At 40.6% G+C, this 40,871-nt stretch carries 28 protein-coding genes, 1 tRNA gene and 1 CRISPR repeat array; of the genes, 15 read left to right on the top strand and 14 right to left on the bottom strand.

Translation table 11 applies throughout. The features are described 5' to 3' along the window. Positions 1-216: 216 nt before the first annotated feature. From RM368_RS30260 to RM368_RS30235, 6 genes are all read right to left on the bottom strand, one after another. Positions 217-1,473 carry a hypothetical protein gene (locus tag RM368_RS30260; RefSeq protein ID WP_416212266.1) on the bottom strand — a complete coding sequence of 419 codons (1,257 nt, stop codon included), beginning with the start codon at positions 1,471-1,473 and terminating at the stop codon, positions 217-219. Between the two features lie 63 nt (positions 1,474-1,536). Beyond that, the gene (locus tag RM368_RS30255) at positions 1,537-2,820 is read right to left on the bottom strand and encodes a decarboxylase (protein WP_322697476.1); all 1,284 of its coding nucleotides are present in this window, start codon (positions 2,818-2,820) and stop codon (positions 1,537-1,539) included. Positions 2,821-2,905: 85 nt separating this feature from the next. Next, complete coding sequence (locus tag RM368_RS30250) at positions 2,906-4,729, bottom strand: asparagine synthetase B family protein (RefSeq protein ID WP_322697475.1); 1,824 nt, start codon at positions 4,727-4,729, stop codon at positions 2,906-2,908. Between the two features lie 5 nt (positions 4,730-4,734). After that, positions 4,735-5,358: a DUF3859 domain-containing protein gene (locus RM368_RS30245; RefSeq protein WP_322697474.1), complete on the bottom strand. Its 624-nt coding sequence runs from the start codon at positions 5,356-5,358 to the stop codon at positions 4,735-4,737. Positions 5,359-5,647: 289 nt separating this feature from the next. Continuing rightward, a complete protein-coding gene (locus RM368_RS30240) occupies positions 5,648-5,902 on the bottom strand; it encodes a hypothetical protein (RefSeq protein WP_322697473.1) in 255 nt (84 codons plus the stop codon). A 301-nt stretch (positions 5,903-6,203) separates the two neighbouring features. Further along, entirely contained in the window at positions 6,204-8,018 is a 1,815-nt protein-coding gene (locus tag RM368_RS30235) for a ShlB/FhaC/HecB family hemolysin secretion/activation protein (protein ID WP_322697472.1), read from the bottom strand. A 207-nt stretch (positions 8,019-8,225) separates the two neighbouring features. Here RM368_RS30235 and RM368_RS30230 point away from each other — a divergent pair, with 207 nt between their 5' ends. The 4 genes from RM368_RS30230 (at position 8,226) to RM368_RS30215 (ending at position 16,009) form a co-directional block, all read left to right on the top strand. Then, positions 8,226-13,448, top strand: coding sequence for a CHAT domain-containing protein (locus RM368_RS30230; RefSeq protein ID WP_322697471.1), 5,223 nt, complete (start codon positions 8,226-8,228; stop codon positions 13,446-13,448). 415 nt (positions 13,449-13,863) lie between these two features. Then, positions 13,864-14,478: a hypothetical protein gene (locus tag RM368_RS30225; protein ID WP_322697470.1), complete on the top strand. Its 615-nt coding sequence runs from the start codon at positions 13,864-13,866 to the stop codon at positions 14,476-14,478. 230 nt (positions 14,479-14,708) lie between these two features. Then, a tRNA-Val gene (locus RM368_RS30220) sits at positions 14,709-14,782 on the top strand. Positions 14,783-15,179: 397 nt separating this feature from the next. After that, positions 15,180-15,589: a CRISPR direct-repeat array (repeat unit 38 nt; unit sequence TCTTTCAACCCGCCTCAAGCTGTGAGGGGTATTGAAAC). 138 nt (positions 15,590-15,727) lie between these two features. Continuing rightward, entirely contained in the window at positions 15,728-16,009 is a 282-nt protein-coding gene (locus tag RM368_RS30215; RefSeq protein ID WP_322697469.1) for a hypothetical protein, read from the top strand. A 39-nt stretch (positions 16,010-16,048) separates the two neighbouring features. Here the strand turns inward: RM368_RS30215 and cas12k are convergent, their stop codons facing one another. Then, positions 16,049-17,962 (bottom strand): type V CRISPR-associated protein Cas12k, encoded by a 1,914-nt coding sequence (cas12k, locus tag RM368_RS30210; RefSeq protein WP_322697468.1) that lies wholly within the window; start codon positions 17,960-17,962, stop codon positions 16,049-16,051. Between the two features lie 78 nt (positions 17,963-18,040). On the opposite strand from cas12k, the gene RM368_RS30205 reads away from it, so the two are divergent. From RM368_RS30205 to RM368_RS30190, 4 genes are all read left to right on the top strand, one after another. Next, a complete protein-coding gene (locus RM368_RS30205; RefSeq protein WP_322697467.1) occupies positions 18,041-18,469 on the top strand; it encodes a MerR family transcriptional regulator in 429 nt (142 codons plus the stop codon). Between the two features lie 99 nt (positions 18,470-18,568). Next, positions 18,569-21,313 carry a type I restriction-modification enzyme R subunit C-terminal domain-containing protein gene (locus tag RM368_RS30200; RefSeq protein ID WP_322697466.1) on the top strand — a complete coding sequence of 915 codons (2,745 nt, stop codon included), beginning with the start codon at positions 18,569-18,571 and terminating at the stop codon, positions 21,311-21,313. Next, a complete protein-coding gene (locus RM368_RS30195) occupies positions 21,313-22,872 on the top strand; it encodes a restriction endonuclease subunit S (RefSeq protein ID WP_322697465.1) in 1,560 nt (519 codons plus the stop codon). Before RM368_RS30200 ends, RM368_RS30195 begins: the two co-directional genes overlap by 1 nt. Continuing rightward, positions 22,865-24,136: an IS1096 element passenger TnpR family protein gene (locus RM368_RS30190; protein ID WP_322697464.1), complete on the top strand. Its 1,272-nt coding sequence runs from the start codon at positions 22,865-22,867 to the stop codon at positions 24,134-24,136. Before RM368_RS30195 ends, RM368_RS30190 begins: the two co-directional genes overlap by 8 nt. Before the next feature lie 114 nt (positions 24,137-24,250). On the opposite strand, the gene RM368_RS30185 is transcribed toward RM368_RS30190, so the two are convergent. After that, positions 24,251-28,702: an NACHT domain-containing protein gene (locus RM368_RS30185; protein WP_322697463.1), complete on the bottom strand. Its 4,452-nt coding sequence runs from the start codon at positions 28,700-28,702 to the stop codon at positions 24,251-24,253. Between the two features lie 134 nt (positions 28,703-28,836). Between RM368_RS30185 and RM368_RS30180 the strand changes: the two genes are divergently transcribed. The 4 genes from RM368_RS30180 to RM368_RS30165 all read left to right on the top strand — a co-directional run bounded on the left by RM368_RS30180 (position 28,837) and on the right by RM368_RS30165 (position 33,767). Continuing rightward, the gene (locus RM368_RS30180; RefSeq protein ID WP_322697462.1) at positions 28,837-28,992 is read left to right on the top strand and encodes a hypothetical protein; all 156 of its coding nucleotides are present in this window, start codon (positions 28,837-28,839) and stop codon (positions 28,990-28,992) included. A gap of 24 nt (positions 28,993-29,016) precedes the next feature. After that, positions 29,017-30,495, top strand: a complete 1,479-nt coding sequence (locus RM368_RS30175) for a class I SAM-dependent DNA methyltransferase (RefSeq protein ID WP_322697461.1) — start codon at positions 29,017-29,019, stop codon at positions 30,493-30,495. A 204-nt stretch (positions 30,496-30,699) separates the two neighbouring features. Next, positions 30,700-33,489 carry a dynamin-like GTPase family protein gene (locus RM368_RS30170; RefSeq protein WP_322697460.1) on the top strand — a complete coding sequence of 930 codons (2,790 nt, stop codon included), beginning with the start codon at positions 30,700-30,702 and terminating at the stop codon, positions 33,487-33,489. 23 nt (positions 33,490-33,512) lie between these two features. Further along, a complete protein-coding gene (locus tag RM368_RS30165) occupies positions 33,513-33,767 on the top strand; it encodes an HNH endonuclease (RefSeq protein WP_322697478.1) in 255 nt (84 codons plus the stop codon). An 81-nt stretch (positions 33,768-33,848) separates the two neighbouring features. Here the strand turns inward: RM368_RS30165 and RM368_RS30160 are convergent, their stop codons facing one another. Then, positions 33,849-34,022 carry a ribbon-helix-helix domain-containing protein gene (locus RM368_RS30160; protein ID WP_071989489.1) on the bottom strand — a complete coding sequence of 58 codons (174 nt, stop codon included), beginning with the start codon at positions 34,020-34,022 and terminating at the stop codon, positions 33,849-33,851. A 173-nt stretch (positions 34,023-34,195) separates the two neighbouring features. Here RM368_RS30160 and RM368_RS30155 point away from each other — a divergent pair, with 173 nt between their 5' ends. The 3 genes from RM368_RS30155 (at position 34,196) to RM368_RS30145 (ending at position 35,363) form a co-directional block, all read left to right on the top strand. Continuing rightward, entirely contained in the window at positions 34,196-34,714 is a 519-nt protein-coding gene (locus RM368_RS30155; RefSeq protein WP_322697459.1) for a hypothetical protein, read from the top strand. Continuing rightward, positions 34,711-35,016: a helix-turn-helix domain-containing protein gene (locus RM368_RS30150; RefSeq protein ID WP_322697458.1), complete on the top strand. Its 306-nt coding sequence runs from the start codon at positions 34,711-34,713 to the stop codon at positions 35,014-35,016. Before RM368_RS30155 ends, RM368_RS30150 begins: the two co-directional genes overlap by 4 nt. 149 nt (positions 35,017-35,165) lie before the next feature. Then, complete coding sequence (locus tag RM368_RS30145; protein ID WP_322697457.1) at positions 35,166-35,363, top strand: hypothetical protein; 198 nt, start codon at positions 35,166-35,168, stop codon at positions 35,361-35,363. Positions 35,364-35,811: 448 nt separating this feature from the next. Here RM368_RS30145 and RM368_RS30140 read toward each other — a convergent pair whose 3' ends face one another. The 5 genes from RM368_RS30140 to RM368_RS30120 all read right to left on the bottom strand — a co-directional run bounded on the left by RM368_RS30140 (position 35,812) and on the right by RM368_RS30120 (position 40,724). Beyond that, a complete protein-coding gene (locus RM368_RS30140) occupies positions 35,812-36,513 on the bottom strand; it encodes a DDE-type integrase/transposase/recombinase (RefSeq protein ID WP_322697456.1) in 702 nt (233 codons plus the stop codon). A gap of 169 nt (positions 36,514-36,682) precedes the next feature. Then, positions 36,683-37,201 (bottom strand): TniQ family protein, encoded by a 519-nt coding sequence (locus RM368_RS30135; RefSeq protein WP_322697455.1) that lies wholly within the window; start codon positions 37,199-37,201, stop codon positions 36,683-36,685. Continuing rightward, positions 37,201-38,040, bottom strand: coding sequence for a TniB family NTP-binding protein (locus RM368_RS30130; protein WP_322697454.1), 840 nt, complete (start codon positions 38,038-38,040; stop codon positions 37,201-37,203). Before RM368_RS30130 ends, RM368_RS30135 begins: the two co-directional genes overlap by 1 nt. Positions 38,041-38,043: 3 nt before the next feature. Continuing rightward, positions 38,044-39,723 carry a Mu transposase C-terminal domain-containing protein gene (locus RM368_RS30125; protein WP_322697453.1) on the bottom strand — a complete coding sequence of 560 codons (1,680 nt, stop codon included), beginning with the start codon at positions 39,721-39,723 and terminating at the stop codon, positions 38,044-38,046. Positions 39,724-40,124: 401 nt separating this feature from the next. After that, entirely contained in the window at positions 40,125-40,724 is a 600-nt protein-coding gene (locus RM368_RS30120) for a helix-turn-helix transcriptional regulator (RefSeq protein ID WP_322697452.1), read from the bottom strand. Positions 40,725-40,871: the final 147 nt, after the last annotated feature.

Here is a 40,871-nt window from a genome sequence, read left to right as displayed (position 1 = left end):
CTTTCCTTCTACATTTTCTCAGAAATGGTAAATCTTCCAAAACTGGATGCTCCCAGCTTTGTTAGACTTCTTATATATTTCTGATTTAGAAGCTTGGTTAAATCAACAAATTCAATAAATCTAATCTGTAAATCAATCAAACAAATTTTATCTAAAACCGCGCTTTATTCATGTAGGGGCAAGTTATGAATTACCCCTACAACTGAAATGAGAATACTAACCAAAACTTTGAACAACGTACATATCATTGCCTGTATCGCCTACTAAAAGCAAGCTACTGTCATCACTTTCTAAATTTTGACTGCCAGCAATACCCTTTTGCAGAACTTTAATTATTCTTTGGGGAGTAAAAGATTCCAATTCCACAAATTTTCCCGATTCTAACCATGCTAATTCTTCAGTAGATAAACTTTGGCGAATTTCTTCAGGTAATTGTTTAGCTGCTTGCGCTGACTCTGGAGAGGTTTGAATGAACATTCCGCGCTTAGTAGCGATAATTTGACGTGGCGTTAGTCCAATATCAATAATCGCAATTTCGCTATTGAGAAACCAATTAGCATTGGTTCTTAAATTATGAACTAAACTAATTCCTTGGGGATTGCAATCATGTATTGCATAGACTTTCAAATCAGGATTGCGCCGCAGCATTTGCATTGTGGTGTCAAAAATGCTTTGGGGATATCCAGTAATGCTGAGAATTGCACAGTTATTTTCAAAATGAAAATTATTAGCAATTAATAGTTGAGCAATACTAGCAGTGTCACAAACGACTAATCTATCAAAACTGTAAGCTGTTACGTCAGGATTAACCGTGGCTGGTGTATTTTCCTGCTTTGGTGGAGGAAGAATTTTAACAATTGAACCATTGATTTGCTGCCAGCGATTTAGCCAATCATTAATCTGAGATTCAGAAATTAAAAAGTCTTGTGTTAATAATTTAATTCGCCCTAGTTGTCGAGTTCCTAAATATATAGATAGCATTCCCACAATAACAATAATGACAAAGAGGGTAAATGACTTTAAAGCAAGAATTCCTATGGAAAGGATAATTCCTCCTATAATTTGTAAATTCCTCGCATACTGTTTGCGACTTACAAGATTGAGTTTAGTTGATTTGCTACTTTCATGAAAGAAATTAATAAACGCAAGATTTACTATTAGCGGTATAACAATCGTTAGTGATGTAACAAAATTAATAAATAGAAAAGGAAGTAACCAGCCAAATCGTGAAATTGACTTTGAGCTTTTTTTTAAACGATTATCTAGAAAATAAAGCAGTTGCTTGGGGGTAAAAAATAAGGTGTTATTTGCAGAAATGTCAGCGATCGCCTTTGCAAAAAAAGGATCGGTAATCTGAACGTTACTCATACTAGTCGGTTCAAAGGCAAAGAGATGATTGCATTTTACACACCGACCTTGATTAGCTGTCCGGTCTTTTAGTCTATTGTCAGTTCCGCAGTTAATACACTTCATAATGATTGCTAAATGTTATTTATTAATTGTTAGTCGATACGGTTGAGTCGGGCTTGATCCCCCCTAACCCCCCTTTTTAAGGGGGGAACTATCAAGAATCTGATTTATTAGCAAAACACTGTAGTCTTCTCGTTGACGAATCAGGCGGTGTGTACTATTTTCTAGCAAGACTTCCGCAGGTTTGGGGCGGTGTAAAAAGTGAGACGACATGGCATAACCATAAGCACCGACATCTAAAATGGCAACGAGATCGCCAATTTCTAGGGCTGGAAGTTGGCAATTTTTCCCCAGATAATCTCGTGAATATGTTGTATTACCACAAATATCAGTTGTGAATAGAGAGACGCGATTAATCGCGTCTGTACAAGAGTGGGGAATTGGGGATTTGTTTGCTTGTTTCCAAGTGATGATTTCTCGATAGCCGCCGTGTACTGAGGGTACTGAAAGATTAGCAACGGTGGTATCAACTCCAACAATCTGTTTTTCTCCTTGCCATTTTACAGAAACAACTTGAGCAAGCAAAGTTGCACATCCAGCGATCGCACTTCGTCCCGGTTCAATCACCAAATCAATTTTCCGCCCTAAACGAGTAATTCTCTCGGTTAACTCAGTTCCAAATATTTCCCAATCAAAGGCTGTTTTGCTGTGGTGATAAGGATAGCCAAAGCCACCACCAAAATCTAAATATTCCCAATCAGGTAACTTTTGTGCTGTAGCGATTACCGTATCAATTACTTGAGTAAAAGCGGCTGTGGCGTTAGTTCCCGTCCCTCGATAAAAGTGTAAACCACTCAGCTTTAATCCCACCTCAGCAGTTAAAGCGATCGCCTCACCAAATTCCTCTGGACGTACACCAATGCGGCTATCTCCGGTAATTTCTGGCAAATTGAGGCGTAAACCAAGGCGAATAGATTTCTCTCTGTGTTTGGGCAAAACTTTACAGCACAACTGCAACTGAGCGAGGCTATCGAAATTGAGAGTTGTAACTCCCCAATTCAGGACTTGTATCATCTCAGCCTGATTCAAATTACTGCCGCTATAAACTATTTCACTAGGATCGAAACCAGCTTGCAATCCCAGATAAATATCTCCTGGCGTATTGGCGTGAAGTCCCCATCCAAAGGAGCGAAAAATTTTTAACAGCGCAACGTTGCCATTGGTAACACTGGCAAACCGAAATTGCGTGCGCGGATAACTGACTGCTTTGCTAATCCGCTCAATAGTTTCGCGCAAGCGATCGCCATTATAAACATAAAGCGGAGAACCGTAGTTATTCAGTAACTCCTCGGCAAGTTCTTTAGAGAATGGAAGATTAAGACGATTTTGAGTTAAATTATTTGATACCATTTATCAAAAATACTGATACAGTAAACTACGAATTACGAACTTGTACTGAGTTTCGACTACGCTCAACTACCGCGTAGCCGAAGTATTACGAATTACGAATTATTTTGTAATTTTTCCATAGCCAACGATGTAACCAAAAAGGATGATCCCAAGATTGTTTACTTAGTTTTTCATTTAAAACGTGCGATCGCCAAAGTTGCCACATAATTAGTAACCAGAGTGTTTCACCAATTCGCCGCCCTTGAATAGCTGCTCCTAGTTTGCCTTCAACGATTTGTGCTGCAATGTGAGGATAAAAGTGATTGTTGGCGCGAAGTATTTCTGGATTGAGCCAAATGCCGAGTTGATGCCAAAAATCATTTAAACACCAAGAAGTTAAAGGAACCCCCATACCACGTTTTTGTCGCCAGACAATTTCGGGTGGAAGCCAATTTTCTACAGCCCGTTTGAGGATATATTTTTCACAAGCACCCTGCAAACAGAGTTCTCCTGAGAGGCGGAATGTCCATTCAGCTAGAGGTAAATCACAAAAAGGCGATCGCACCCACAACCCATGAGCAAACCCCAATGCAGTGGCACGGGGATGGATATTCTGCGCTCCTTTGAGCATCAAATTAGCACGGCGGAGGCGATGCAGCAAAGATGGACATTCATTGCGATCTAAAGCCGCCAATAGCCAATCTTCAAGATGCAAATTTTGGATCTGTGCATAAACCTCCGGCTGATAAACTTGAGATTCGTATCCTCCAAGACGGTGAAAGGTGCGGAGATATTGCTGAATAAAAGTTTCTTGTCCGGCGGGATTTTCTGCTTGATAAACACCTGCGGCAATTAAAGGTTTGTTCGTCCAACCAGCAAACAATTGATCTCCACCTTCACCGTTAAAAATTACCTGAGTTTCTTGACTTGCTCTCTCAGATAGAAGATACAACGGCACACACACCCCATCTCCAAAAGGCAAATCTAATGCTTGCACAGTCGGAATTAAAGCATTCTCAATCGAATTTGGGGTTACTGCAACTTTAACAAGCGGAATTTTGAGAAACTCGGCGACTTGTTCAGAATATGGATATTCTGGAATACCTGCGTTCCCAAAATCTAAAGTGTAGGCGCGGACTTTCACCCCTGCTTGTACCAGCAGCGCCGCCACCACTGAAGAATCGAGTCCGCCAGAGAGAAACACTCCGACAGGCTCATCCTTTAAATCTGCAATTTGTCGCTCAATGGAGTTTTTCAGGAGAGTTTGCAATTGGGTAATTGCTGTAGCTTCATCTGTTAACTGTTCTGGCGCTTCTCGCCATGAGTGGATTTTTTTAGATTCAGGTGTTTGCAGCTTACCTGATTGGCGATCGCTCTGCCAAACTAATTCAGTTCCCGCCGTCACTGCAAACACTTCTTTAATAGGAGTCAAGGGTGTGGGAACGTAAGAAAAACAGCTATAGCCATATAACCCAGGAATGCTAACTTCTGACTGTGGCAAAATCGGTAAAAGTAATTGCAGTTGGGATGCAAACCAGATTATTTGTCCTTGCACAGTCCAATACAAAGGAATTCTTCCGAAAGGTTCTCTTCCCAAAATTAGGCAGTTGTTTTCTTGGATTACCCAAGCATCGGGTGAATTAAATAATCCTGATGCAAAGATGGCAGCAATTTGATTTTGTTGCAGTGGGGGATTGCCATCGATTCCGATGTAAACAACATTCCAGATGGGAAGAGGATTATTTTCTTGTAGAGAGAAATAATTTTTCTGACCTAACCCCCTAACCCCCTTCCCTGCAAGGGAAGGGGGAAAGTTCAAAGCCTCTTTCTTTGTAGGGGAGAGGTTTTCCACCACACTAGTTAACAGCGCTTCCAACTTCTGTTGAGCGCCGTAACCCCAATAGCCAAGAAAGTGATGCGGGATAACCATCTGGACTATTTAACTTCAAAGGTTGCATCGCTAATCTGCCGACCTTCTAGGAACATCTGCACTTTCCAATTGCCAACAGTTGCAGCTGGGTTAATAGTGTAGCGACACTGGGTATCCCAGACAGACGTATTAATCTCGCGGGTTTGATAGTTGTTTTGCTTGACAATTTCACCGCTTGGGTCAATCCAATTACAAGAGAGAGCCAGCTTTTTACCCAAAGGTGCATCCTTTAGAGTGACACGATACAACACTTCTGGATTGGTTTGGCGAGAAATTGTCTTTAAGTCGCCGCCATTATCTTGTATCAAAGTGATCCGATCTTGTTGGGCAGAAACACGGAAAAGTGTAGAACTTTGCTGCTGCATGAAAAATATTGTAAATGCAATGACAATTATTACAATCGCCACCACTCCAGAGGTAATCCATCGATTCCGGCGTTGCTGTACTTCCAGTGCTTGGCGGCGATTTAACTGAATCAGCGCTTCATCTAGTAACTCTGGCGGTAAATTCAACTCCTGTAAAATTTCTCTAATCTGCTGTTGATCTAGTTCCGCTTCCCGACGCAATTGCAGACCTTCTACTTCTGTAACTATTTGTGATAATTGCTCTTGAGTCAGTCGCCGCGTCATAGCTTAACTCCTGTTGAAAAACTTTATGGCGATCGCTAAATCTCGCTTTTGTAGGTACATCATAAGCTACAAAATAAAGTTGTTGCTTTTCGGATTCTTTAAGAGATACTTTGTAACAACTAAAATTAATATGACATAACAAAACTGGTATTACTTGTAACAACTAGAATTAACATGACGAAAAAGATACTTCTTGCAAAAGCCAAAAAACCGCCCTAAAATCAATTTCTGGGCGGCTCAAATATTTTTGCACTAGATTTAAAAAAATTACCAATACCTCCTTCTTAGTTTAAATTTCTTGATTTCCGCCAACAGACAATTGTTTTTTGCTATGTTTCAACTCTTTCCAAAGTGACTTAATTTGCTGATAAGCCTCTTCCTGAGACAATTTCCCCCCTGTTTCTAGGCAAGTGATGTAACTAATTTTTTGAGAGAATTCTTGGAGGTTGGCATTAAACACCAAATTCTCTGGCTGAAATTTTCCATAATACCGGCTACGAGGGTAAAGAAAGCTGTTTTTGTCTTGCGAGTTAGATTGTGTCATAACTTTTCTTTTATAATTATTTCCTTCTTAAATTTATAAACTAAAACTTATCCCTTTGTGTATATACACAGGATAAAATTCAAATTCCTGAAGAAAGAAGTTAATTTTTTAGTTCAATATTAGGATAAAGCAGAAGAACAAGTAATTAACTGTGGAAAATACTGAAATCAGTACCTTCTCTACCAAAAGGAGTAAGTGAAATAGCATTTCATAGCATTTTGCTGATTAAACTCGACTTCCTCAAATACGGCTCAAATAATATCATGCCCGCATAATTAGTTATGATTACCATAGTCTTTATCTAGGGTTGATAGCGAAGGCTAAAGTAAAAGCCATCATCTTGAGCGTTATTACCACGATCGCTCAGATCGATAAATGGAAATCCATAATCGAGGCGCAAAAACAGATTATCAATTCCCATTGCCTGATTCCATATTAATCCTAAGCCTGCGCCCACTAAAAAAGTTTGATTGGGGAGCGGATTGGGGTTATCAGATTGATTCCAGACGGCTCCCATATCCACAAATGGCGCAAGTTGAATTGTCGATAATCCAGATTCATTACGCTGGACTGTAAACCGATCTTCGATCGCTACCCGAAATCCATTATCCCCAGAACGGATATTTTGGCGATATCCCCTTACAGATTGTCCGCCGCCAATCACAAATTGCTGGGAAGGTAAAAGGCTATCTGGTGTAAGCTGCAAGTCTGCTTGGATGAGCAATAAATGATCGTTACTGAGTTGCTGCACGCGCTGTATTTGACCCAACCAACTGAAAAAGCGACCATCGGGTATGGGGTCATTGTTGATAGTTGCGTTTAATATATCAACACCAAAATTAAATTGCGATCGCAAAAACCAAGCTCCTTTTGGTTCGCGCCTGATATAATCTTGAGCAAATTTAATTACACTGGTGCGGCTAACGCCATTGGCATCAGGCCCAATGCCAAAGGGGGTTGCGAGGTTATCAAACAGGAAGGTTTGACCATCTTGATAGGTAAATCCTAAAGATAAGGCAAATTCTTCTCTAGGCGATCGAATCAATGGTTGACGATAATTGATTTCATAAAGATCCTGGTTGGCGCGAATGTCAAAGGCATCAAAGGGTGGCTCAGTAATTTCGTTGCGATTAAATGCGGCTCGAATCTGCACTTTGCCATTCATGGCGTTGAGGGGAACCTGATAACTAAAATCAAACACATCGGAACCACCAGAGAGTGTATGGTAATATGAGCCAGCTAACTCATCTCCCATACCAGTTAAATTGCGCGATCGCAATTCAACACCCAATCTTTCCGCGCCAATACTGGGAGGCGAATAATTATCTACACCCAAACTACCAATTAAAGTTTTTGCCTCTTCAACTCTGACAACGAGAATACTTTGACCAACCTTACCCGTTGGACGCAAACTCGCTTCCACATTTTTGAACAGAGGATCTAGCCGCAGTAGCCTTAGTTGTTCTTCGAGCTTACCAGTATTCAGAGGAATACCCGCACCTAGTTGGATGCGACTACGAATATAAGATGGGTTTAATCGCCGCGTCCCTTGGATGTCAATCTCTGTCAAACGCCCTTCCAACACTTGAATTACCACAACACCATCTGCGGTACTTGATTGTTGAGTGTCTGGAATTGCTCTAGAATTTATATACCCTTTATTTAGGTAAAGCTGGGTAACGGCATCGGCGGCTTGTCTGATTTCTTCTAAAGTTAAGTCCCGTCCTTCAAACGGTTTCACTACTGGATTAAAATCATTTTCCTGAAAAACTGTGCTACCTACAACCTGAATTTTCCGAACCCGAATCCGTTGTGGTGTTTCTGATTGTGGGTTAGTTGCTGGAGTAGGTTCTGTTGACTGTACTATTTGTAACTCTGACTGACTGCTATTTTGAATCGAGTCCGATGTAAAAATATTAGCTCTAGCTCTCAGTCCATTTGCAGTTACAATCCAGACCGCAGGCAGAATTAGCAAGCCACACCGAAAGCTGAAACTGTGCTGACTGCATTTAGTAATTGCCAAACTCCGGCAATTGTCTAACTGATGAGATAAATAGACAATTTTTTGCTGAGTCGTTGCTCTAGGCTGAACACCAGTTTCTGTTTCTTTTCTCATTTCTCTTCAATGGAGTGCCTTATTTAACGACTGGGCTGATTTGGATTTTGGAGTGTGCTATGGCTGTATGAGTATTTCAATATCATATTTTTGATATTCAAATTTCAAAAGATTTGTAACTAAAACTATAATTAACAGCAATTTATTCTAAGTGATAGTCCTTAGCATTATATTGTGGTAACAGGTAGAAAACTTGGGAAAACTTCGATGTCACCACTGATTTCCATTGTCATCGTCAATTACAATCGGGAGTCTTACCTTCAAGAAGCGATCGCTAGCGTCTTAGCGCAGACATGGCAAAACTTTGAGCTACTAATTTGGGATAATGGCTCTACAGATGGATCGGTAGCGATCGCTCGCGCTTATGCTCAAAAAGATGGGCGAGTGCGGGTGGTGGAGGCAGACAATCAAGGAGTTGCTGCGGCTTGTAAGGCAGCGATCGCGCAAACTAGCGGCACTTACATCGGTATATTAGACAATGATGATATCCTTGCCCCCACAGCTCTTGCTCAAACCGCTACAGTCCTCAATAGCCATCCAGAAACGGGATTTGTTTACACTGACTACTTAAATATTGATCGAGACGGCAAAGTTATTGGTTATGGCGATCGCTGTAACATTCCTTACTCTCAATCAGGTCTGTTGGTAGATTTCATGACTTTCCACTTCCGCTTGATGCGGCGATCGGTTTATGACCGAGTGGGAGGTGTTAACGAATCGTTCTCTTGCTGTGCCTATGATTATGACTTATGTCTGCGACTTTCAGAAGTAGCCCAAGTGCGCCGAGTCAAAGAGCCACTTTATTTCTACCGAAATCATTCTCAAAACATTTCTGTTACTAGACAAAAAGAACAAATACTCTGGTCTAAACGAGCGATCGCTCAAGCACTTTGGCGGCGAGGATTAGCAGACAAGTTACAAATTGATGTAGAATTGCCCACAAGTCGCTTCATAGTACGCTGCAAAAAATCTTTATTAGACCTCTTGCATAAATCAAAAATAAGAAAGAACCCCACCCCGCCAAAGCTGCGCTTTGTCTCCCCTCCCGAAGAGCGGGGAGGGGTTGGGGGTGGGGTGTTAGGGACTTGTGCAAGAGGTCTATTGTCTAATATCGCCGCTTCAGGCTTAGTTATTGCCTCGCTGGTAAATCCCAAATTAGCCCAAGCACAACAAATAGTTCCTGCTGCCGATGGGACAAACACAATTGTAACTCCCAACGGCAATCGACTTGACATCACTGGCGGCACAACTTCAAGAGATGGTGCAAACCTCTTTCACAGCTTTCAACAGTTTGGAATTTCACCAGAACAAATTGCCAACTTTCAAGCTAGTCCGGCGCTGCAAAATATCCTTGGTCGAATTACAGGCGGGAATGCCTCGGTTATCAATGGTTTAATTCAGGTGACAGGTGGCAATGCTAACCTTTTCTTGATGAATCCAGCCGGGTTTATTTTTGGAGCAAACGCTAGTTTAAATGTACCTGGTGCTTTTACAGTGACAACAGCCAACGGCATCGGTTTTGGCAGTAGTTGGTTTAACGCTATCGGTGTTAATGACTACATAAATTTAGTGGGAAACCCCAATGGATTTGCCTTTAGTATGAACCAGCCAGGAGCGATCGCCAATGCTGGAAATTTGGCAGTAGGTGCTGGGCAAAATTTGAATTTATTCGGCGGTACTGTAGTCAACACCGGGCAACTTTCAGCACCCGGAGGGCAAATTAATGTTACATCAGTACCAGGACAAAATTGGGTGCGTCTCAGTCAGCCAGGAAATCTGCTGAGTCTAGAAATTCAGCCCCTCGCCTCTAGTCGCACTCAACCCAATAACTGGACAATTCCCATCGCCTCAATACCCGAATTGCTCACAGTTGGTAACACAGGGTTAACTGCCAATCCTGATGGAACTGTAAAATTAACAAACTCCAATGTCACAATTCCCATAACTCCAGGTACGACGATTGTTTCTGGGAAAGTGAATACATCAAGTCAAACAGGCGGTACTGTAACTGCTTTGGGTAAAAAAGTCGCAGTGATTGATGCCAATATTAACGCCTCTGGAAATAATGGCGGCGGTACTGTGCTAATTGGTGGCGATTATCAAGGTAGAGGGACTTTACCCAGCGCAGATCGGACTTATGTAGACTCAAAATCCGTCATTAATGCCGATAGTAATTTGAATGGAAATGGCGGACGGGTAATTGTTTGGGGTAACGACACAACCCAGTTTTTTGGAAAAATTTCGGCTCGTGGAGGAGCAAATTTTGGCAATGGTGGAAATGTCGAAGTATCAGGCAAAAATTTCTTGACCTTCAACGGTTTGGTAGATACTTCAGCCGTCAATGGCAACTTTGGCACTTTATTACTAGACCCCAGCACATTGACCATTATCGATGGTGCAGCAGGGACAGGTGATTTTGATGCTACAGCAGGCAACATTGCCTTTGGCGATGCAGATATTGGGGCTAACACTGTTTCTTGGGGTGCGATCGCAGCTTCAGGTGCAAATATCAACTTACAAGCTACAGGCAACATTACCATCGATGACATCACCGGAGCTACAGCTGGAGTAACGACTCCTGGTATCGCTACATTAAACTTGGATGCTGGAAGCTTTAACCTGTCCTCACAAACTGGTTCTGTAAACTTTGTCAATCCCACCAACACCATCCAGACAACTGGGGGAGCGATTAACATTTCTGGAGCTAGTTTATCACTGGGCAATCTCAATACAACTACTGATTTTTCTGGCAATAGTGGCAATGTCAACTTGTCTGCGACTGGCGACATCGTTGCGGGCAACATTATCGCCAGTGGCCAAGGCTACTTGGCAGGTAATATTACAGTCACAAGCAGCAATGGTGGGATTACTCTAAATAATCTCGATACCAGCAACACTGAAGGGTTTAATACTATTAATACTGCTGGAACAGTCAGTTTGAGTGCCGCAGGCAATATTCTCACAGGTAGGATTGATGCTTTTTCAAATGATGCTGATAGCTCAGGTCAGGCTGGTGATGTAGTCGCAACAACCACAGGCGGCAGTATTACCACAGAGGCAATTAACTCGTCTGTAGTTAAGGAAGGAGGTGGCGATTTTATCGGCACGGCTGGCGCGATTAGTTTAACTAGCAGAGATAATATCACTGTGAATGATGCCATTAACGCCTCAGCAAGTGCGATCGGAGTCGATGGAACTGGAAACCTGACATCTGGCAACGTTACCTTACAGACTACCAATACATCTGGTAGCAATATTCGTTTTACCAACATCAACACCCAGGCGATCGCAGACGACTTTGTTGATGGAAACACAGTTCAAGGTGGCAATGTGCAAGTGCTAACCAACGGACTGATTCAAGGAATTGGAACCGGTGAAGCGATCGCAACTGGTGGATTTTTTACTGGCGAAGGAGGTACTAACGTTCAACCTTTAACAGGAGGTACTGTTAACATTCGCCATGATGGTGGCCCAAACAATGTAGATTTTATTGTCGGTGATGCAAGTGTCAATGGTACAGCAGGGTCAATTAATACAGGTGACAATTCAATCATCGCTAATAGCTTTCCAGTCTTGCCAAATGGTGGAGATGCTAGCGGTACACCAACCCGCATCATCATTACATCTGTCAACACACCGCCGACATTAACGGCAAACTCATTGCTACCCGATACCCAAACTAATCAACCAGTTACCTTAACGTTCTCTAGTTTGGCTCCACTGGTCAGCGATACTAATAATGACATCACCTCCATCAAGATCGATGTCGTGAATACGGGAAATATCACTGTCAATGGCGTTCCCGTTATCCCTGGTGTTACAACCTTATCTAGCGGCGATACTTTAGTATACACACCTCCAGCAGATACAAATGGGTCACTAAATGCTTTTGTAATTAGTGCAAATGACGGCGTTTCCTCTTCTGCACCTGTACAGATAGGAATCAACGTCAGTCAAACTCCTACTCCCAATCCTGAACCTCCCAATCCTGAACCTCCCAATCCTGAACCTCCCAATCCTGAACCTCCCAATCCTGAACCTCCAAATCCTGAAACTCCAAATACTAACCCCTGCACATTCCAATGCAATCTACCAAGTAAACCGAATAACCCTGTCCTCAATAATCCTCAGATTGATAACCCCGTTCTTAATCCCAACCCCACTCCCGAAGACAATTTCACAGATGATTTTGCCGACCATTTAGGCATACCCAGCCCTAAAATCAAAACACTAGATGATGCCAAAGAAATTGCTCGTAAAATTGAAGAAGCCACTGGTATTAAACCTGCATTTATATATATCAGTTTTGTCCCTGTGGAAATTCAACCAGAGGTAAATTTAGGCAAAGCTCAAAAATTTACGAAACAGTTAAATACCGTAACAGAAAAAGATAGCGACCAACTAGAAGTTGTAGTAGTAACCGGAAAAGGCGATCCTATCCGCAAGCGCATCCCAGAAACAACTAAAGCCAAAGTTCTGCAAGTAGCTCAAGAATTTCGCGACCAAATCGTTAGTCCACAAAACCGTCGTCGCACCGGTTATTTGCGTTCATCTCAACAACTTTATCACTGGATTATTGCACCACTAGAGGCAGATTTACAAGCGAGAGAAATCAACAATCTGGTCTTTTTACCAGATATTGGGTTACGTTCAACTCCAATGGCAGCACTTCACGATGGTAAGGGATTTCTAGTAGAAAAATATAGTATCGGCTTAATGCCTAGTCTTAGTTTGACTAATACCCTCTATAAAGACATTAAAAAATCTCAAATTTTAGCGCTGGGGATTTCTCAAAGTACTCAGGGACAAGAGCCTTTACCAGCAGTCCCCCTTGAGTTATCAACACTAGTATCTAAACTTTGGCAAGGCAAATTATTGTTAGATAAGCAAGCCACCTTAGAAAATCTTAAAACTATCCGCCGCCAACAACCTTTTGGAATTATTCACATGGCAACTCATGCCGATTTTGCTAGGGGTGCTTTAAATAATTCTTATATTCAACTGTGGGAAGACAAGTTACGCTTGAATCAATTACGACAGTTGCGCTTGAATGAACCTGAAGTTGAAATGCTCGTGCTGAGTGCTTGTAGAACAGCTTTAGGAGATGAAGAATCCGAACTGGGATTTGCGGGTTTAGCAGTGCTGGCAGGTGTAAAAACTAGTGTTGCTAGTCTTTGGTCGGTTAATGATGCTGGCACAGCGGCGTTGATGACAAAATTTTATGAGAATTTAAAGACAACTCCAATCAAGGCAGAAGCTCTCAAACAGGCTCAGGTAGCTATGCTCAAAGGGCAAATTTATGTAAAGGATGGACAAGTGCAAGGTTTAGGAGGAGTTGAAAATTTGCCTTTACCTGCTGACAGTGCTGATGAATCACTTATACATCCTTATTATTGGGCTGGATTTACAATGGTTGGTAATCCTTGGTGAAGATAGAGAATATGGAGTCAACCCCTTTGGGGAATTCAAAATTCAAAACTTGTACTGAGCGCAGTCGAAGTATTCAAAATTCAAAATTAACGTGAGTTCGACGGCTCTAAAAACCCCACTTCCATTCCTCTCCCCCACAGGGAGAGAGGCTTTGAAACCCTAATTTTTTCGTTGTCAACTAAAAATATTTCTGCCCCTCTCCGCCTCGGAGAGGGGTCGGGGAGAGGTTCATCGAACTTACGTTCAAAATTACAATCCCCATAAATGAATTTAGGAGCTTGTATCCTTTTTGTCTTTGGTCATAAATCGAGCGACGTACTTCTAGTAGATACTACGGTTGAAAGATATGTCTTCTTGCGGATGAACGCTACAATTTATCAGAAAATCAAGAAGTAGTTAAATCCAGAGTGGCTTCATGACGGCTAATTTAACACCTAAAGCGACATTTGACTTTATTAACGTGCTATCCCAAGCTGCGGTTAAGTATAGAGAACCAAAAAGTATACGCCCTAGTGCTGAAATATTAGTAAAGGCGTTGCTACAAGCAGAAAAAACTGCCAAGCAACAAAAGTTGACTTATCCTTTTGAGTTTCTGCTCGGTAAATGGGAACTTTGCTTTGTCACTGGCACTAAAAAAAACAGAGGTAGCGGGGGAATTGTATTAGGTAACGGTTTCTATGTACCCAAGTTCATGGCAATTCATGTTTCCTTTGATGCCACTTTGGAACAAAATTCAGACAGAGGCGAAATTACTAATCAGGTTGAGCTTAACCCAGTTTCACTGAAACTCACGGGGCCAGTGCAATATTTCGGGAAGAAAAATTTATTGGCTTTTGATTTTAACCAGATGATTATCAGTTTGTTCGATCGTGTTATTTACGATAGAGCAAACCGTGGTAGTAAAGTTCAAACAGAAGATTTCTACAACCAACCGATAGCTAAACTACCGTTCTTTGGCTTCTTTTTAGTCACAGAAGATTTCATTGCAGCTCGCGGTCGTGGGGGAGGATTGGCATTTTGGATTCGATAAACTTAAAGACGCTTGCAGAAAATCAGGCAGTCTTGTTCGAGGCAAAAGGAAAGAGAATTTGACTTATTTGTTTGATTAGTAGCAAGTGGTGCAACCATTTTTACAAATCAAATAAGTACTTCACATCATCTGCACTTGATTACTTAGGGAGTGATAGAGTTCGCCTGATTTGGTCTTTTATCTTGCATTATCAAAAAAGTATATGCTACTATTGATAATTGTGTGGTTAAGGACGTATAGCTCAGTTGGTTAGAGCGCTACGTTGACATCGTAGAGGTCACTGGTTCGAATCCAGTTACGTCCATTATTGTACAGTGACTAATTATTTGTCATTGTGTGACTTTTGTCGATTGCCAATTTGTTTGTCCGCGTTGACAAATTAATGTCCATATTGACAGATAAATGTCCGCGTTGACAAATTAGTGTCCATTAGGCAGTCTGGATAAGGTATATCAAAAATGAGCTGCTATGGTCACAATACCAGTTTAACAAGGACGTAACTGGATTCGCTTTCAACCCACCTTTTATAAAAAACCTTGATTAGGCCTGATGTGAATTAGAAATGTCTCTGTCCTATAAGGGTTTCTATATCTAGATTCGCCCAAAACCATTATTTTGGTTACTATCTACGAAATTACAAGCCTTTCAAGACTTAATTCACATTAAAGGTTTGATTATGAATTCGTAAACTTATATCAAAAACTTTCAACCCGCCTCAAGCTGTGAGGGGTATTGAAACCTAAAGCAATAGTTTGCAAAAAATGTTGATGCCATCTTTCAACCCGCCTCAAGCTGTGAGGGGTATTGAAACCTCGCTCTGTTCAGGACTCTCGCATAACCAACTTTAGTGCTCTTTCAACCCGCCTCAAGCTGTGAGGGGTATTGAAACTTTAGTTAATGTCATAGTAAAGCACCTAGTTCATTCTTTCAACCCGCCTCAAGCTGTGAGGGGTATTGAAACCCCATCTGGATGAGTGATTGAGTGTCTTTCCTCCTTATGCTTTCAACCCGCCTCAAGCTGTGAGGGGTATTGAAACCCCAGCAGATGCTAAAGCAGAATCAGCAATAATCAAGCTTTCAACCCGCCTCAAGCTGTGAGGGGTATTGAAACCCAGCGCCTCAAACCCTTCACGAATAAAGACTTCTAGAAGCATTTTTGTCAGGTCTGCCAAAATCGCCTGTCAGTTAACAGTTAAAAAAGTAAATTAACTGACATCATAAAAGCTACAAGCCTTAATCGATAAGCGATTTGAAGTTTTGGCAGATCCCCAGGGAAATTGACCCCGCTTCGATTCGCCAAAAAATAATTAAGGTGGGTTCCTCCTTGGTCGGAGGTGATTCGGTAGCCACCACTGCGGTAAACCCGCACCTCTATTACTGGGGGCGCACCTTATTCCTGTCCGCAAGGGACAGCAGCATCAAGGTGGGCAGCTACCAGGGTCAGAAAGCAAGACTATTTGACAACAGTCAAACTAACCCAAATTTACACAGCACAGAGGCTTATAACAAGCATGAACTGCGGCGCTGTTAAATTTTCTTATTCTATTATCAAGGTTCGGTGTTTTGTCAATCAGTTTATTTTGCGGGAATAGTAAGCTGCGATCGCTAATTCTTTCGCTTTCTCCTGCGAGCTTCCTCTAACTGACTGTTTTGCTTCCTCTACAACAATTCCAGCTTTTTTTGCTTGATTTTGAATGCTTGTAATCAATCTGCCATAACTCCACTGATGAACACTAACTCGATACTGTTTGGCATACTTTTTTTGAACTTCTATTAAGTCTGATTTTTGTTCAGCTTTGGCTTGAACCTCACTTTGAACTTGTTCTCGCATATCACCCAACTTAGGAAGGACAATACTACCAGCTTTATATGTTTGTGCGATCGCTAGAATTTCTTTAGCTATCAATCTGTCTACATACTGCCCTAACTCTGATTCTCCCAATTGATTTGGTGCAGCAAGTGTTTGAGCTATTTGGCGTTGATGAGATAAGTAATGCTTTTGTTGTCGCTGTCTATTAAGCAGTCTGTAATTATCACCAAGTATTTGTTTAATACTCCGGTGGATAAGCGCTTTACCTGTGGAGCCATCAACGACTGCTACTGTTGTAGGCTTTTCTAGACCAAAGCTAACACCAACAAGAATATGAGATCGGCCTTTATATAAGGGCTTGCTGGGGCGGGGAAAGGGGTTATTAATTCTGGCTAATGTGGAGTTTTTCCTTTTTATATAAGCTAGCTGTTTTTCATTGAGGTCATCCTTAGCTTCAGTTTTGGTGATAGTCTTAGCAATTTCTTCTGCTTTTTCTTCTCTAACTAGATTTGTTCCTTCATCTGTCCACAGGCGAGTATCTACAGAACAATAGAGAATTAAATGGTTAACATCCCAAGGTTCGCCTTTGCCTTCCTCTTCCTGCCAAGCAATAAGTCCACTTCGGAGAGTGAAGAGGCTACTAGAGTGCTGTTGTTTACCGATTCGTTTTATTTGCTGGTCTTCATAGAAACGTTGAAACCAATGGAGTTGACGAGAATCACAATATACTTGAAAAGTATGTTCACTAAGACCATTGAATTTCACGCAGATGCGCCCATATTTGTTTTTAAACCAAGTCATATCTTCATTGGTCTCAAAAGCAACTGGAAAAGGCACTCTACCAAATTTTTTTAATAAATTGTCTTGCCATGATTTCGCCTCAGTTTCATTGCTAGGAACTTTTTGAGTGGCAATAATGAGAGTTTCTAGCCATTTCGTATCGGTTAAATCTCTTCCTTTAGGAATTCGAGCAGCTAGCTGTTCCGTGAGACGTTCAATTTGAATTTCTACTTTGCGCCGACGCTGGGCAAACTTTTTTAGGTCTTCTTCTTTCTCAGTCACTTTGCATCTATTTTTAAGCAAATAGCTGATAGCGCAACGAGTTAGGTTATCTTCTGTGTTGCTGTAAGCCTCAAATAGGCTCTTGGAGACAGTGCGATTGCTATCCGAATCTTTTGATTTTTTAGTTTTTTGCCGTTTCTTTCCTTTGGCTGGTTGTGGTTCAATCGTATCTGGCTGGGGTGTAACTTGAGCCAGAATTTCAGTAGCTTTGATACGAAGGCTTTCTAAGTTAACACCACTGGCTTCTACTAATTCAGTATCACTTTTGAGCATTTCCAACCAGCGATTTTTACCGTCTAGTTGGTACTGCAACCTTTTCATCAGTGCTAACCAAGATTTGTAGATGTAATTAACTCTATTGATCGCACTCGTGTAAAACCGTCCTGGTTGACCAATAAAGCGAGAGTCGGTTTTGAGTACTGCACACAGTTGCTTGACTATCCCAGTAGGTATTTTTCCCTTTTGTCGCCAGGTTTCAAAGTCAGGATCTTGAGCTACTTGAAACAGTAATTCATTAATCAGTGGAGTGTTTTTATCTGCCATGAGCTTCCATAGCTGTTGGCGAGTTACAACACTAGCGACAAGACGACACTGAATCGTGTTTTGACTCATCGATTTTAAATTTAAAAAACATATTATGTTCAATAATACCATATATGTTTAGTAAAATGCTGTGCATAAAATGATTTCATGCAGGAAACTTTTTTTACGAGTAAACAAGCTGCTGAAATCACAGGCTGCACTCTGCGCCAGCTCCAATACTGGCGAGAAAAGGGTGTAGTTATGCCTGTTATCGGTGAAACTGGAATAGGGCGTAGTATTTATTACTCAAAGCCGAATTTGATGGAACTGGCAGCAATGTTATATTTTCTGTCGATGGGATTGAGTTTTGATATTGCCAGTACTACGCTGAGAACCCTCAAAGACAAGGAACCGGAGTTATTTGAATCTGGTAAAGGTAGTCGGTGGATGCTACTTTGGCAGGGACATAAGCGATCGCTAAATCTTGTAGTGTATGACCGAGAACAAGCGATCGCATCTTTAGATGAGGGTAAACCTGTAATTCCTGTGTGGCTGGATGTGATTTATCAGCAGTTGATGAATAAATTGGTGCGATAGAAGAAAACTGCTATTCGTATACTCTAGATAAATAGTAGTAATTTTACTGATACTAATGTTACTTGCGCTTCTCATAAAAAGGCATGAGAATTTGTGTAAGTGCATAGTAACCCAGTGATGAAACCGGAAGAACAGGCAAGGCAAAAGATAGATCAATTACTCACCGCCGCAGGATGGGTTATCCAAGACTATGAGCAAGTTAACTTGGGTGCAGGGTTGGGAATTGCGGTACGGGAATATCCCTTGAAATCTGGTTATGCTGATTACTTGCTATTCATCAATCGCAAAGCTGTTGGAGTTCTTGAAGCGAAACCTGCTGGATTTGCTTTAAGCGGTGTTGAAATACAATCTGACAAATATTCCTTTAACTTGCCTAAAACTCTCCCTTGTCACCAAAAGCCTTTACCTTTCATCTACGAAAGCACTGGTACAGAAACATTTTTTCGAGACTCCCGTGACCCTGATTATCGCTCTAGGCGGGTGTTTACTTTCCATAAACCGGAAACGCTACAGGAATGGCTAGGCAAGCCTGACACCCTTAGAGGGCTTTTGCAACTATTACCCACGATTGAAACTGAAGATTTACGAGATTGTCAGAAAGAAGCGATCGCAGGTTTATTTAATTCTCTCAAAGAAAATCGCCCTAGAGCTTTGATTCAGATGGCGACGGGTGTAGGTAAAACCTATACTGCTGTGAGTTTTATCTACTGGCTGATTAAGTTAGCAGGGGCAAAACGGGTTTTGTTTTTGGTGGATCGGAAGAATTTGGGAGAGCAAACCCAGAAGGAGTTTCAGCAGTATGTCACCCCTGATGATGGGCGCAAGTTTACTGAACTCTATAATGTGCAGTTGTTGACTTCCAATACCATCGATCCGGTGAATAAGGTGTGTGTCACTACGATTCAGCGTCTTTATTCGATGTTGCGGGGAGAAGCTGAATTTGAGGCAGAAAATGAGGAAGCATCACAGTTCGATCGGGAAGAGGAAAACCAGCAACCCAAGGATGTGGTTTATAACCCGAAAATTCCCATTGAAACCTTTGATTTCATAATCACCGATGAATGTCACCGCTCGATTTACAACGTGTGGCGGCAAGGTTTGGAATATTTTGATGCTTTCATTATCGGACTAACGGCAACGCCATCTCTGCAAACTTTTGGCTTTTTCGATCAGAACTTGGTGATGGAGTATTCCCACGAACGGGCGGTAGCTGATGGGGTGAATGTAGGGTATGAAGTTTATCGCATTCGCACCCAAATTACAGAACAGGGTAGCAATATCCAAGCAGGATTTTACATTGATAGACGCGATCGCCAAACTCGTGCCATCCGTTGGCATCGGTTAGATGAAGATGTAAGCTATGCGGAGAGGGAGTTAGATCGTTCTGTTGTGGCGATGGATCAAATTCGCACGGTGATTCGCACTTTTAAACAGCGATTATTCACCGAGATATTCCCTGGTAGAACTGAAGTTCCCAAAACCCTGATTTTTGCCAAAGATGACTCCCACGCTGAAGATATTGTGCGAATTCTGCGCCAAGAATTTGGCAAGGGAAATGAGTTTTGTAAAAAGATTACCTATCGCACTACAGGGGAGAAAGCAGAAGATTTAATCGCCAGTTTCCGCAACTCCTATAATCCCCGCATTGCTGTCACCGTTGATATGATTTCCACCGGGACAGATATCAAACCTCTGGAATGCTTGCTATTTATGCGGGATGTGAAATCGCGGATTTATTTTGAGCAGATGAAAGGACGGGGAACCCGCACAATTAATCCCACAGATTTTCAGGGAGTGACACCGGATGCTCAAGTGAAGGAACAATTCGTAATTGTGGATGCGGTGGGGGTGTGCGAGTCGGATAAAACTGATTCTCGACCTTTGGAGCGCAAACGCAGTGTACCTTTTGATAAATTAGTGCAAGCAGTGGCATTGGATCAGCGAGATGAAGATACGCTAATGTCCTTGGCGGGACGCTTGGCAAGGTTAGAAAGGCAACTAAATCCTGATGAACGTACAGAATTAAAAACTGCTGCTGGGGGCAAGTCTATTCCACAGATTACCAGAGAGTTACTCGATGCCCTCGATCCAGATAAGCAAATTGAACAGGCGATCGCCCAGTTTCAAACCCCAACACCCACAGAAACACAACAGCAGCAAGCAGCAGAGGTATTAATCAACCTTGCTTGTCAACCTTTTGATAATCCCCAGTTTCGGAATTTGCTCAAAGATATTAAAAGTAATAATGAGCAGCTAATTGATACAGTTAGTCAGGATGTGGTGTTAGCGGCGGGATTTGATACCAGCGCCAGGGATAAGGCGATGGGCACAGTGGAGACTTTTCGCCAGTGTATTGAGGCGAATAAGGATAATATTACCGCGCTGCAAATTCTTTATAATCAGCCCTATGGACAGCGACAGTTAACCTACGAGCAGATTAAGCAGTTAGCGAATGCCCTAGAACGTCCACCCTGCAACCTGACAACAGAGAAGTTATGGCAAGCATACGCCCAGTTGCAAGCGGATAAAGTCAGGGGTGCTGGGGTGCAAAAGCTGTTGACAGATATCATTTCTCTGGTACGCTTTGCGATGGGGGAAACGGAGACGTTAGAACCCTATGCGGTGATAGTTGAGGAGAAGTTTCAGCAGTGGTTAGCAGGAAAAGCGTTTACCTCACAGCAGGTGGGATGGTTGGAAAAGATTAAGGAGCATATTGCCACCAGTGTGAGGATTGAGCCAGAGGATTTACAGGAAATGCCACAGGAGGCGTTTCAGGGTTATCAGTTGTTTGGAAATGATTTAATGGATATTCTGAATGAGTTAAATGAGGTGTTAGCTGCGTAATGGGTGAGGAGTTATATGAGTTACCAAAAGGCTGGGTTTGGGTAAAATTTGAGCAACTGGTTCAGGAATTTCAAAATGGGCTTTCAAAGCGTAAAGGATTACAAGGGAATCCAACACACGTACTCCGATTAGCGAATATAGTGAATGGCAAAATTACGCCCAATGAACCACGAGACATTTTACTAACAGATGAAGAACTTGAGAAATACTTACTCAAAGTAAATGAATTAATTTGTATCCGAGTAAATGGAAGTGACAACTTAGTTGGAAGAGTAGTAATTTTTAATGAAAAAGAACCTTGGGCTTTCTGTGACCATTTTATTAAAATTAGTTTGATTGCAGGGTTAGTATCTGTATCTTATATATCCTACTTATTTAATACGAAGATAATACGTAATTACATTAGTCTAAATAAAGTTTCTAGCGCAGGACAAAATACAGTTAGTCAAACAACTATATCCGCAGTACCTATACCACTTCCCCCACTCGCTGAACAACATCGTATAGTTACCAAAATTGAGGAACTATTCACCCAACTTGATGCAGGTGTAGAGTTACTCAAAAAAGTAAAAGCCAAATTAAAACGCTACCGTCAGGCGGTGCTAAAAGCCGCAGTCGAAGGAAACTTAACTAAAGAATGGCGGGAAGCCAATCAAGGAGAATTAGAACCCGCCTCAGTGTTACTTGAACGCATCTTCAAGCAGCGACGGGAGAAGTGGGAAGCCGAACAACTGGCGAAGATGAAAGCGCAGGGTAAAACTCCCAAAGATGACAGTTGGAAGCTGAAATATAAAGAACCAGTTGCACCAGATACGTCTGATTTATCTGAATTACCTGATGGCTGGATATGGGGAACAATAGCACAAGTAGCTGAATGTCTTGATTATATGCGTGAGCCAGTTAGTAAGGATGAACGTGCCAAACGTATTGGTAATGTTCCTTACTATGGTGCTAATGGATTAGTAGGATATATAGACGAATATATATTTGATGAACCGTTAGTTTTAGTTGTAGAAGATGAAACTTTTATAGGTCGTCAAATTCCATTCAGTTATAAAATTACTGGTAAATCATGGGTTAATAACCATGCTCACGTTTTACGCGCTACTCAAGCAGTAGATACAGATTTTTTAAACTATTCACTTGCTTATTATCCATTTACACCTCTAACTCAAGGGACAACAGGACGGCGTAAGCTTACACAAATTGCTTTGATCTCTGCTCCTTATAGACTACCCCCTTTAGAAGAACAAAAGTATATTGTTGAAGAAGTTGAAAGGCACTTATCTGTAATCGATAAACTTGAAAAAACCATAGACACTAATATCAAACGCGCTGAAAGACTCCGCCAAACCATTTTAAAACAAGCCTTTGAAGGCAAACTCGTACCCCAAGACCCTAACGACGAACCCGCCGAAAAACTGCTAGAACGCATCAAAGCTGAGAAAGCTAACCGCGAAGCTGACAAAAAACCAAAACGTCAATCTACAATTAAATCCAAGCAACCTCGTAAATCTAAAACTACAGCTACACAATTAGAGTTGAAATTAGATGATTAAACGACTATTCCCCGTCCCCAATCATCTCCGCGAACAACTCCCAACCCTCACGGAAGACAAAAAGCAACTTCTCCAACAGCAAACCATCACCCAAGATTCCCCAGGAACAATTCTGCGGGACTTTCAAACCATCCTAGAATTTCTCCAACCTGACGGCGTTGAAGTTAGCAGCACTTATCACCAATTCTCCCTCAAATACCTCCAGCAACTCAATTCTCGCTTGAGTTACCCCATTGAAACTAACCTCAAGCGTCCCCAACAAAAATCCTACCCCTACATTTACGGGTTATATTTCGTCCTTCGCACCTCTGGACTGTCTCAAGTTATCACTCAAGGCAAAAAAAGCAAATTAGTATTAGACGAACAACTCCTCAAAATTTGGCAAAGCTTCAACCCAACAGAACAATATTTCATACTTTTAGAATCCTGGTTAATTTGGGGAGAAAGCGAAGTCTTAGGCGAACCAAGAGACCCCTTTGGACTATTATTTCGCTGCTTGCAATTTTGGCGAGACATTCCAGATGAAGGCTTAACCTTTAACAGTTACTCAGAACAAGATAAATTAGCCTATTACCCAGGCTTGCACAGTCTTAGCCTGTTTCATTTATTTGGCTTCCTCGAACTCATCCCAGGAAAACCCGAACCTGCTAAAGGATGGCGGATCGCTGCTGTAAAACGCTGTCCTTGGGGAGATGCAATGATAGCTTTAATCTCCGAAATTTATGATGAAATTGAACCAGACAAAGAAGAGGAGGAAATTACCCTTAACTTCCGCATCGCCTTTGACAAATTAAAACCATCACTCCAAACCTACTTTCCTGAATGGGAACAAACCTTAGTCATTGCCAAAGGAGAGTTTACCGACGCAATTTATACTTTTAAAGTCACCCTGCTGGATGCTTGGCGACGCATAGCCATTCCTAGTAACTTCAATCTCGATCAAGTCGCCGCAGCATTTGTTCAAGCATTTGATTTTGACTTTGATCACCTCTACCGATTCATTTACAAAGACCATTTAGGACGTACTTTTGAATTTTCCCATCCCTTTGTTGATATTCCCCCAAACACCAGCGATTTTCGCTTGGGTGAATTACCACTAAAAATAGGAAATCATCTACAATTTATCTTTGATTTATTGGATGAGTGGGAGTTTGATTTGCAGCTAGAAAAAATTGAGCCTGCTAATGCCAAAATCAAAAAGCCCAAAATTCTTGAGTCTCATGGTGAAGCACCAGCACAGTATAGCGAAGAGGAAGAGCTTTAATTGCGATCGCACATTCACAACCTGTCAGAATTGGTAATGCGATCGCTCTTACTGTATGAGTGTAAAGGGATGGGGAGTGCGATCGCCTAAATATCGCTTGCATATCTCCCAGATTTATTCTCCATCTTCCACTGCACCTAATGCTTTAAGTGTGGCTTTTTCAGATTCGGTTAAGCCTTTAACGCCTGTGATGTTCATGCGTTCATAAGGGCGATCATTGATTATTGTTTTCAGACATTCACCTGTTTTGACATTCCACAACTTAATTGTGTCATCTTTACCTGTACTTGCAAGAGTTTGACCATCATAACTAAAAGCTATTGAAGAAACTTTACCAGTGTGCCCCTGTAATGTTTTTAGGCACTCTCCTGTTTTGATATCCCATATTTTTAGAGTTTTGTCATTACTAGCACTGGCTATAGTTTTAGCATCCGGACTAAAAGCAACTGAAGAAACTTTATCAATGTGTCCTTGTAAAGTTTTGACGCAATCTCCTGTGCTGATATCCCATATTTTCAAGGTATAGTCACTACTAGCACTGGCTATAGTTTTACCATCCGGACTAAAAGCAATTGAATTAACTATGCTAGTATGTCCTTTTAATGTATTAAGACATTCACCACTAAAAACATGCCAAAGTTTCACTGTTTGGTCAAGACTACTACTAGCAAGGATTGGATTTATTGGGCTAAAAACAACACAAGATATTGAATTAGTATGACCTTCTAGAGTTTTGAGACGTTCTCCGTTGCCAACATTCCAAAGTATGATTTTTTTGTCTGCACTACCACTTGCAAGGATTCCACCATTTGAATTAAAGCTAACTGACCAAACCCAATTAGAATGCCCATACAAAGTAGTGAGGCATTCTCCGCTGCTAACATCCCATATTTTAACAGTATCATTACTGCTACCACTGGCAAGTTTTTGACCATCTGAACTAAATACTGCTGAGGATGTTGAATTGCTACTTTTATGTAAAGTTTTTAGGCATTTGCCAGTGTTAACATCCCATAGCTTCAGACTTTGGTCAAAACTGCTACTTAAAATAAATTTACTATTTGGGCTAAAAGTAACTGAACATATCCAGTTACTATAACCCTGCAAAATTTTCAAACATTCACCATTTTGGATATCCCATAATCTTACTGTTTGGTCATGGCTTCCACTGGCAATTTGTTGATTATCTGCATTAAAAGATACTGAACGTACAACATCTGTATGCCCATAAAAAGTTTTTAAGCATCCACCACTACTTACTTTCCATAGCTTTATTGTTTGGTCAATACTACCACTGATAAGCATATCGCTATTAGGACTAAATGCAACTGAAAATACACCTTTACTATGACCCCAGCAAGTGTTTATACATTCACCAGTTTGAAGGCTCCATATTTTTACAGTTGTATCATCACAACTACTAGCTAAAGTCTGACCATCTGGGCTAAAAGTAAGGGAGTATATCTTCTTTTCATGTGCTTCTAAAACTTTAAAACATTTACCGCTCTGAATATTCCATAGTCTTATCGTTAGATCATCACCACCACTAGCAAGAACATTACCGTCTGGACTGAAAGCAACTGACCATATCCAACTCGTATGACCTTTTAGAGTTTTAACGCATTCACCAGTAATAACATCCCAGAGTTTTATTGTTTGATTAACACCACCAGTAGCAACGATTCTTCCATTTGGACTAAAAGCAACTGAATAATTAAAATCCTGAAAAATTTGCAGACATTCACCAGTGCTGACATTCCACAATCTAATGGTCATATCATCACTGCCACTAGCAAAGATTTTACCCTCTGGACTGAATGTAATTGAACGTACCCAATCAGTATGACCTTTAAAAGTCAAGATTTCATTTCCACTAGTAGCTTCCCACAATCGAACAAAGCCATTACTATCACCAGTTGCTAACAAGTTTCCATCTGGGCTAAATGTTACTGACAAAACACTTCCCAAAACTTTAGCAAAGAATGATTCTGCTAGATTTGCTGTAGTAAAATTTACACCTCTTAAACTAGCATTAGAAAAATCAGCCCTTTTAATCACTGCATACGATAAATTTTTCTCATCTAACACCGCTTTATCTAACTTCACAGCCAGCGTCGCCGCATTCCCGCCAACATAACCCACCTCATCTTCAGTCTTACCCCTAGTTGCTTCAATAACAGTAATCAGAGACTCTTCATTAGCCAATATTGGCAAAAGCAAATCTATCACTGCTTTTGTAAGTGGCGCTTTACCAAAGCTGTCCCTCAACTTATCCAAAGACTCACTTTTAAATTCCCTGAGTGGTGCGTTCCCCAAAGGGGTTGCCGCAGGCATCGCCTCCTCACTCCCTTGCCGCGAAAAATAACCAGACCAAGTATAATCAGCAGGCGCGACAGTTTTATCTACAAGCGATCGCGCTTGTGCCAATTCCGTAAAATCATTAGCTAACGCCCCTAACTCTGCGGCAAATTTATACGCTACAAAAAACTCCAACAGCGACCTATGCGCTGGAGTATAATCACCATCAGCATTGCGAACAAGCATCGTCTGCGCCATCATGTCATAATGCCAGTGGTCTAAATCCTTTTCTTCTTGCACACTAGAACCAAATAAGCGGCGGATACGTTCTGGGAAAAGGCGATAATTCAGGCTCATTTGGTCATTAGACAGCATTTCCCAGGAAAGTTCGCACAGGAAATACAGTTTATCTGCCAAAGAAGTAAAAGTACGTTCTGCCTTGATATCCCGTTCCATCTTGCGCCGCACTGCATACAGATAAACCCGTGACATATCTACAGGTTTACCCGCTTCAATATCTGGCAATGCTTCTAAGATTAAATCGGTCATTACTGGACGACGGGCTAAGTCTAATAATTGCTCATTGCCCATCACTTGTTCAACTGTCACTGCTTCAGCTTGGTATGAAAGCACCTGCCGAATTTGCTCATCGTTGAATTTATCCAGTTCTAATACCTCAAATTGCGGCGTTTCGCCAGTCAATTTTTTAGTCGATGCTTGCAATTCTGCATTGAGTAAAGCACGTCCTTCTTTCGCCTCTGGGAAATGCTCAGTCCGACAGGTAAGGATAACTTTAGCACCGGGAACTACCACCTTTGCCAGTTCCCAGAAGTTGTTAATCATCTGTTGGCGGTCAACTTTTGCTGCCATTTCGTCAAAGCCATCGAAAATTAGCAGCAATTTACCCATGCGGTTGAGTTGGTCGAAAACTTCGCTGTTGATGCGGATATTATGTTGGGTAAAAAAGAAACCTGCTAAAACATTCTCTACATTTAACGCTTTGGCAAAGTCACGCAAGGTAATTACTAAAGGAAGACGGGGACGTTCAACACCACGTTTTTGAGCATCGCGGTAACGTTGCAGTGCAGTCCAAGCATAGTGAAAGACAAACCAAGTTTTACCTGTGCCAAATTCTCCCAGAATGGAAATATGCTCTTTTGCAGGGTCATCAAGCCACAAGTCTATATAGCCATCAATCCAGCCGTCTTCTTCCTCGTATCGACTCACCCCAATTCGCTGCTTAGTTACTGGGTCAATTTCTTCTTTTGTACAAGCAAGAGGTACATACTTAGTATCAATTTTTCGGCGTTTGATTTCTGCTTCTAACCAGCCAAGATAGGCATTAAAGTCGGCATCCAAGTCAATTAGTTCGTCAAAAGTGAAACAATCAAGATGACGATTTGTTTCCTTTTTGACTTCATCCCTTGCAGCGCGGGAAATGCGGCGGGTAGTTACTAACCATCCTTCATCAGTTTTTTGCGCCTCAACTGAGGAACGCAACGCCATGACATCACTCAGTCCAATTTCTCCAGCAACACCACGTATAAGAATGCGGTCATAACTGCGACGTACTGGAATTTGAATTATCCATTCAAAATATTCCTCTGCCCAGATTTCATATTTTTCAAAGTCATAGCCCAAAGTTTCAAACCATCCTCGCATCTGTTGGGCTAATGCGATCGCTCTACATTGGTTTTCAGTTACATTTCCTGGTAATGCAGGATAATTCTCTACTGCTAATCGTGCTATTTCTGTCCGAATTCCCTCCAGCGTTGGCAATCTTTCCAGTTGTTCTTGGATACTCGCAATCCTTTTATGTAGAGAACCAATTTTCTGGTTCAGCAATACATCAGCAGGTGTGCGAGTGCGTTTAGCAACTTCGATAAATACCGTAGCAAATTCAGCTACTTCTCGCCTGATATCAAGTTCCAAACTTCTGATATCATCACCCAAGGTATAGGCATCTAGAAAAGCATCAACCTCAGAAAGGAGAATTGAGGGGTTATTATGGTCTAATGCTGTACGAAAAGCTTGTTTAATTGCTTCTTGTCGGAATAATTGCAGTAATGGTTTTGGTTTGCCAACACCGTACTCTACTAAGGCGTAAGCATAAACACCACTAAAATCAGCAGGTGGATGCTCTGGATCTAGGTTAAATTGCTGGAGTAACTTAATTACTGTCTCACTACGCAGAATTTTTTCTTTAATCAAAGGATTGGCGATGCTAGTAATGGCGTTAAAGACCAGATCCAGATTAATCAAACTCATGAGGACACTCCGAAAGCGCAGAGCTATATTGCTAACTAAGGGTTAATTACTATTAGAAATGATATACAGTCAAAAAAAGTTTTATTTTATACTTTCTCAATCATTATCAAAAAAATACACCTAATAACTGTAATATGCTCCAACTTTGGGATTTTTCGCAGCGATGGATTAATTCAGTTAGACAAAGAGTGAAGCTGGCATTATGGCTGCAAGTGAGCAACCGAATCATTAATTTGAGCTTTCCTTCGCGGCGATCGCCATCTCAAAAATATATAATTCTTCGTTACTAACGACACTACCTGTAGCATTACTCAATGGCTAACGAATCCTCAACCATCGTTCAAAAACTCTGGAATTACTGTAACGTCCTCCGCGATGATGGCGTTAGCTACAGTGACTATGTAGAACAGCTTACCTATTTGCTGTTCCTGAAGATGGTCGAAGAACAAAACCAACTTCCCCCGCCTTTGGGCAAACGTTCTACCATTCCCCCAGAATACAGTTGGTCAGCACTGCGATCGCAAGATGGTGATGCTTTAGAAACCCAGTACCGCCACACATTAGAAAATCTGGGTAAAGAAAAAGGACTTTTGGGCGTTATCTTCCGCAAATCGCAAAATAAAATTCAAGATCCTGCCAAACTCAAGCGACTGGTAGAACTCATCAACTCAGAAACTTGGATTGGTTTGGATATCGACGTAAAAGGGGAAATCTACGAAGGATTGCTGCAAAAGAACGCTGAGGATGTCAAAGGCGGTGCAGGTCAGTATTTTACGCCAAGGGCATTAATTAAAGCTATTGTCGAAGTCATGCAACCCCAACCAGGACAGCGCATCTGCGATCCTGCTTGCGGTACAGGTGGTTTTTTCTTGGTTGCTAATGACACCATTACCAAAAATTACAAACTCGATAAAGCCCAAAAGCAATTCTTGAAAAATCAAACCTTCAAAGGTTTTGATGTCGCAGATGGGGTAGTCCGCCTCTGTGCTATGAATTTGTATTTACACGGTATAGCTGGTGATGAAAGTCCAGTGGAAGCCAAAGATAGCTTGATGGCAGATCCAGGCGATCGTTTTGAATTAGTATTAACCAATCCACCCTTCGGTAAAAAAAGCAGCATCACCGTTTTCAACGATGATGGCAAAGCAGACAAAGAAAAGGTCGTTTATCGCCGTGATGACTTTTGGGCTACCACATCTAACAAACAGCTAAACTTTCTCCAGCACGTCAAAACCCTACTGCAAATCAACGGTAAAGCTGCTGTTGTCATTCCCGATAACGTCCTGTTTGAAGGTGGTGCTGGTGAAACCATCCGCAAGAAATTACTGCACGAATGCGACGTACATACCTTGTTGAGACTGCCAACTGGTATATTCTACGCTCAAGGTGTCAAAGCTAACGTATTATTCTTTGACCGCAAACCCGCCAGCGCCGATCCCTGGACTAAGAAACTCTGGATTTACGATTTCCGAACCAATCAGCACTTTACCCTGAAAACCAATCCTCTGCGCTACGAAAATTTGCAAGACTTTATCCAATGCTATAGTGCGGAAAATCGCCAGAAGCGCCAGGAAACAGAAAGATTTCGAGCCTTTAGCTATGAAGAACTGATGCAACGCGATAAAGTCAGTCTGGATATTTTCTGGCTGAGGGATGAAAGTTTAGAAGACTCTGATAACCTCCCAGCACCAGATGTTTTAGCCTTAGAGATTGCTGAGGATTTAGAAGCAGCGTTGGAACTGTTCCAAAGTATCACCGAGAACTTGGAAACGAAAACTGTCAGCGAAGTGTAAGTGGGTTGGGTGAGACGCAAGTTTTTTCCAGAACGTTGAAAATACCTTTATTTTTTACAATTACCAATAGTTTTAATAGTCACGTAGGGAATTATAAGGGAAATAGCTTTCAGATCAATTACAAGCAAGTTATAGAGTATTATTTTATACATAAGCTTGCTTTGTTAATTGCTTTTTCCTTTATTTTCAAAAGCGGAGAGTAGTATGAATAGATCCAACGCCTTTAACAAACAGGACAGTCTCAAAGTTTATATAGGTGATCTACTCAAGCTTGCTCAAGAAGAAAATTCCTTAAAAACATATAATTCTTTATCACTAGAAACTTCTTTAAAAAAAGCAACTTCTCCGAGATTTGAGATTGTTTTTGCTGGGGCATTTAGTGCAGGTAAATCTATGCTAATTAATGCTCTTTTAGAGCAAGAACTTTTATATAGTTCTGAGGGACACGCAACTGGTACAGAGTGTTATATTGAATATGCTGAACCTGAACAAGAACGAATAGAGCTAACTTTCTTAAGTAAAGCGGAAATAAGAAATGAAGCTGCCTCTTTGATAAGTGAAATTGAAAATTTACTTGAAGAGGATTGGGACTACACAGAACTAAATTTTGAAGATTCTAACTTACTTGAAAATCTGCATAATGATTGTGAAGTCATTATTCATGAGCAAGGTGGTGCCAGAAAATCTGAAATAGCGAAAAAAGCAGATGCATTAAGACTTATAATAGAAGGATTTAAAAATAATACTCAATGGATTTATCCAGATACGAATGCTGTAAGATCGATGGATGATCTAAAACTTGTTTTCAATCAAGCTGCTGAATATGCCCGTCGTGGCAGTAATAGTGCCGTATTAAAGCGGATTAACTATTTCTTTAATCACCCTCTTTTGGAGCGGGGTAATGTTATTGTTGATCTCCCTGGAATTGATGCTCCAGTAGAAAAAGATGCACAATTAACTTATAAAAAGATTGCAGATCCTGAGATATCCGCTGTTATTTGTGTTCTCAAAATCGCTTCAGAAGGTGAAGTCACAACTGAAGAAACGCAACTTTTACAGAATATAAGAAAAAACCCAGGTATTCGTGATCGCGTTTTCTTCGTTTTTAATCGCATTGATGAAACTTGGTACAATAATGATTTAGCAAAGCGATTGACGGAAATAAAATCTGATTTTGTAGAAGAAGAAAATAAAAATAGAGTTTATCAAACTAGTGCCCTGCTTGGCTTTTATGGTAGTCAAATTAAAAATACCAATAAAGAAAATAGATTTGGTATAGATACTATTTTAAATAAAAATCAAGACATTGAAGAAAGTCAAGAGTTTCCACATCAGTTTGTTTATGAATTTAATCGCTATTGTGCTTCTAATAAGCTAACTACTACGAAATTTGAAATTACTACAAGTAATCGGCAAACTGAGAACGAAAAATATTTAAATACTCTAGAGAAGTATGAGCAACCTCTTATTAATCAATTAATTGATGATAGTGGTGTCAAACAGTTTCGTGAGAGTATAACTTCTTATTTAGTTGATAATAAACATCGAGAGCTTTTTGAAAACTTAGCTGATGACCTGGATGAATACTGCCGTCATATAAAACAATATTACGAAGATTTGTATAATGATTTGTCTGGACAACCTGACAAGCCTGAAGATATTAAAGCTCAAGAATTTGCAAATATTAAAATTGATTTACAAAATATAGCAGATAGCTTTAAAGAAGATATGCTCAAGGAAGTTTTAAAGGTTGCATCAGGACATTTAACTTTTGAAAAAGACTATGAGCATCTTAAAAATAAGATGCTTAGTAAACTAGAAGAGCTTTTAAATGGTTTCTTTTTATGGGATGCCTATGAGTCTGCAAGAAAAATTCATAGGCAATATATTACGGTTCCTTTATTGAGTATTTTGGGTGAGGCTTTCTATTATCTTACAAGTAAACTTGAAAATGTTTTAGCTCAGGAATGTGAAAAGTTAGTAGCTAAATTTTTTGAGCGTTTAATTAATCATGTTTGTAAACAGGATTACTACAAAGAACTTAAACGATTTCTAGGCGAAGATGTTGCAATCACTACTAGCTTGAGTGAGTTGAAATCTGAAATTACAACAATACTTAAGCAGTATGCTCATCAGGAGTGTGAATATTATTTACGTGAAGATCCAGAATTTTACACTGATTCGTACAATCACCTTTCCGATAGTAGGTATACATCTAGTTCTGAAGGTTCGGAAGATGAAGAAGATGAAGAAGAGGAATATCTAGATGAAGAAGAATATTCAGAAAATGAAGATGATAACTATGATGAAAAGGGACTTGATTCATCTATTCAGCAAGGAAAAATTAATAATAAAGTTGGAATTTATCAATTCCGTGAGGCATTACAGCAAACATTCCAAAATTATACAAAAGAAAGCATAGAAAGTGTCCAGCCTGTTGTTCGTCAACTTTTACACCTAGACTTTCAAAATAAAGTTGAGAAAACAATTAATCAGACATTTCGCCACACTTTTAATAGTATTATAAACGACCATATACAGACCTTAGTAAGTAAGAAGTATCAAGAAATTATTCATCAGGATGAATGTGCCCGTAAGCACTTAGACAAATTAATAGAAAATGATGCAATAAAAAAAGTTAGTGAACGTAACTGTAAATTAAGAGAAATTACAGATAAAAGCAAAAAATATAATGAAATTATCAAGTCAATAAATTTGATTTTAAAAGATGAAGGCTTAGGAAATGAAAGACTCATTCCTGAAATTATTGAATCAATCCAGACCAAAGAAGCAGTTGCTGAAAATAGTGACTTATTCAATACTAAATCTGTAGGTAAAAATTCTACAGAGCAAACACACGAGAATACAGATGAAACTACATCAAATATTTCGGAAGATTTTCAGGTGGAGCCAGCAGCAGAGGTTAGTTCTCAAAAAATAGAGAAAAAGCCCAGAAAAAATGGATCTGGTTTTCTTCCAAAAACATCTAAATAATTTTGATTAATCAACTTTTATTTATGGGTATATTGCGAAAGAAAACGCCTAGAATACCAATACCTCCAGAGGTAAGGATTTTTGTTTTTGAGAGGGATAAATATCAATGTCAAAGTTGTCACTGTATTTTTTCAAAAACGGAGTTAAATGTTGATCATATTATTCCTCTAGCTCTTGGTGGATCAAATGACTTAAGTAACTTGCAAACACTCTGTCGCGACTGTAATAAAAAGAAAAAGCACCGAATTGATCCACGTTTCAAGAGGCGTTTTAGCTAATAGTTAAAAAGCTTGTACAGGAATAAATTTCCTCTGTTGTTCATTTTTTACCCTCCCAAGACGCTAGACGATCTAATCGCCTCACTTCCCCTTACCAGGCGGCGAAATCGTTCCATCCGCCTGCGCTTGTCTAATAGCTCGTTTCAGAATTAACACTGCCATTTGCGACAAAGAACGCTCCTCTGCATCCGCCAGTTGTTGCAGAGCTTCTTTGTCTTCTTCTTCCATGTAAATACTCAATGTTACTTTTCCCATGTGACTATTATCAGCTTCTCTATGTGTTTTTATATTAAATCACTAAAAACAAATAAATTTAAATAGAAGCACATAAAATTTATGTATAATTACTGATAAGTCAAAAGCCAGGGCGCAACTTTCTCAGGGCTGACGCACTGGCTTCTGGCTCCTTCTCACAGGAGACATATTCCATGTTAAGACCTGTTTGCCACAAAACAGATGAACACAGAAGTTATCTACAAGCTTTAGATGACTTCAGTATTGCTGAACTATTAGCGAAACTCAATAACTATTGTGAACAGCAAGAACAACAAACTTTAGCAGCGTTGTTGATTTCCCAATTAACTCAGAGTCTTGATGCTGAACTAGTTGCTAGTTATTTGAGTGCGATCGTGCTCAATCGCCATGATTTACTCCCAAGATTAATCAACCAGAAATTTTCTGCTAGTTCTGTTGATTTACCTGACGACTTTCCTAATACAGCAAAGACACCTCGCTTTTTGTATGGCGACAAATTGCGTTGGATTGGTTCTGGCACCGATTGGGGAACTGCGATCGGCAGATTTTATAGCTTTGCTCCCCATCTTTGCTGCTGGAGTTGGTGCTACCTGATTTGGTTGAGCAAAGATAGCCCCAGTGCCGCTTGGACATCTGCCGATATTGCTTGGGAAGAGGATTTAGAGCCAATAGAAGCGGAGCCAATGCTATGACTAATCCGCGTCCTTTACAGGCACGAGAGCAAAGTTTAATTGACCTTTACAGCCATTGTCAATTAGGAATGACACCCAAGAATTTTTATGCCAAATGGGATGTTAATCATGAGGCGATCGCTCGTATTTGCTCTCGTTCACTTTCAACTGTCCGGCGTTGGTTTTCCAAGGGTCGCAATTACCGCAGTCCCATGCCCAGTGATTTACGCCATCTTGCCCTGATGGACTTCCTGCTAGAACACTTTGAGGAAATTCCCGAAGAATGTCTGAATATACTCTGTTCTCTCACAGGGCATAAGTAGGAATCGAAAAGTCAACCAATTGCAATGTCAGGATGACATTTCTTTACCAGCCACTCTCACAGTAGGGTGGCTTTAATCTTGTAAAAATTTGAGCCACATTTGTTAACTCCAATTCACTAGCTAAATCATAGATTTTATGAGGAGATTTTGTGACCTACATTGAAAAGCTAAATCCTTGGTGTATAGTTCGCCATTTTCCTAATATGCAACACCAGATAGTTGCTCGTTTTCGTCGTCGTAGTGATGCAGAGGCTCATTCACAAGTTCTGCGCCGACTAATACCAAATGCAACTTTCTCAATCATGTTCTATCCAGCAGTCGAGCAAGCAGAACAAATTACCCCATGATTTTAATATTCTGGAAGTCAGTTAAATTATAGCGAGTCTCTTTCAGAGGTACTTTGCTAACGCATTTTAATCAAATATTATTTATTCAGACAACAAGCAATTACCTTAAGGATGTTTTTAGTCCTTAATGTCTTGCTTTCCCCTAACAGCATTAACTTCAAAACATATCCCCTCTTGATTTCTTAGAAAACAAAGGCTAGCAAGAGGGGATTATATTTTGATGACACTGACAAAAGTGTTATTGAATTGCGCGGTTTTGTTAGTCAACAATACTTTTGGCAATCTACTATCTCATCAAAAGTCATAGCTGAATTAGTAAAACTATAAAATCTCACACAGGTACAAAGAGAAATCGTGAGTTTTCATATTCTTTGTCCAGGATTAGGAATAAGTTCTTATTCAAATTCAGCCATGTTTAATTTCACCATCTAATTATGCTTTTTAAAGCCTAATTTTGAAAGTAGATATCTAAACCTTGCTCATTAAATATAACTGGTTGAGCAGATAGCTCTGATTCCCATCTTTGGAGCCTTGTCTGGTTTCCTTGTGTAGCATCAAGCTGTTGATTGTAAATATCAACAATGTAGCGAACTAGCCGTAAGTTTAGTTCCTGCAAAGTCAGAGAAGCTTTTTCCTCTGCTGTATTTAGACTGGACTGAGCTTGAATGTTGAAATTTATATATCCAGGTAAAGCAGCCAGAAACTCCGTATTAATCTTCCGGAAAATACGTTCTGCAAATCCACCTTGACTGAGGTGGTCATCGCACAGACGAAAATTAATACCTAACTGCAAACAAATCTGTCCTAAGCGTTGAGAGCGAAAATCTCTGCTAGCATCACCGCAAATAATTTCAGGAACACCATAAGTTACCCATTCGCGATTAAGTTGATATTCTTCTCCATACTGCTTTGGCAAAATAGCATGACATAATGCTAAGACAATAGAATGAGAACTAGGTCTATCAAAGCCTAGATGAAAGCCCATAATACAGCGAGAATAACTGTCTATAATCAACGTTAAATAAGGAAAAGTTACAGATTCACCATGTTGGTCTACCAGTAGGATATCTAGCTTACTATGGTGACATTGCCAAACTTGATTGCTATAATCTACATCTACAGTTTGCCTTTCAAAAGTTTGATTTATCATAATTTTTCTCCATTCTAAATTACCTACGGTTATTCACCTTTAAGTAGGTGAAAAGTAGCGGCATTACAGTACAGCAATGCACTAATTAGTGCATAAATACTATAAAAATATAATTTACCACTCTTGAAATCAGAAATCAATAATTACTTTATAAAAAGGCAAAAATTGATTATTTTCCATGCTTAGAAATAAATTTTTGAAAGACAATCATCTCCTCAAAAGGCAGAAAACAACGCTGACACCAATTATCTGCCCACAAAGATGGAACTTTGAATCTTGCCCCACAGTTGGGGCATTCTGACAACAAGGTTAATTTATGGCTCGTGCAGCCTTGCGTTACTTTAAGCTGCCATTCCATCTTGTGACATGGCGACTCAACATAACAAGCAGCACATAACCGAATTGGCTCAATTTTCATACCCCCTCCAGCAGGCGGTAACATCTTCGCTAGCCTATCAGCATTAACCTCCACAACCTTAGCCAATGCCTCTAATTGCTGGCGAGACGGTAGGGGATTAAACCGAAATTTTTCCCAACGTGCGATCGCACCCCCAAGTCCTGTGGCTTTACCTAACCCAGTAGGCGTTAAATCATTTGCCCGTCGAAAACGCCCTAAAAAGTGACTCAAACTTTCTCCCTGTAAAGGTTCTATTTGAAACAGCCAAGGTTGAATTTCTACAACTTCCATTACTTGTACTCCGCCGTAACTTCCTTCAGCGTTTCCAAATCAACTTTCTGTAGTCCTTTCTTTAACGCCCGAATTGCTGATTCTCTCAAAATCATATCTAGCAAACCAATATAACCCCCCGTTGCCTCACCTAAAGTTTTTAGCATCGTCTTGCTGGAAAGATTAGAAGCAACTGGCAGTTTTAAAATTTGTTTTTCCCAAATCTCCACAGTTCGCTTAAAATCTTCACCAGAAAACTTACCAAACCGATGACAGGCACGAAAACGGTTATAAACTTGCTCATCCCGCTTGATTACAGCGTCTAATCTGTCAGTACCCACCAAAATCACCGCAATTTCTAACTTGTCAAAAATATCTCGCACTTCAGCAAAAGTTTTGGGTTTCAAGCGGTCAGCTTCATCAATAATCAGCATCTCAACCCCGTAACTTTTAAGAGATCGAAATGTGCGTTCTCTAATCTCAGCTACAGTTCCCTTACTCAGCTGATACTTTAAATGCTTAAGAATCTCATTGAACAAATCCTTAGCACTACACTCTGAAGGTATGTTTTCAAGAAAAGCAATAGGTACTATTGGTGGTTTTCCTTTTTCTTGTTTGAGTTTATACTGGTGTCTGTAGGCATCACAACCCATTGTTTTACCAGTTCTGGATTCTCCTACAATACGACCAGACTGACGTGCTTGACGCTTTCCTTCTAGCCAGTCACTAAGAATTTTAACTTGCTCCAAGAAGATACAAGTCTTCCGGTTCAATCTTTGAATTTCTGCTTGTAGTTTTTCACCATTGACTGGAATTTCACCTAATTGTTCGGCAACTGCTTGAGCTTGTTTTGAAGTCATTTTTTACCACCCGTAATCTTCACGCATTTGTTCGTAATCAAAGACCTCTGGCATTTGGTATTCTGGGTCACTATCAACCAATGCCACTTCAATTTCTTCTGGTTCAACTATCAATGGTTGTTTAGCTTTTTGTACTACAGCCTGTTCCGCTTTTTGACGTTCCTTTTTGGTTTTCTTTTGGGTCAGGAAAGTTTCGCGATCGCGTACCTCTGCCAACATTGAGCGATTGCTAATCATCTTCCCTGCTTGGCGAATCTTGCGACTACTAGCTTTCGCCTCATCCAAAGATAATTGCTCAGTTTCTAAATCCTGAGCAAATGCCCTAGCTAAAAACTCTTCTTTATTACCTGAATGGCGATAAACCAACAAAGTTGTAATGTCTTTGGGGTCATAGCGCAGTACAACGCTTTCACCTGCATAACCTGCCAAATGTTCTCCCCGATACGTCAGATTTTCAAATTGCAGATATCCACCTCTATAAATAGAGCGTCGAGTTTGCTTCATTAGGCAAATACGTAACTCCTCTTCTGAAATTACATTAGGAGAAGCAATTAACCCTGCTTCCCATCGTTGATAGCGAGTTTGATCGCCAAGACGCGCATCAGGACGCTGGTTATATTTATCCACGATGTAGCGTACAAACCTATGTTCCAACTCCCGTAAAGTCAGACAAGCCTCCTTCTCAGCTTGCTCTGGACGTTCCTGCACATTTGATCCTGTGTATCCCGGCATATTAGAAAAGAAGTCAGTATTAAAAGTGCCAAAAGGACGCTCAACAATACCACCTTCACTGGGGCGATCGCGTAAATGACAAACAAATCCTAATTGCACACCTATCTGTTGCAAATGGTTTGAGCGAAAATCTTTACCACCATCGGTATAAAAATGTTCTGGTTTTCCGTAGGTTCCCCATTCTTCATGGAGTCCATATTGTGACCCATACTGCTTTGGCAAAATTGCATGGCGCAGTGCTAATGCTACTACCTGAGAACTCGGAGCATCAAAGCCTAAGTTTATCCCCATGATGCAACGGGAGTAAGTATCAACAACTGTTGTCAGCCAAGGACGACCCAAAAGTTCACCATGCTGATCTACCAGCAATAGGTCTACACGAGTATGGTCACACTGCCAAACATGATTGCTATATTCTACTGATAAGTCTTTGCCATCGCGGGTTTTAACTGATAATCGAGAACCATGCCAACCTCGACTTCTAACACCTGCTTTTTGTTCTTGCTGCTCAATAATCGGTTGTAGAACTCGATACACAGTCCTATAGCTGGGATATTTTTTTTGTCCTAATTCAGCCGCCCTTGCTTGTACTCTGATTGCCACTTGTTGGGGAGTAATTCGCTTACTACCTTTATTGCCTTCCTTATAAGTTTTGATGATGAACTGTTGCCAATCAGTGTCTATTCGATGTTTGCCTTTGTCAGCCCGTGCCGTAGTTTGAAGTGCAGCTAAACCTGACTCTTCCCATTTCTTTACCAGTCGCCGTACCGTTCGCACAGACTTGCCTAGTTTGGCTGCAACCTCCCTTTGTCTTTCTCCATAGGTGATGCGATCGCATGGTTCTAGTAATTGCTGAATCATATCCAGCAAATGCCTATCATCTGCTGAGAGTTCCGTCACAATCTCATCCTTTTCTGCCTCTTGATCGCTATTGGTATGATCGTCCAGCATTTTCACATAATTGTTTAATACAAACGTAGTTGTATTGTACTATTTTAAGGACATTTATTTTGTCAATTTTTATAAAAATGTAGGCTCACAGCGTTTTTGAAGAAAGGACAGATATTTTGTCAAAATTCCAAAAGAGGACAGGTATTTTGGCAATAAGCCTCTAGTAGCCCATTTTCAGCCTAAAATAGTAAAACCCTTATCAAGTAAGGGTTTTAAGCTAAATATTTTTGAAGACATTAATTTGTCAAGTGGTCATTTAATTTGGCAATCGACAACTTTACCCATAACTTTGCCGCAACGGCAAGCTTATGGTTCCGATAGGGGGTGGCAAAGTTATGCTTCCAATTTTCCAGGTGTAGAGAAAGAAGCCAACTTACTCTGCCCTTTTAAGTTTAATAGCTTTACACTCCAATTTCACGTCGTGTTTCATTTAAAGCAGCACGAACCTGTTTGTAACGGAGATATCCAGGATGAGTCATTATTTCAGACACACGAGCTTCTGAGGGGTATTCTCCTTGATTATGCAACTTAAGTACAATCTGCTTAACTTCTATGCAAGATTGCTGTATCTTTTCTGTGTGACATGCTTTACCATAACTACGGTATTTGGCAGAAATGGCACGGCATAAATCTGGAAAGTGGCTGAAAATTGTCCGCCTATTGTATCCTAAACCTGTAGCTACTTCTTCCATTGTCAGTGGTGGCTGGTTGTCGCTTGCAAGGATTGCTAGCAAGGTATCTTGTACTTGATTAGCGTCGAAAAGTTTTGGAGATGCTCTTTGTGTAGGCGATCGCCGAATGGTTTTGTGTGAGATTTTCGTAAAAGATTTAGCAGCAAGTTGTTCTGGTTTTAGTAAATCTAGTAGAGATATTTCTAAGCGATAACAAATTTTGAGAAGTATATCAAGTACTGGTAAAGCTTTACCCGTCTGCCACATCCATAAAGTATTCTTCGGTATTCCCATCAAACGAGCAAACTCAGCTATATTGCTATTAGTCACTGCATTTATGACTAGACTCAAAGATTTGGCAATTTCTTCTTTTGCTGGTGGGGAGTTAAAAGATGGGGTGGAAGAAATTAATTCTCCAATAACCTTCAGGGGGCGACAGTGGAGCTAAAGAGCTTGCTGTATAAGTGACATAGCTTT

Source organism: Nostoc sp. DedSLP03, from assembly GCF_034530815.1.
GTDB lineage: Bacteria > Cyanobacteriota > Cyanobacteriia > Cyanobacteriales > Nostocaceae > Nostoc.
The sequence above is the reverse complement of the archived record's forward strand: the minus strand, read 5'-3'. Positions and strand labels throughout refer to the sequence as shown.

Excerpts from the sequence above, each read along its gene's own strand:
- RM368_RS30260 (WP_416212266.1), bottom strand. The coding sequence starts at position 1,473 with ATGAAGTGTATTAACTGCGGAACTGACAATAGACTAAAAGACCGGACA.
- RM368_RS30255 (WP_322697476.1), bottom strand. The coding sequence starts at position 2,820 with ATGGTATCAAATAATTTAACTCAAAATCGTCTTAATCTTCCATTCTCT.
- RM368_RS30250 (WP_322697475.1), bottom strand. The coding sequence starts at position 4,729 with ATGGTTATCCCGCATCACTTTCTTGGCTATTGGGGTTACGGCGCTCAA.
- RM368_RS30245 (WP_322697474.1), bottom strand. The coding sequence starts at position 5,358 with ATGACGCGGCGACTGACTCAAGAGCAATTATCACAAATAGTTACAGAA.
- RM368_RS30240 (WP_322697473.1), bottom strand. The coding sequence starts at position 5,902 with ATGACACAATCTAACTCGCAAGACAAAAACAGCTTTCTTTACCCTCGT.
- RM368_RS30235 (WP_322697472.1), bottom strand. The coding sequence starts at position 8,018 with ATGAGAAAAGAAACAGAAACTGGTGTTCAGCCTAGAGCAACGACTCAG.
- RM368_RS30230 (WP_322697471.1), top strand. The coding sequence starts at position 8,226 with ATGTCACCACTGATTTCCATTGTCATCGTCAATTACAATCGGGAGTCT.
- RM368_RS30225 (WP_322697470.1), top strand. The coding sequence starts at position 13,864 with ATGACGGCTAATTTAACACCTAAAGCGACATTTGACTTTATTAACGTG.
- cas12k (WP_322697468.1), bottom strand. The coding sequence starts at position 17,962 with ATGAGTCAAAACACGATTCAGTGTCGTCTTGTCGCTAGTGTTGTAACT.
- RM368_RS30205 (WP_322697467.1), top strand. The coding sequence starts at position 18,041 with ATGCAGGAAACTTTTTTTACGAGTAAACAAGCTGCTGAAATCACAGGC.
- RM368_RS30195 (WP_322697465.1), top strand. The coding sequence starts at position 21,313 with ATGGGTGAGGAGTTATATGAGTTACCAAAAGGCTGGGTTTGGGTAAAA.
- RM368_RS30190 (WP_322697464.1), top strand. The coding sequence starts at position 22,865 with ATGATTAAACGACTATTCCCCGTCCCCAATCATCTCCGCGAACAACTC.
- RM368_RS30185 (WP_322697463.1), bottom strand. The coding sequence starts at position 28,702 with ATGAGTTTGATTAATCTGGATCTGGTCTTTAACGCCATTACTAGCATC.
- RM368_RS30180 (WP_322697462.1), top strand. The coding sequence starts at position 28,837 with ATGCTCCAACTTTGGGATTTTTCGCAGCGATGGATTAATTCAGTTAGA.
- RM368_RS30175 (WP_322697461.1), top strand. The coding sequence starts at position 29,017 with ATGGCTAACGAATCCTCAACCATCGTTCAAAAACTCTGGAATTACTGT.
- RM368_RS30170 (WP_322697460.1), top strand. The coding sequence starts at position 30,700 with ATGAATAGATCCAACGCCTTTAACAAACAGGACAGTCTCAAAGTTTAT.
- RM368_RS30165 (WP_322697478.1), top strand. The coding sequence starts at position 33,513 with ATGGGTATATTGCGAAAGAAAACGCCTAGAATACCAATACCTCCAGAG.
- RM368_RS30160 (WP_071989489.1), bottom strand. The coding sequence starts at position 34,022 with ATGGGAAAAGTAACATTGAGTATTTACATGGAAGAAGAAGACAAAGAA.
- RM368_RS30155 (WP_322697459.1), top strand. The coding sequence starts at position 34,196 with ATGTTAAGACCTGTTTGCCACAAAACAGATGAACACAGAAGTTATCTA.
- RM368_RS30150 (WP_322697458.1), top strand. The coding sequence starts at position 34,711 with ATGACTAATCCGCGTCCTTTACAGGCACGAGAGCAAAGTTTAATTGAC.
- RM368_RS30140 (WP_322697456.1), bottom strand. The coding sequence starts at position 36,513 with ATGATAAATCAAACTTTTGAAAGGCAAACTGTAGATGTAGATTATAGC.
- RM368_RS30135 (WP_322697455.1), bottom strand. The coding sequence starts at position 37,201 with ATGGAAGTTGTAGAAATTCAACCTTGGCTGTTTCAAATAGAACCTTTA.
- RM368_RS30130 (WP_322697454.1), bottom strand. The coding sequence starts at position 38,040 with ATGACTTCAAAACAAGCTCAAGCAGTTGCCGAACAATTAGGTGAAATT.
- RM368_RS30125 (WP_322697453.1), bottom strand. The coding sequence starts at position 39,723 with ATGCTGGACGATCATACCAATAGCGATCAAGAGGCAGAAAAGGATGAG.